Origin of the sequence: Pseudarthrobacter sp. S9 (genome assembly GCF_050156545.1) — a bacterium.
Taxonomy (GTDB): Bacteria; Actinomycetota; Actinomycetes; order Actinomycetales; family Micrococcaceae; genus Arthrobacter.
On the sequence record NZ_CP189576.1, the window covers coordinates 4423395 to 4477473 of the forward strand.

The window sequence follows — 54079 nt, forward strand, 5'->3', positions numbered from 1 at the left end:
CTCCGGAGGTTGCGTCGAGGGCGCGGTCTATGAGCTCGCCACCCAGGTCAAGGAAGACGGCACTCCGGTCCTGGTGCGCTACGGGATCAGCGACGACGACGCCTACGCGGTGGGCCTGACCTGCGGCGGAATCATCGACATCTTCGTTGAACCGGTCTCCCGGCAGCACTTTGCCGAGCTCCACGACGTCGGGCAGGACATCGCTGCCGGGCGGCGGGTGGGGGTCGCCACGGTGATCGAGCACCCGGACAGGAGCCGGCTGGGCCGGCACCTCGTGGTCAGGCCGGACGGGTTCGAGGGCGACCTCGGCTCCGAGCGGACCAATCACGCCGTCGGCGATGACACCCAGGGCCTGCTCGCCGCCGGCCGGTCCGGCATCCTGAGCTACGGCCTCGACGGCGAACGGCTCGACACCGGCATGCGGGTGTTCTTCGCAAGCTACGCGCCGCCGCCGCGGATGCTTGTGTTCGGCGCCATCGACTTCGCCGCCGCGCTGGCCCGGCTGGGAACCTTCCTGGGCTACCGCGTGACGGTCTGCGACGCTCGGGCGATTTTCGCCACGCCCGCCAGGTTCCCCGACGCGGCGGAAGTAGTCAACGCGTGGCCGCACCGGTATCTGGCCGGGCAGCTCTCCAAGGGCCTGGTGGACGAGCGGACCGTCATCTGTGTCCTCACGCATGACCCGAAGTTCGATATCCCGCTCTTGGAAGTCGCCCTCCGAGGCAGCCCCGTAGCCTTCATCGGCGCGATGGGTTCCCGCCGGACCCATGAGGACAGGATCGCCCGCCTGCGCCAGGCCGGACTGGGCGAGGCCGAGCTGTCCAGACTCCACAGCCCCGTTGGCCTGGACCTGGGCGCGCGCACGCCGGAGGAGACGGCGGTGTCCATCGCCGCCGAGTTCATCGCCAAGCAGTGGAGCGGCAGCGGGGAGCCGTTGCGGCAACTCGGCGAGCGGATCCACCACGACGAACAACATTGATTGGGCAGCACCCTGTCAGCAGCTTTGACTGCGCACTGTTGCTGGCAACGACGCTGTACCCGGTCTTCTGGAACTCGTCGGCGCGGCGTCGATGGCCGTACTGGCAGCCAGGGTGCGCAGACCGCCGTCGGGCGTAAGCTCTTGGCATGGCGAGATACTTCGATGTGCACCCCGAAAACCCCCAGCAGCGCTCCATTAACCAGGTGGTGGACATCGTGCGGTCAGGCGGCCTGATCGCCTATCCCACCGACTCCTGTTACGCCCTCGGTGCGCAGCTGGGGAACAGGGACGCCCTGGACAGGATCCGCGCGATCCGGCATCTTGATGACAAGCACCACTTCACCCTGGTCTGCAAGGACTTCGCGCAATTAGGGCAGTTTGTCCAGATCGACAACGATGTCTTCCGCAGCATCAAGTCCGTAACCCCGGGCAGCTACACCTTCATCCTGCCCGCCACCAAGGAGGTCCCCAAGCGGCTGCTGCACCCGAAGAAGAAGACCGTCGGCGTGCGCATCCCGGACAACCACGTGGTGCAAGCGCTGCTGGCCGAGCTGGGCGAACCGCTGCTGTCCAGCACACTTTTGCTCCCGGACGAAGAGGAACCGCTCACGCAGGGCTGGGAAATCAAGGAACGCCTCGACCACGTGGTTGATGCCGTGATCGATTCCGGCGACTGCGGTGCGGAGCCGACCACGGTCATCGACTTTTCCAGCGGCGTCGCGGAGATCGTCCGGCGCGGAATGGGCGACCCTTCGCGCTTCGAATAGGGGCACGCGGAACCGCTGCCTCCCGGGTAGTCGCAACCTAGTGCGAAGCGGCGGGCGGCTGACGGTTCCGCAGCCACCGGCGGATGAGGTCGACGGCGGCCAGGAGTCCCGCGAGGGGCGAGAGAACCGCGGCGGCGTAGACGAACAGCAGCCAGCTCAGAGTGGTGACCAGCGTCTGCCTGGTGCTCAGCAGGGACAGTCCGCCGAGCAGGCCAAGGGCCCAGAAAAGGACCACCCCAGACAGCACGGCGGCCGCGGGAAAGTACTCGTTCGTGACGACGTTTTTCAAGGTTTCCATGGACCCTCCTCATGCCTGGCGGAGGGGAAAGTCCGCCGGGGTCACTCCAAGTATGCGGCTGCCAGCGGCCGGATTTCCGGAGAATCCCGGCCGCGTGATGAAGCTAACTCCGCCTTCCCCGCGGGACTCAATGTCCCGGGAGCTAGTCGTTGCGGTCACGCACCCGTGCACAGGCGAACTCAAGCGCGCAGCCGGCGTTACTGGCTGAGCGCGAAGCGCAGGGAAAGCCAGTTTTCCCGGCAGGCGATAGCAGTGGCCTCAACATCACCGCGCCGGGTGTGCTCAATGATCTTGGCATGTTGGGATACTGAATCCCGGGCGGTAAAGGATCCGAAGCGCATCCGCTCAATCCGGCGAATTATCGGCGTTGTCTGCTCCAGGACTTCCTGGAGCACATCGTTGCCGCTGAGCGCGACGAATACGGCATGAAACTCATCATCAGAACTCAGCGCTGCTTCAACATCAAGGCGTTCGAGCGCCTTTTCAAACCGCCGATTGGCTGTGACCATGGCGGCTATCGAATCTTCTGTGATCAACGGGACAGCCAGCCGGGCGGCGAGTTCATGCATCGCAGCCACGACCCGCTGAGCATTGACGGTGGAAGTCAGGTCGTATGGGGCAACAATGGTGGCTTTCCCAGGTACGGCGACCACCAGGCCGGCGCGTTCCAATCGCAGCAACGCCTCGCGGATCGGCGTCCGGCTGACCCCTAACCAGGTCTCGAGCTCAGTGTCCTTCAGACGTTCACCGGGCGCAAACGTGCCATCCACGATTGCGTCGCGGATCGAGCCAAAAACATTGTCCCGGAGGAGTGATCGCTTGTGGACGCCATGCTGGGAGGGGATAGGCATGCAAAATATGATATATCACACTCGGTGGAGTTGGTCCACCTGTGCCTTGGCGAAAAAAGACGGCCCTTCGACGCGGCGCCGTAAAAGCGCACTGCAAAGATCCGGGGCCTTCTGCGCGATGGCGAGCAGAAGACGCGCAGAAGAAGCCGGGCCGACGGCAGGAAGTCGCCTGGACCTGCGAAGGCGTCCGGGGGTCTTGACAAGTCGGGAGCAACAGACTGCAATATATTACATGTTGGATGTTTATAGATGAAGCCCCCCGCTGACCAAGCGCCCAGTGGTGGCTGCCGAAGCCGACATCCGTCACGACGATGTCGCCGGAGCTCATCACGGTGATCGCGGTCCGGCGCTCGAACTTCCACAATCTGCAACCCTAAGGACTTTCAATGGCCATCACCGATTTTGAGCGCTACCCCCTGACGTTCGGACCCAGCCCCATCCACCCGCTGCCCCGGCTCAACGCCCACCTCGGCGGGGCCCAGATCTGGGCCAAGCGCGAGGACGTCAATAGCGGGTTGGCGTTCGGCGGCAACAAGACCCGCAAACTGGAATATTTTGTCCCTGATGCCCTGGCGCAAGGCGCGGACACGCTCGTGTCCATTGGCGGCTACCAGTCCAACCACACACGCCAGGTTGCGGCAGTGGCCGCGAAACTCGGTTTGAAAGCCCGTCTGGTCCAGGAAAACTGGGTTGACTGGCCGGATCCGCTTTCGGACCGCGTCGGCAACATCCTGCTCTCGCGCCTCATGGGAGCCGACGTCCGGCTGGACAGCGCGGGTTTCGACATCGGCATCCGCAGCAGCTGGGAAAACGCCATCGAGAAGGTCAAGGCCGCCGGCGGACGCCGTACGCGATTCCGGCCGGCGGTTCAGACCACAAGCTGGGCGGGCTGGGCTTCGCGAACTGGGCCTACGAGGTGGAACAACAGGAGCGGGAGCTCGGCGTCTTCTTCGACACCATCGTCGTCTGCACGGTCACGGGTTCCACCCACGCCGGCATGATCGCCGGATTCGCCGGTCAGGACAAACCCCGCCGCGTCATCGGCATTGACGCCTCAGCGACCCTGCAGAAGACCCGCGACCAGGTCGAACGCATTGCCCGGAACACCGCCGAACTGATCGGAGTGGGCCGGGATCTCCGCGACGACGAAATCAACGTCATGGAAGGCTGGGCCGGGGATCTCTACGGAATTCCTGTGGATTCCACCCTCGAAGCCATCCGCCTCGGCGCCTCACTCGAGGCGATGATCACCGACCCCGTCTACGAGGGCAAGTCCCTTGCCGGGCTCATCGAACTGGTGAAAAGCCGGGAGATTCCGGCCGGCAGCAACGTGCTCTACGCCCACCTCGGCGGCCAGCTTGCACTCAACGCCTACAGCGGGCTCTTCCGCTCCTGAAGGGTGAGAGGACAGGCCCATCATGGATCCGCTGCAAAAGGAACCCGCATGACCACCACAAAAAGTACCGGGTCTCCCTCGGCTGCCGAGCCGTCGGTCAATGAGAGGCCGCTTTCTGCCGGAGCCACCCTGTCCTTCACTCGATCAGCTATCTGCTCGGAGAACTGGAAGAGGGCTATCTGGGCACACTTCGTTCCAAGGGCGGCCTGCAGAGCTAACCCAGCCGGCTCAAGGACCCCGACACGGTTGACTTCTCCACGAGCAGCGTCGGTATCGGGGCCCCGGCTCCGCTGTGGGCGGCGATGTCCCACCGGTACGTCAGCGACCAGTTCCCTGACACGCCCAGGGCCGGGCGTTTTATCAGTCCCCTCGGGGACGCGGAACTGGACGAAGGTGCCGTGTGGGAGGCCGTCACGGACCCGGGAGCCCGGCAGCTCGGGGAGCTGTTTTGGATTGAGGACCTGAACCGCCAGTCCCTTGACCGCGTCATCCCCGACGTACGGGTCGAACGGCTGCAGGGCATGTTCGCCGCGGCGGGGTGGCAGGTTTTGACCTGCAAATGGGGCCGCCGGATCCAGTCGTCATTCCTGCAGCCAGGCGGGCCGGAACTGCGGGAGCGGCTGTCCTTGGGATAGCTTTTACGGCCGAGCATGGCACCCGCTCGTCGGTGGTTGACGCGGCTGGCTGACGCGACCGCCGTGCCCGTCTACCTGCGTTCCAGGGTGGACCGCGCCGCAGCCGGACACCACATCATACGAGATGAGGGCGTGGTCCCGTCAGACGGCGGCCCGGACGCGCTGGAGGAATGAATCAAGGACCCGCCCGGCGTTCTCATGCATGCGCCTTGACTCTGCAGCCGGCAGTTGCCGGTTCTTGGGCCCGTTCAAGCGCTCCCCCAGATAGAGCAGCGCCGCGAGGACCTCGGACAGTTCGGTGTTGCCTTCGGCGCGCTGCCGCAGGAGCCTCAGATGCGCCTCCTGCAGGGCCGGGCCGGGCGCGCAGCCCAGATCCCGGTCGAAGAGCCGGCGGCAGCGGTCATACGCTGACAGGCCCTCCACCGGCAGGCCGGCCTGTTCGTAGGCCGTCACCAGCACGGTCCACGCCCTTTCATTGAGGGGCTCGGACCGGATGGCTGCCTGGGCCAGATTGACGGCGTCGTCAGGCTTGCCCAATAGTGCTGCGGTTTCCGCGGCGAAGATCTGTGCCGCCACTTTATCGGCCGCATGGCGTGTGCGCGCCTCTTCGGCCCAGTCGGAGGCGAGCTCGAACCCCAGCAGCGGCTCGGCAGAGATTTCCAGCGCCTGGAGCAGCAGCAGGTACGCGTCAGCGGGAGCCGACTCAACGGCGGTGCGGACCAGCTGACGGAAGCGAAACAGATCCAGATCCACGAGCTGTGGATCCAGGACGTAGCCGCTGTTCGCCGTGCGGAGCGGGCCGGTCTTGGTCTGGCCCGGCTGGATTGCGCGGCGGATGCCGCTGACGTAGCTCTCGAGTGTCGCGACGGAGCCGTCACTGGCACCGGCGCCCCAGAGAATTTCGATCAGGCGGGTCTTCGAAACAGGCGTTCCGAGATTCAGCAGTAGTATTTCCAGAATGTGCCGGGGCTTGCATCCGCCCATGTCCGCGGCTGTGAGGGCTACGCCCTCCCGGCGCACCTCAAACGTTCCGAAAAGGCGAACCGAAATTGAGGGTGTACTTCCGGTCAGGTTTTCCACGATGTTCTCCGATTTCCCCAGGTAAAACGAACTTAATCGCTTGGTGGAAGGCCGGAACTCCAACGGAACCAGGCGGTACTGAGACCCTTGTTCCCTCCGACATTCCAATGACACCGTTACACGCCAGACATGGCGCAACAAGCGCTGTAGCTACCCGATCTTTCGCCCGGAAAAAGACGCGTACCAGTACCAGTACCGTCGAGTAAGCCCGCGGACCGCTTAGCAGGTACTTGGTCCCCGGAACAAGTATTTTTGCGGGCCAAAATCGTGTGGCTTCAAGTACTTTCCCGAGCCGCTCCACGGAGCGAAAACCAAGGGTTCAGCCGGGAGATTTCATCGATCGGCCCGTCCACGCTTTGGGGGATTCGCCCTACTTCTCGGTCATCTCCTCGGGCACCGCCACCAGATGCAGCTCCACTCCCTCGCGGAGCACGGCCAGGTCGAGGGGCGCCCCGATGGCTTCGGCGAAGAGCAGCTTCTGCAGGCTCTCGGCGTTGGAAACTGACCTCTGCCCGACGCTCAGGACAACGTCACCGGCGCGCAGCCCCGCACGTTCGGCGGGCGAGCCCGTGAGGACTTCGACGACGAGCAGCCCCTCCCGGTGGCCCGTCCGGACCACCGCGCTGGGCTGCAGCTGGATGGGCGTGTTCACCAGGCCAAGATAGGCGCGCCGGACGCGCCCGTCCTTTAGCAGCGAGGCGATGATCCGCCGGGAGGTGGCGTTCACAGGAACAGCCAGGCCCAGCCCCATTCCAGCCACGGCAGTGTTGATGCCAACGATCCGGCCCCGGGCATCGGCCAGCGCGCCTCCCGAGCTGCCTGGATTGAGGGCCGCATCGGTCTGGATGACGTCCTCGATCATGCGCCGGTTCCGTCCCGACCAGACCGGGATCGAACGGCCCAGGCCGCTGACCACGCCGGCTGTGACGGAGCCCGAGAGCCCCAGGGGGTTGCCCACGGCGATGACCAGCTGCCCGACCTTCAGCGACTCGGCGTCGCCCAGTTCCGCCGGCGTCGCGGTGGGAGCCTTGCCATGGACCACGGCGAGATCCGAGAGCGGGTCCGCGCCTACCACCTCCACAGCCGTCCTGGTGCCGTCGGCGAAGACCGCGTGACCGCCCTGGGTACCGCCCACGACGTGGGCGTTGGTGACGAGGTAACCGTCGGACGTAAACAGGACGGCGGAGCCGGCCCCTACCCGGAACCTGCCGTTGCGTCCGTTGCCCGTCATCTCGATCGCGGCGACGTGTGGCGTGACAGCCTCGGCCACGCGGATAACCGTTGCGGAATAAGAATCCAGCGGGTCCTCGGACGCGTCGGATCCGGACACCCTGCTGATGGCTGTGGCCACCGTGCACCTCCTACAAACCGGTACTTATCTAAGTCAACCACCGGCGCCGCGGCGGTAGTCCTGCGCCGCCTACGCCTTCAGAGAAATGCGCCGGATGAAGCGGCTCCGGGGCAACAGTTCATCCCGCCGCCGATCCGCGGCTAGGCTCGGAAGTAGACCAGCCCGACAGCCACAGGAGAACCTACGTGAACCCAGCGTCCGTTTCACCCGATCCGCTGCCCCCGCTGGGTCTCACCTGGGGGATCAAGCGCAGCTTCATCGCCTACATCAGGGGGCTGCCGGACGGTGCCGTCTCCACGGCCGACGGCGCCACGGCGACCGAGTCCAGTGGGTTCTGCTTCGCCCCCGAGAGCTCCGACTACGACGTCGCCCGAGGCTCGGGCACGCTGCGCTTCCGGGGAGACGTCCGCGTCGCCGGGCACCACGGAATGATGTTCGTCCGACTGCTGGACCCGTGGATCGAATTCCACGGCGGCCGCGGGATCCTGTCCATCAGCACCGGCGACGGCGGCGGGCACGACCGCACCGCGGTGGGGTTCCTGCGCGCCTCGACGCCCCGCGAAGTGGACGGGTTCCTGGTCTGGGAGCACGTCGACGTCGTGATCTCCCCCGAAGGGTCGGAACTGTTCGACGGCCAGTACGCGGCCGGACAGCCGATGGACCCGCTTTTCATCCGGGTGCCGGCGTAAGACGTCGGCGCTCGCCGGAGCGGGGCTGTCCTTACCGGGGCCGCGCGGGGCGCACCCGCACCGGCGCGAGGATCCGGATGAGTGCGACGGCGGTAATCGAGCCCGCCGCCATGATCGAGGCGAGCACAACGATCTGGAAACGCCCCGCCTCCAAGGGCGACACTCCCCCGAAGATCGCACCGACGAACGCCCCCGGCAGGGTGACCAGGCCCGTCGTCTTGGTCTGATCGGTCGACGGAATGAGGGCGGAATACACGGCGCGCCGCGCCAGCTCGAGCGTCGACTGCCGTCGCGTCGCGCCCAGCGCCAGCCACGCTTCAACCTCGTCCCACCGCTCGTTCACGGTCTCGGCAAGATGCCGGCCGGCGAGCGTGGCGATAGTCATCGCGTTGCCGATCACGATCCCTCCAATGGCAAGTGCGTACCGGGGCGTGAACGCGATCGCCCCCGTGCCGAAAACGATCACTAGGGTAACCGTGATGCCCGCGGCCATCGATCCGCCGACCACCGCCAGACGGGTCCAGCCCCAACCGAGGCGTCGTGCGGCCGTCGCGGCGGCCACGGTGAACATAACGAGAAGTGCGACTGCGACCCAGGCCGGGCTGCTTATCACACCGCCGAGAATCAGGCTGATAACGGCCAGCTGCGCCGCGCCGCGAAGTATGGCGAGGGCCGGCGCGGCGCTGTGCGGCGCCCGGAAAACCGTGAGGAGCGCCACTGTCAGCAGCATCAGGAGCCCGACGCCCAGCAGCGTCGGAACGAAGTCAGCAAGCCCGGTCATCAGCCCAGCCTATAGACCGCCTGCCGGGAGCAGCTCCGGCGGAACGGTTCTCCGCGGCCGAAACACGTCCCCCCGCGCTGGGCAGCCGCCGGCCCATCTGTAAGGATGTGAACTTACCTGGCGCGGTCGGGGCCGAACTTCGTCGAACGAGACCCTCCGTGGTTGAATCCGCCGGTGTGGGCCACGAATCCCGGCAGCATCTGCACAGCGCCTTGGCCTCGGGTGCGGGGATCGTGCGCGAAGGCCCGGACTGGGCCGATTTCGAGCAACGGTTCGACAGCCATTTTCCGAACTCTGCCGGACATCGGCTGGACGTTCGCCGAACAGGACGCCGCCGAGCTGGGCATCAACGGCTTCGACCACCGGCGGTTCCTGAACTCCTTCTCCGTCAACGGCTTCCCGGGCAGCTTCGCCCGCGGAGTCCCCTTCCAGGACAACCCGCGCACCGGGGATTGCCGGATTTCCGGGACGACGGCGTCGCTCTGCGGGCTGGAGTACGGGTCCGCCCGCAGGCGGTCGGCCGGATTCTGCTCGCCTACGGTGGATTCTGAACTGCACTTTAACAACGCCCCTCTTCGGTGTTGAAAGAAAGACACTTCTCACTCCGGAGGGCGGTTCTAGTACACCAAGATGTCATTTAGACGATGTGTCAAGCCCTGTGACTTCCCGTCGCCGACCCGGGCCTCGACTGTGTGCATTAGCTGATATGGGTCACACTGGGCGGATGCGTACCTTTGGTGTCGAAGAAGAATTCCTGATTGTCAGTCCCGACAGCGGCAAGCCGCTGCCTTTGGCCGGGGAGGTGCTGCGCCTCCACGAACTTGACGGGCAGATGACGGGGCTATCCCGCCAACTGATCCTCACCCCCGAGCTCCAGCAGGAACAGATTGAGGCCGTCACGCACCCGCACAGCAGCCTGAGCGAACTCGGCGCCGAGATACGGGCCGGCCGGACATACGCCGACTCTCTGGCCCAGATGGCGGGGGCGCGGATTGCGGCGCTCGGAACCTCCCCGCACCCTGTCACGCCCCATGCCACGTCCAACAGCCGCTATGACGCGATGATGGACATGTTTGCCCTGACGGCCCGCGAGCAATTGACCTGTGGTTGCCACATCCACGTCTCCGTCAGCTCGGACGAAGAAGGCATCGGAGTCCTGGACCGCATCCGGGGCTGGCTGGCGCCGTTGATTGCGCTGAGCACGAATTCCCCGTTCTGGAACGGCGCCGACAGCGGGTATGCGAGCTTCCGCACCCAGGCATGGAACCGGTGGCCCACAGCAGGCCCCACGGACACCTTCGGCTCGGCGCAGGCCTACCACGAGCTGATGGGCGACCTCCTGAGCACGGGCGTCGTCACGGTTCCGGACTTCGACGCCCGCCTGTCCCGCAACTACCCCACCGTCGAAATCCGGGTCGCCGACGTTTGCCTCAACCCGGACGACACAGTCCTGCTGGCGGCCCTGGTGCGGGCCCTGGTGGAGACCGCCGCCCGTGAATGGAAGGCCGGAAAGCCGGCGGACAGGATTCCGACCGCGCTCCTGCGCCAGGGAGCGTTCAGGGCCAGCCGGTGGGGCGTCCGCGGCGACCTGCTCAACCCGCAGACCCACCGGCCGGATAGTGCGGCTTACGTCATTGGCGTGCTCCATGACCACGTCCGGGACGCCCTGGACGAAGCAGGGGACGACGCCTTCGTGGCGGATTCGCTCGAACGGATCCTCCGTGATGGAACCGGAACCGAGCAGCAACGCAAAGCCTTTGGACGAAGGGGGCAACTTTCCGACGTCGTCGCCCACGCGACCAGCCTCACGCACCAATTGCCTGCCACCTCCTACAGCCCTGCCTCTGGCAAAACCGCACAAAAACAGATTGACCTGCCCCAGAGAATGGTTACCGGATAGCCCGCTCAGCGTCCGACGAGCGGAGCATTCTTGCCGTTGAATTCAGGCGTGCCGTTATGTCCCGCTGATCTGTTCAGAGCCCAGCAACGCCCGCGACCCCATTGACGGCGTGGAGGTGGGATTCTAGATGAGTGACTAGGGTGTTCGGGGGCGGGGCCGGATTCGGTTGCTAGGCGGCTTCCGGGTGTCGGTGGGCGCGCGGGACATCGCGGATGGGGAGTGGCGTCTGCGTAAGGCGAAGGCCGTCGTCAAGCTTCTGGTGTTGGCCCCGGGTCTGTGGCCACGGCCGGACCCGACTGCGGCGGGCGTTCAGCTGCGCAAGGTGGTGCATTAGGCCCGCCGGATCCTGGATCCTGGACTCCCGGTACTCGACCGGTACCTCGTATCGGGTGAGCAGTTACGGTTGGACCGCGACTCGACGTGGGTGGATGTGGAGGCGTTCGAGACTGCGGCGTTGCGGGCGCGCCGGGCTGGTGAACCGGCCGAGTATGCGGCTGCGATCGGACTGTATGGCGGGGATCTGCTGCCCGAGGACCGCTATGAGGACTGGGCGATAACCAAGGAAGAGTCGCTACGGTCGGATTTCCTCGCGCTGCTCGTCGAACAGGCACGATTGTTGGAGGCCCGGGCGGACTTCGACGGGGCCGCATCGGCACTCCGGCGGGTCATTGCCGCCGATCCGGTCCACGAGGAGGTCGGTGCCGCGTTGATGCGGGTGTACGCGCTGTCGGGCCGGCGACACGAAGCCCTGCAAGAGTACGAGCGTCTGCGCGCGGCGCTGAACCGGGAACTCGGCGTCGAACCCGACCCGGCCACGGAACGGTTGTTCGAGCAGATCGGTCTGGCCGGCAAGCGGAGCCTGAGCTGGCCGGCGAGTTGTGGGAGCAGGTCGGTGGCCTGCGGTTGGTGGCGGGCGACTTCCCGGGGGCGGCCGCGGCGTTCGTGGCGGGCGCAAGCCGCCGCGGAGGCCAGCCTGGCAGCGGCCGAGGTCTACGGAACCGGCGAGGACGTCGCCGCGGTGCAGGAAACCCTCGCCATCATCTGCCACATGCGCGGGGCATGGCTGACGGGTCTTCAAGCCGAGATCGAGCGACTGGGTGATGCGGGCGAGGAGGATCCTCGGCTGGCGCGGATCTTCGAATTCCATTGCTGCATCGGGGAATACCACCTTTACGTCGACGGGCTGTGCGAGACGGTCGAAGACTATGCTCGCCGCACGCTGGCGCTGGCGATCGACAGGGGGCGCGCCACGCGCAGGCGTTCGCCTGGTGCCTGCTCGGGGAAACGCTGCTGCTGCAGGGGCACTGGGATGAGGCAGCCGGGTGCCTGGAGCGCAGCACACAAGTGTACGCAGAGCTCGATGCCCGCTCCGGAGTGCTGCCTTGGCAGCGCCTTGCCGAGCTCGCGGTTAAGCGGGGCGGTAGCGACGCGGCGGCGGCGTGCCTTCGCCACGCAATGGCGATCGCGGTGGTGTCGCCCTTCGCCCGGCACGTCTGGGGTCGGCTGTATGCGACGGCGGTGTTGGATGCGCTGGAGCGCGGCGATCCGGCCGAGGCAGTCCGCGTGGTCCGGTCCGCGGCGGCAACAGCGGCACGCTACGGCGAATGTCCCACCTGCACCGCCCTGCTGTATCCGATGGCGGCCGAAGCGTTCGCTGTGCTCGGCGACCGGGCGGGCGCGGCCGTGTTCACGCAGGCGGCAGAGCGGGTTGGGCAATCCTTCCAAAGTTCGGCGTGGGCTGCCATGGCCGAGTCCGCCCGCGGTTCGCTGGCGCTGGCCGACGCGGACGCGGGCAGGGCACGCGAACGATTCCTGTCCGCGGCGGGCCTCTACGGACGGGCCCATCAGCCGTTCTCGTCCGCCCGATGCAGGCTGCAGGCCGCACTGACCGGTGCGGGCGGTCCGGCTGATCGGCAGCTGCTCGACGACGCCGCAGCGGTGTTCGAGCAACTCGGCGCGATACGGGCCCTCGGAGCCGCGCGCCGGGCGACCTGACAGCCGACCCAACCCGGCAGCAACGGGGTTGCTCGCGTGGGGTGCGTCGGCGAGGACTCAGAACCGCGGGTGACCGCGTAGTAGTGCCGATGCGCTACACGCTCGCTACACGGTCGAAGTCAGCCCCGCTCATGTGCTCGCACAGCGCAGCGCAGGCACTGAAACGGACCGTGAATTCCGGGTTCTGCTTTCACGTGTCTCGGGACGCCTCATCTGTCCACTCCGCGAACGAAACGTAATGTCCTGGGACACGTCGGTCACGAATGAAGTTCGCTCCCAAGATCGACGGGTAGTTCGCCCGGGACCACTGAAGGAACTCCGTCCACCGGTCTATGAATTCCTGGTCGCAACCCTGCTTGACTTGCCAGGTTCCGGAGGCACAGTGGTCTGCCATCGGTCTCACCTCCTTCCAGGATGCTCGGTTTGCACTAATGTTAGGTCGGGCCCGTTCCCCACGCGTACCTCGGTCTTCCCGTGTTCGACGCCGTCGCGCTGAACTGATTCCGCTGACCGCGGGTTGCGTGGCCAGACTCGGCGGGTGCATGCTCGTGGAAAAGTTCGTCGGCGCGGTCGCGTCCGTGAAGGTGGGAGACCCCACCGAGGCGGACACGTTCATGGGCCCACTGTCCTCCACCGCCGCCCGCGACGGCCTCGCCGCACAGGTGGACGACGCCGTCGCCAAGGGCACCAGGGTGCTCACCGGCGGTTCCCCGCTGGATCAGCCCGGCGCCTGGTTCCAGCCGACCGTCCTCACCGGTGTCACGCCCGAAATGCGGGCGTTTTCCGAGGAGCTGTTCGGCCCGGTCGCCGTCCTCTACCCCGTATCCTCCGAAGACGAGGCCGTGGAGCTCGCCAACAACTCGGTGTACGGCCTCGGCGCCGTGATCCAGTCCACCGACCCCGCCAAGGCCCAGGAGATCGCCGACCGCCTGGACACCGGCATGGTCGACATCAACGAGGCCCCCGGCACCGCTGCGGAGCTGCCGTTCGGCGGGATCAAGCGCTCCGGCGGCGGCCGCGAGCTGGGCAAGTACGGCATGGACGAGTTCGTCAACCGGAAGCTGATCCGCACCGGCAATCAACGCACCGCCGCAACAACAGGAGCGGGGTCACGGACAGCGGTGCTGTCCGGGGCTCCACTTCTGTTGCCCCGAAAAGTCAGGCCGCCACGTTTGACCCAGCGCTCCTACGACACGGAGTCCAAGCTGTCATTGGGGCCGGCACCGGAGCGCCCGGGCAGTGAACGCTTTGCGCGCGCTTCCTGCAAATGATGCTCCAGCTTCTCTTCAGCATCCCGGCGCCGCTGACCGACAACGCGCAGCCGCTGAGTGATCGGTTTCCCATAAGCGTCCACGTGCCCTGCCGGCACCTTCTTCACCGACCCGGGGACGGCAGACGAATCAACGCGGAGTTCAGTATTATCGCCCATACATGCATGATCCCATCCCGGCGCACGGCTGAAAAGAATCATCCCGCACGCAACGCGGAGGCATTCGCGGAGTGGGCACGCAACGGGCGGGAATGCCCCGGCGTGGGAATGTAATGTCCGGCCGCACGCTGGTTGAGGAGAGCGTGCGGCCGGAATCTTTGGACATGGGGTCCGCTGGTTTGCTCCGCGCGGCCCGCCATCCGGGTCCTGTACCAACTCTCGCGCATCCCCCTGAGAGGAGACTGAGAGGCCCCGGACTCCCCGCTGCGGCGCGCAACGGCCGCGGGCCCGGCCGCGTGGAAAGTACCCCGGGGTCAGGGGAAGATGGCGGCGGCAGTTGTCCGGGCCTCCGAGTTGCCGCATTCTTGGAACATGAAACAGGGCATGTCAGCCCCGGCCGGCCGATCCCGCAGCGGCGAGCCCCGTTGGGGTGTGCGCAAACGCTCGACGGCGGTCGCCGTCGCCGTCGTGGCAATGGCGCTGCTGGTCGGCGGGGTGATACTGCTGGTGCTGCTGCAGACATCGCTGATCAACTCGACGGACTCGGCCGCCCGGCAGAAGGCCCAAGACGTCATCGTGGAACTGGAGGACCTGGACCTCGCCGACACCGGTACGTACATCGTTGACACCGCGCACGCGGGCCAATTCGTCCAGCTGCTGGACCCAGCCGGGTACGTCATCGCCGCCTCGGATCCCGACACCGCAAATTCGCCGCTGTCAGCCCAGCGGCCCGGACCGGGACGAACCCTGACCCAGGACGTCTCCAGTCTTCCGACCGTAGGTGACAACGACGATTTCCACATTGTCACCACCGGCGTGCGGGTGGGCGACCGCGAATATACGGTGATCGTCGCCCAGACGGCGCAGATCCAGGCGGACACCCTATCCACCGTCGCCTGGTTCATGCTCGGGGCTACGCCGCTGCTGCTGGCCATAGTCGCCGCCTCAGTCTCGTTGTTGGTGGGACGTTCCCTCCGCCAGATTGAGCGGATCCGGGGCCAAGTGGCACGGATCAACGCCGAGCGCTTGGACGGACGCGTCGACGTCCCGCCCACCAACGACGAAATCCATGCCCTGGCGCTGACCATGAACATGATGCTGGACCGCCTGCAGGCATCGGACCGTGAACAGCGCCGGTTCGTCTCGGACGCCAGCCACGAACTCCGCAGCCCGCTGGCCACCCTGAGCGCAGGGGTGGAGATCGCCTCGGCGGACCCGACCGGCGCAATGTGGCTCCAGATGAAGGATGTCCTGGCGGAGGAAACCGCCCGGATGGGCTACCTCGTGGAAGATCTGCTGACACTGGCCAAGGCGAACGACGGGGGCCTCAAGCTTGAGGAGACAGACGTCGATCTTGACCACGTCCTGGACCAGGAGATCCGCCGGCTGCGTTCGACGAGCCGGAACCAGATCAGCGCCGAGCTCACCCCGGCGCGGATCCGCGGAGACGCCCGCCGGCTGGCACAGGTGGTGCGGAACGTCCTGGACAACGCCGAGCGCCATGCCCTTTCCCGGATCACCGTGGTCCTGAGCAGCTCCGCGGACACAGCCATCGTCACGGTGGACAACGACGGCGACCCCATCCCGGAGACGGACCGGGAGCGGATCTTCGAACGCTTCGTCCGGCTTGACGGGAGCCGGTCCCGCGAAGGCGGCGGCAGCGGACTGGGCCTGGCCATCGCGGCAGGAATCATGGCCGCCCATCGTGGCTCGATCCAGGCAACGGACGGGCCGGCGGGCGACTGCCGCTTTGAAATGTTCTTCCCCGGGCCGGATCCGGACGGCCCGGCCGCCCTCACGCCCCGGGGTGCCCGCCGGCCGCGGCAGGGAGACGGTCGGCGCTGAGCAGATAGCCCATACCGCGCACCGTTGTCAGGCTATGCAGGCCGAACGGGAGATCGATCTTGCGCCGTAGGTAGCCGATGTAGACCTCCACGACGTTGTCCCCGCCCTCAAAAGCGGGGTCCCATACGTTGTGCAGTATCTCCGCTTTGGACACGATCTGGCCGTGCCGGCGCATCAGGAAGTGCAGGAGTCCGTATTCCCGCGCTGTGAGGCTGATGGCAGTTTCTCCCCGGCGCACGCTGCGGTTGACGGGGTCCATCGTCAGGGTCCCCAGGGTCAGCACGACCGGCCGCGCGGGCCCTCCGCGCCGGATCAGCGCCCTGATCCGGGCCACCAGCACCAGGAAACTGAACGGTTTGGTGAGGTAGTCATCCGCGCCCAGGTCAAAGGCGTCTGTCTGGTCGTATTCGCCGTCCTTGGCCGTGAGCATCAGCACCGGAGTCCAGATCTTGCGTTGCCGCAGTTCCTTCAGGACGTCGTAACCGTTCTTGAACGGCAGCATCAGATCGAGCAGGATCACGTCGTACGCATTCTCCGTCGCCGCCGACAGGCCGCTGACGCCGTCGCGGCTGACGTCCACGACGAACCCCTCATTCTTCAGTCCTCGGCGGACCGTCTCTGCCAGGGCACGCTCATCCTCCACCATCAGAATCCGCAATCCGGGACTCCTCTCTCTTTGAGACAGTATGGCGCCTCCTGGCCCAGCTTAGGTTTTATCGGGGATTTTCACAGCCGGGAGAGTCCTTGGCCGGCGTGCGCCGCCGGCACCCTTGACCGGCGCCCCGAGGAAAGCGGGTGGACAAGAAGCAGCCGACGCCGGCCGGTGCCGTCCCGCCGGCGTCGGCGTTGCGCTCGGGCCGCCCGTAGGACGCTTACACGTTTTTCTGGGCCTGGGGAACGTGCCGGTCTGACCCGAAGAGCCAGCCGGACACGTCACTACGCAGGACAAGATGGGGCCCGCCGGTGGCGCTGACGCTACCGTTGGGAACGTAATAGCCGCGCCCCGCTCCCGGGCCGCCGGCTGCCCGGTCCAGGGCGTCGGTGAGCCGCCTGTCCAAGTGTCCTTGAGGTCCCAGGGCCCGCAGCTCATCCAGTTCCTCTGGCGTGAGCCTTCCCAGCACTGCAGCGATATCGGCCATCGTGGATCCCTTCCGGCGGATGGTGCCTAAGGCGGATAGTGCTAAGGAATCAGGCTAGGGCACCGAAATTAACGGCATATGACGTCCAGATGACCGGCGTCGAACGAATCTTGAAAGGCGAGGTGACGGGCTTCCGGCGTCGTGTGTCGTGAGAGTCACTGCCCAGACTCCCCGGTCCCCAGCATTTTCAAGGTGGAATGCTGTACCGTTCAATCCCGGAAGCCGGACAAACGCCCGACAAACAGCACTGAACAACACAGCAACGGAAAAGAGTACCAACCAGGTGGCAACCGATTATGACGAAGTTCGATCCGACGTCGCGGAATCACGCAACGCTTCTTTGGAGGCCCTCCGCTCCGCGAACGCGCCGGACGCCCGCAGTGTCGTCCGTGAACTTGACGAGGCCGACACCTCTGAAGGCGTGGAGCTTCCGGGCGCAGACCTGTCCGGCGAGGAACTGACGGTCACTGTCATCCCGCAGAAGGAGGACGAGTTCACCTGCTACTCGTGCTTCCTGGTCCGGCACCGTTCCCAGCTCGCCCGTGAAAAGGCCGGCCGCGCATATTGCGCTGACTGCCTCAGCTAAGTCCCCTCCTCCGGATACACGAAGGTCCGGGACACATTCCCAATGTCTGCCATTGGACGTCCCGGACGACGGCGCCGGCCCCTCGTCTGCTTCACAAACGTGCCAGGAAGATGCGAGACACGCCTTGCGCGCTACGTTCCTATACGCTCCTGATTGACGATGCGGCGAAATGCCGGCGCGGCCGGAGGCAGGATTCATGGGGAACTGGAACACCACGGTGGCGGGCCCCTCTGCTGCATTGCGGCTGCGCCGGGCATGACACAGGGCGGCCACGCGCAGGTCACCGAAGTCCCCGCTTCCCGGTCCGTCCCGGACGAGGGGTCCGCCCCGGACGACCAGATCCCCGGACCGGCCGCCGTCCGGGCCGGGACCGGGCGGCCCGCCCGCACGTGGAGCCTGCAACGTGAATGGTCCAAAGCGTTCATGCTGATGCTGGTGGCGCTCCTCGTCGGGGCAGCAGCGACGGTCATTGGCGTCCGCGGCGTGATGGACCAGGTCCAGCACACCGCCGGCCAGCTCCATCTGGAGTCGGACACAGTCGCGGATCTGCGCTCCGCCCTTGAAGCCCACGAACAGGCTGCCATCCAGCTATTGTCAGAAGCGCCGACGGACACCTCGGCCTTCCTCCAGCAACAGCAGGACATCTCCCGCCGGTTCGACGAGGCCGCCGCGGTCCTGCCAGCTGAGAGGGACATGCGGGCCACCGTGATCAAAGCCCGGGGCACCTGGCAGGACAACCTCGCCGCCCATGGCCTGTGGGGCAGCCAGGTGAAGTCCCTCCGGGGGACCCACGTGGCCGAAGTTGCGGCCTTCGCAGCATCCGGCGCTGGCGTCCGCGCAGTGCTGGCCGGTATCCAGCGTTCCTCCCTCGACGCACTGGACACGGGCCTCGCGTATAGCGCCGAGCTCCAACAGATGGTGATTGCGGCCCGCAGTGCCCTGTTCGCGCTGGCGGCGGCCGGCGTGGTTTACTTCCGCAGCCGGATGGTCAGGTACCTGGTCAGGCCGGTCGAGGGGCTGCACCGCGGGGTCCTGAAGCTGCAGGCCGGGGACTACAGCCACCGGATCGACGTCGTCCGGCACGATGAACTGGGAGAGTTGGCCGGGGCGTTCAACTCCATGGCCGCCGCCGTCCACGACAGCCACGTGGCGCTGACGCACCGGGCCACCCACGACCCCCTCACGGGCCTGGCCAACCGTGCTGCATTGACGGAATGCCTGTCCGCGTCCTTGGGGCCGGGCACCGACCGCAAGGCCCGGCACGAGGGCTTGCTGATCATCGACGTCGACGACTTCAAGGATGTCAACGACTCGCTGGGGCACGAAGGGGGCGACGCGCTGCTCATGCAGCTGGCCAAGCGGCTGCAGGGATGCGTGCGTGCCCAGGACCTCGTCGCCCGCCTCGGCGGGGACGAGTTCGCCGTGGTGGTGATGGACGACGGCTGCAGCTCCGTCACCGGCGAAATCGCCGGGCGGATTCATGACGCCCTGTGTGTACCGTTTTCCGTCGGTGAAGTCCGGTTGAAGGTCACCGCTAGTATGGGGGCCGCCCGGAGACGCCCTGAAACCGGAGATCCGGCCGAGCTGCTGCGGCAGGCAGATTTCGCGATGTACATGGCCAAGCACGGGGGCAAGGGACGCTATCAACTTTTTGACGCCCAGGGCTATGACGAGATGACCTACCGCGCCGCCCTCCGGGCCGACCTGGCCGCGGCCGTTCCCGCTAGGCAGCTGCGCCTCGACTACCAGCCCGTGGCGGATCTGCGCACCGGGGAGATCCTCGGCGTGGAGGCACTCGTACGCTGGGAACACCCGACCCTGGGACGCCTGGGCCCGGCGGAGTTCATTCCGCTGGCCGAGGAGACCGGCGATATCGACGCCATCGGCTGCTGGGTGCTCGAGACGGCCAGCCGACAGGCTGCCGGCTGGCGCCGATCCATGGATCACTGTGCCGACCTGTGGGTTTCCGTCAACCTCTCCACGCTTCAGTTGCCCAGCCCCCGGAACCTTGCCACGATCCAACGCATCCTTGCCGACCCCGCGGCGCAAGCGGACAAGGTAGTGCTCGAAGTCACCGAAACAGCCCTGGCCACGAGCGTCGACGGCGGGGTCGCCGCGCTCAGCGGGCTGAAGGGATTCGGCGTCCGCATCGCGATCGACGACTTCGGGACAGGGTTCTCCTCGCTCAGCACTTTGGCCGTGCTGCCCGCGGACATCCTCAAGATCGACCGCTCATTCCTCTCAGGGCAGGCCTCGGATGCTCCGTCGGCGGCGATGCTCGAGGGCATCCTGGGACTGGCAAGCAAGCTCGATCTCGACGTGGTTGCCGAAGGCATCGAAGACCCTGAACAGCTGGCCGTTCTCCGCGACCTGGGTTGTGGCATGGGGCAGGGATACCTTCTGGCCGGCCCAAGCCCCTCCCCTGTCATTGAAGCGCTCCTGGCATCAGGTACCCGCCTCCAGCCCCCGGCCGGGACGGACACCTAAGTTAGAGCCACCAGGTCCGGAGTGTCACACCTTGACTGACTGAGTTTCAGTCCTCCGGGTGAGGTCCTTCCGGGTCGAAGACCAGCGTCGGCTCGTCGGGCGTTGCGAGCGTCAGGACGGCCTCCTCAACTGTTTCGTGATCCTCAAGATCGCGTTCAACGCGGCGCAGCGCCACGGCGACCTCATGTTCACGGCGGTCCCCCCGCATGTCCACGGCCGCCACGAGGTACAGCTTGCGCGGCCCGACAAATTCAAGGTGCAGGTACGTTATGCGTTCTATCTCCGGGTGCTCCAGGACCCGGCGCGCCATTGAACTCTCGATGTCCGCGCTCACGGCCTGCCCCACGAGGAAACGCCGGTTGCGCTCAATCAGGACGACGGCGACCACCGCCAGCAGGACGCCCACCAAAATGGCCCCCACAGCGTCCGGCACGGCGGATCCCGTGACCTGGTGCAGGAAGATGCCGGCGAAGGCAATGATCAGGCCTATCAGGGCCGCCCCGTCCTCGGCGAAGACGGCACGCAGTGTGGGATCGGAGCTTTTGAGGACCTGCTCCAGGGTGTGCCGGTCAAGTCGGCGTGCCGCCTTCCGGGTTTGCCGGAACGCCCGAGTGAAGGACACGCCCTCCAGCCTTTTTCTCCGCGATTAGCAGGAAGACCTGGTTCCCTGTGTCCGCCCAGGAGTGTGCCGCCTCGGCCGTCATTGACGCGGACCCGGCGATGAGGGCGGCACCGGTCTTCGCGAGGGCAACGAGCACGTTGGCCACAAAGGCGATGATGACCGTCAGCGATGTGGATCCGGACTTGTCACGTGTCACGGAATTGTCCCCTCTCGCCGCCGTCAAACGCCTGGCCACTGCCTACGCTATCTCCTCGGCTGAGCTGTGCCGGGATCACGTGGACCGGACACTGGTGCTATTTTGGTGCGTCGGGCGCAGAATGGAGATTATTAAATTCAATCGCTCTTTCCCAGCGTCGAGGGTGGTGCCATGAATACTGGCAGGATACGGGCTTCGCTGTTACTGGTTCTGGTCTTGGTCGGGACGGGCGGGTGCGCCGGTGGCGGCGGTGGCGGCGGTGGCGGATACCCGGCGTCGACGTCGGCGGCCACCCAAAGCGCAACGCCCAGCACAGCGCTGGCCATAGCGATCAAGGACTTCGCCTACGGGACTCCGCTCACCGTGGCCCCCGGCGCGACGGTGACCGTGACCAACATGGACACCGCCGGGCACACCGTGACGGCCGACGAAGGCTCCGCGTTTGACGCGGACGTCAAGGGCAGCGGCGGCACAGCCACTTTCACGGCACCGACAAAGCCCGGAACCTACGCATACCATTGCACCTACCATCCGAGCATGCACGGGACGCTGACAGTCAAATGAGCGTACAAAGCCACTCTGGACGGTCCGTGGGCGTGCGGGGAGCCGGCATCGCCCTGCGCGTTCTGACCGCCGTCGCCCTCTTCATCGACGCCGGCGTCCACGTCCATCTCGCGCCCGGCTACCAGGCCGGGAATGCTGTCGGGATCGGCCAAGGCAACCTCTTCCTGCTCGAGTCCGCCGCGGCCGTCCTGACCGCGCTCTACGTCCTCCTGCGCGGGAGCAGGGCCGCCTATGCGGCCGCCCTGATGGTGGCACTGAGCGCCTTCGTGGCAGTAGTCCTCTACCGCTATGTGAACATACCTGCGTTCGGCCCGTTTCCCGCCATGTACGACCCCGTCTGGTTCTTCGAAAAGTCCCTCAGCGCGGTCGCGGAAGCAGCCGGGGCCATCCTGGCGGCCATTGGCTTCGTCCGGGCCGGACGGGATGGCACCCGCCGGCGCAGCCGGCCCACGCCCTGACGGCTCACGTCCTGACAGCACCTGCGCCTGTCCCCCGGCGGTTCCGAAGGATTGCCTGCGGAAGTTGCTAGCATGTGGGCGAGGTGGTTCATGCAAAGCACAATGGCTCGTCGGGCAGTCATCGACGTCGCGGCTGCACTGGCAGCGTTTCTTGGGGTTGGAATCTGGCTCGGCGCCACGATCATCCCCGATGCCGGTCTCCGCTATGTTGCCATTGCAGCGGGTGCTGCCGTGATCGGGCGCGCAGCCGTCTCCATCCTTCGGCGCGAGCCCCGGTTCTCAACCCCCGCGGACCGCGTCACCCTGCTGCGGGCCGTCCTTGTGGCCTGCTGCGCCACAGTGACGGTGGGCGGGCTGCTCGAAGGGCCCATCCCTACCGGACTCGTCGTTCTCCTCGGCACCGGCGCGTTTCTTCTCGACGCCGTGGACGGGCGCGTGGCCCGGTTGACCGGCACCGCGTCGGCTGAGGGTTCGCTGCTGGACACGGATACCGACGGCGCCCTCGTGTTGGCCCTCTCCTGCGCGACGGCGGGAACTGTCGGCCCCTGGACCTTGGGCATCGGGCTCATGTACTACCTGTTTCTCGCCGTCGGCCGGTTCCGGCCATCCCTGAAGGCACGTCTGCCATCGAGCACCGCCCGCAAGGTCATCGGCGCCATCCAGCCATCCGCCCTGCTGTTCGCCCTGGCCCCCGGCGTCCCTCCCGTACTGGGAACCGTGGCTCTCGGCCTGGCCCTTCCGTTGCTCGTCTTTTCCTTCGGCCGAGACACCGTGGAGCTGGAACGCCGGCACCGCAGTCTTAGCCGGGATCAGCCGGCACGGACGGGGCAGGCCGCGGCGCGAGGTTCCTGGTAGCGGGACCCTGGATGACGGCGCCGTCGGTAGAAAACCGGGAGCCATGGCAGGGGCAGTCCCAGGTCACGTCGTCCGCGTTGAACTCGATCGTGCAGCCCAGATGCGTGCAGATGGCCGAGACGGCATGGAGTTGTCCGGCGGGGTCGGCATAGACGGCGGTCTTCTCGCCGTCGATCTCCACGACGGTTCCATCGCCCGGCCGGAGCCCCGCGATGCTCTGCTGGCCCGCTACCTCGCCGATCGGCGCGGCCGCTATCGCCGCCTCCTGCGCTCCGGGCTGCTCGGCGGACTGCGGCGCACGGCCGGCCGGGGCGATCCGGTTGCTGTTGAACACCGCCGCCCACGGGTTGTACCGGCCGCACAGGGTGTCGGTGAGGATCAGGGCCGCGGCGGTGCCGTTGGTCAGGCCCCATTTGCGCAGGCCGGTGATCACATGGATGTGCGCGGCCATCGGGGACATGCGTCCCACATAGGGCAGCCCGTCGATGGGGATGCCGTCCTGCGTGGACCAGCGGAAGCGGACTTCCCCCGTGCCGAGGCGGTCACGCGAAAAAGCCGCGAGGCGCCGGTACCGTTCGGCGGTGTCGCCGGCCTCCGTCGCCCGGTGGCCCTCACCGCCGGCGAGGACGTAACTCGCGCCGTCGAGGTCGATCGCGAGGATGGAGCGCATGGGCTCGTCGACGCTGATAAAGGTCCCGTCCAGCTTCTCGGAGGCCGCGGGGCTGGCGATGAGGTAGGAACGGTGCAGATAGCACCGTTCCTCGAAGAGTCCGGCGTCGCCGAGGGGCACATTGGTGGCCACGACGACATCGCGTGCCCGGACGGTTCCCCTCCCGGTGTCGACGACGGCCGGCGCGCCGTCGTGCAGGGCCACGGCGCGCGACTCCTCGAACACATGGCTGCCGTCCCCGTCCACGGCACGGGCGAGGCCCTGCAGGTATTTCACCGCATGGAGCTGCGCCTGATCGTCGAAGCGGACTGCCCCCTTGACCGCAAAGGGCAGCGGCACCTCGGCGGTGAAGACGGAGGGAAGACCGAGCTTCGCACCTAGGGCCGCCTCTTCACGGACGCGTGCGAGGGTGTCGGCGGTTTCGGCGTAGGTGTAGTTGGACACGCGCCGGAAGTCGCAGTCAATCCCTTCCTCCGCCACGACGCGCGCGATGTGTTCGACCGCGGCCTGGTTGGCCTGCCCGTAGCTGCGCGCTGTATCAGGACTGTGGCTGCCCGCGAGTTCGGTGTAGACGAGGCGGTGCAGGGACGTGACTTTGCCGGTGGTGTGCCCGGTGACTCCGGTGCCGACACGGGCAGCCTCCACCACTGCGACGGTGTGGCCGGCACGTTTGAGGGCCAGCGCCGCGGTCAGGCCGGCGATGCCGCCGCCGACCACCGCCACGTCGACCTCAATGTCGGCGTCCAGCGAGGGATAGCCGGTGACCCCTGCGGTGGCGACCCAGAGGGACATCTGTCTGCCTTCGAGCCGCTCACCCACCGCAATGCCTTCCAACGAGCACGCAATTCTTGCCCCGAATATGAACGATTTCCACGTGAAAGATGGACGGAATGTAGCACCGTTCAGAGTGGCTGCATAGAGTCCCTCAGGCGGCAGCGCGTCCCTGGCGACACCGGTAGCCGCAGTCCCTCCCCCGGGGTAGACTCTTCGCAGAATTCGAAGATGAAAGCCCCACCTCATGAACAAGAATCGGCTGGAGACCTTCAGCGACGGCGTGCTGGCCATCATTATCACCATCATGGTGTTGGAGCTCCACGTCCCCGCGGAGCCGACCTGGCAGTCGCTGCTCGACGAACTCCCCACGGTATTCAGCTACGTGCTGAGCTTTGTCTATGTCGGGATCTACTGGAACAACCACCACCATATGCTGCACCTGGCCGGCAGGATTAGCGGCGGAGTCCTCTGGGCAAACCTGCATCTGCTGTTCTGGCTGTCGCTGTTCCCCTTCACCACGCGCTGGATGAACAACGCGGGCCTGGTGAAGCTGCCCGTCCTGGTCTACGGGCTGAATCTTCTCCTCGCCGCGGTCGCCTACTACATTCTGAAATCAACCCTGATTCGGCAGCAGGGACGGCATGGCCCCCTGGAACTGGCCATGGGCCAGGACTGGAAAGGGAAAGGCTCACCAGCCCTCTACATCCTGGGAATGGGCCTCACCTTCGTGCACCCGCTCCTGGGCCTCGCTGTCTACACCGGGGTCGCAGCCATCTGGCTCATCCCGGACCGGCGCGTGGAGCGGTTCATTGCGCGCAGCTGACCGTCGTTGCCCGCATCGGTCCACGCGAGCGCGCGGCTCAGGCACCTCCGGGGGCGCTGAAGCTGATGATATCCGCCGTCGTCAGCGAGAAGTTCTGCCCCGGACGGCCGCCCACGCGGCGGCCCATTGGGGAAGTGCGTCCTGCCATTTCGCCATGATTCTCTTGCCCTCAGATCCAGGCGGTCCGGCGCAGCGGAGGTTCGGTGCCGCCCGGGCGCTGCACGAGGACCTGGTTGACGCCCGTCATGCCGGCCTCGAAGCCCAGGGCGCTCGCGGCCATGTAGAGCCGCCACACCCGGGCCCGCCCTGCGCCGGCGGTCCGCACGGCCTCGTCCCAATGCTTCTCCAGGTTCTGCACCCAGGCCCGGAGAGTCAGCGCGTAGTGCCGGCGCAACGCCTCGACGTCGAGCACTTCCAGTCCGCCGGCTTCGAGCGCGCCGACCATTTCGGCGAGGCTGATCATCTCCCCGTCGGGGAAGACATAGCGGGGAATGAACGAGTCGGGGTCCGGCGCGGCCGGCCCGGCGTTCCAGGAGATGGCGTGGTTGAGCAGCCGGCCGCCGGGACGCAGCAGCCCGTGCAGGTGGGAGACGTAACCGGGGGTCTGCGCGCGCCCGACGTGTTCGGACATGCCGATGGAGCTGATCGCGTCGAACGGCCCGTCGCCGACGTCGCGGTAGTCCTGGACCCGGATGTCCACGCGGTCCGTGAGCCCGACGTCGGCAACGCGCTTACGGGCCAGCGCCGCCTGTTCGGCGGAGAGGGTGACGCCGACGACGTCGACCCCGTAGCGTTGCGCGGCGTGCAGGGCGAAGCTGCCCCAGCCGCAGCCGACGTCCAGCGCGCGCATGCCCGGCTGCAACCCCAGCTTCCGGCAGACAAGATCGAGCTTGGCCTCCTGGGCGGCATCCAGGCCGGTGTGTTCGTTTTCCCAGACCGCGCAGGAGTAGACCATCGACGGACCGAGGACGAGGGCGTAGAAGTCGTTGCCGAGGTCGTAGTGGTGTGAGATGGCCGCGGCGTCGCGGCTCCGGGTGTGCTCCCGGCCGTGGCGGGTGACCTTCGCTTCCTCCGGCGGCGGCGCCGGATTCGGGCCCAGCGCGCCGAGCCGGACAGCGGTCTTGAGGAGCGTGAAAATTTCGCGTGCTGTCGGCGGCCGGAACGGCCCGGCCTCGGCGAACTTGCCGGCGGAACTCAGCGCGGCGAAACTCGCGAAAATGTCCCCCGGGGCATCGATGTCGCCGGCAACGTAGGCGCGGCTGAGCCCGAGCTGGCCGGGTGACCAGAGCATCCGCCGCAATGCCCGGCGGGACCGGAACACGAGGACCGGAGCATCGGCCGGCCCAGCTTCCGAGCCGTCCCAGGCGCGCAGCCTGAGCGGGATCGCGTTGGTACCAAGAACGATGGCCAGCGCATCCGCCAGCCGTGATGCCACCTCCGTGGACTTCGTCATGTTCATTGCCTCGCTTCCAGTGCCACGGCAAGCAGCGCACCCGCGCACTCACCTCGCTAGTTCCAAACTATTGGCAAGCCTATTGCCAACCCCCGGCCTTCAGACAGGGCCTAAGTCCTTCCGGTTCCTCACCGGGACAGATACAGGGCATGCGCCTCTGGCGCTCCCCCGGCCTGATGCCCACGGTGTTTGCTATGTCTGAGGCTTTTTCGTCTCTCGTGGAGACCTTCAAAAACGTGGGTGTGTCAAGGGCGTACGGCGCTGCCGTGCAGATCGCAGGGGAAGAGGTTATCCCTGTGGCGTTGGTGTCCTTTGGAATCGGTGGAGGCAGCAGCCCTGAAACCGGCGACGCCGGCGGGGGCGGCGGAGGCTTCGTGCTTCCCTTGGGCGTCTATGGCAGGGGCCCGGGCGGACGTGACGTTCCGGCCCAACACCATCGTGGTGCTGGCCGGTCTGGCCCCGCTGGTGTGCGCCGTCGGGTTTTCCGTCCGCGGAATCCTTCGTACGGTGCGGTCCCGTTAGGGGAACGGTCGTAGGGGGCGCGTCGTGGCGACCAAAGTCGCCGGAGGCCGTACCTCCGGCGCTCTTTTCCTGTGCGTCTAGTCTCGGGCGATGAGTGGCCGCGTTCCAAGAATTCCCCAAGCCGGGGAGCGCATCATTTCGTTTGGGGTGGCCTGGGTCTCGGGCAGCTCTCTGAACGACGTCGGACGGAAATGATCGACGATGAATATTTTGAAGACTGCATGTGTAGCGTCCTTGGGCGGGCTGCTCCTGCTGACGGGATGCGCTTCAACCACTGCCACTCCGGGTCCCACCACCACGGTCACGGCGACCTCCCCGCCGTCGGTGGTGATCTTTAACCCGGAGACCAGCGGCAAGGTCTTGGCAGACAAGATCCAGGCCCGTGCCAAACCCAAGACTCCCGGAGTCACGATCTCCACGGTGGAGTGCAAGAACTTCCCGGACATCAAGGTGAACACTCATACGGACTGCCAGATGGTGGTCAACGGGGTCAAGCGCGGGTATCTGGCCACCTTCACCCAGCGCGACGGTCACTACGAGATCAAGGCTCAGGATCTCACCTGGTAAACGGCGTCGCCACCGCAATCGCCATTCAGACCGTCGTATGCGACATGGTTGGTTCCTGGTCGTCTTCGGCCTCGACCCATGCTGCGAAGTCCTTCAGCGACATGAAACAGTAGTAGTCGCAGTACCGCAGGTTCTTCTTCTCCGCCTTACTCATGACTGTAATTCGATACGACGCCGGGCGCGGATGGGATCCCGCCGCCTCCCTGGACGCCACGGCTGATACAGCCGTTTCCGGGCCGGCTATTGCACCGGTTGTCAGTCTTTGTTGCGCGCCCGGCTGGGCTGCACCCGGGACGGTTCGCCCGGCATCTTCGGAAAGTCCGGCGGGAAGGGAAGCTCCCCCAGTCCTGCCGCCAGATCCCGCTCCCACCATTCCAGGAGCACATCAACGGTGCCCGTGCTGGAATGCATTGCTGCCCAGGGATCACCGGTTTTTCTGAGCCGCTCCGGTACGGTGATGATCGTGAAATCATTCGGGTCGGCGTTTTCCAGTTCTTCCCAACCGATCGGGCAGGAGACGGTGGCGTTGGCGAGGGCGCGCGGACTGTAGGCCCCCGCCATCGTGCGATCGCGGTTCGCTTGGTTGAAGTCTACGAATATGCGCCGACCGCGTTCCTCCTTCCACCAGGCGGTGGTGACTTTCTCGGGCATGCGCCGCTCGAGTTCGCGTGCCGCTGCGATGACCGCGTGCCGTACCTCCAGAAACTCACGGCTCGCCTCGATGGCAGCAAAGACATGCAGCCCGCGGTTTCCGGACGTCTTGATGAAGGATTCCAGCCCGGCCTCGGCAAGCACGGACCGGAGCTCCCGGGCGGCAGGAATGGCGTCGGCGTACCCGGTGCCGGGCTGCGGGTCAAGGTCAATGCGGAGCTCGTCCGGGTTGTCCGGGTTGCCCGCACGCGAAGCCCACGGGTGGAACACCAGCGCGTTCATCTGCACCGCCCAGACCGCGGCCGCGACTTCGTCAATGACCAGCTGGGGATGCGAACGGCCGCTCGGGTAGACGACGTTCACCGACCGGATGAAGTCCGGGGCACCTTTTGGAGGATTCTTCGAGAAGAACTGTTCGCCTTCGATGGTGTCGTTGAACCGCTGGAGAGTCACGGGCCGATCCCCGTTCGCCGCCACGAAGGCGTCCCCCACATCGACGATATAGCGGGCGAGGTCCAGCTTTGTGAGGCCCAGCTTGGGCCACAGGACTCTGCCCGGGCTCGACAGCCTCAGCTCCCGGGTGCCGTCCGGACCATTGACAGTAAGGTGGGCTTCTTCCCTGACCATGGGGACAAGCTACTCCGAGAAGAGTTGCAAATGAATAGCGCAGCGCCGTGGAGGGCGTGCATATTGCGCTTCCCCTCTGCGGAGGGTCCTTGCGGAGGGGCGGAACGGGTGGTTACCCGGCATCATTGGTGCATGACCGTCCCCGAGTCCCCTATCACCATCGCCGTCGGCGAGAGCTCCGTCTCGGGCGTCTTCGCACAACCCGACGACGCGTTCGCCACCCTCGTTGTCGCCCACGGCGCAGGGGCTGGGATGGATCATCCGTTCCTGCTCGGCTTCACCCGCGCCCTGAACGAGGAGGCCGTCGCTACGCTTCGTTTCAACTTCCCCTACCGCGAAGCCGGCAGGAAGTTCCCCGACAGGCCGCCGGTGGCAATCGCCGCCTGGCGGGCGGCAATGTACGCGGCCGAGTCCCGCACCGACGGCAAGCCGCTGTGGGCCGCTGGCAAGTCCTTCGGCGGACGCATGGCCGCAATGGCGGTCGCTGAGGGGATGCCCGCCGCCGGGCTGGTCTACCTTGGCTACCCGCTCCATCCGCCGGGCCAGCCGGAGAAGCTCCGCGATGCGCATCTCTACGGCCTGACGCTGCCGATGCTCTTCCTGCAGGGCACGCGCGACCCGTTCGCCACCCCTGAGCTGCTCGAGGCCGTGGTTGCCCGCATCGGTCCGTCCGCAACACTTGAGTGGCGTGAGGGTGGCGACCACTCCTTTGGAGTCGCGGGCACGAAGCGCGCCGCGGTAGAGGTGGGGTCATTGCTGGCACGGTCGGTCGCGGCGTTCCTGAAACAGCATCGTGAGAGCCCCGTATCCCTGTCCCCTACCCGGTAGGCCCCGGTTTGCCCGTCAACAGGTTTTGTACGTGGGTTTCGATGGCGGTGACGGCGGCGCCAGCCCCGCCCGCGCCGCGGACCGTCCCGCTCATGGCCGCCACGTTCTGCCGGATCTGCTCGTCCGCGCTGACCTCCGACACAGCGCCCAGAAGCTCCGACGGCGTCAGGTCCTCCGCCGCCAGGCACCGTCCGAGGCCAAGTTCTTCCAGCCGACGGGCTGTGGCCTCCTGCTCCGGCTGCTGCGGGACGGCCACCATTGGGACGTCGAAATAGAGCGCTTCCATGGTCGAGTTCATCCCGGCATGCGTGAGGAAGACATCTGCCTGGCGCAGAACCAGAAGCTGCGGAAAGAACGCCTGGATCCGGACGTTGGCGGGAATCGTCCCCAGCTCGGTGGGGTTTGTCTGTTCTCCAATGGCCATGGCGACGTCCCATTTGCTCTGGCCGAAGGCGTCGAGACACATCCGGAAGAAGTCCGGCCGCCGGTTCAAGGGAGTGGTCCCCAGCGAAATGAACAGCAACGGATTCGACCCCTTGTGGGTCCACTCGCCGTCAGACTCCCGTCCCCCCGCGCTGGGCCCCACAAACCTAAACCGCTCATCGAACGTCTCGCCCAGGGGCTGGAACTCGCGGGGAATGAAGACAATATTGAACGGCGCCGGCGGACCGTCGAACAGCCGGGGTGTTCTCACTCCTTGTCCGGCCGCGAACTCGGCAACTAAACGGCCCATTGCCATCGCAGCCTTTGCCATTTCATCCGCCATTTCCGGGGGCGGCGCGGCGGGCAGCAGGGACCTGAGTGAGAAATGCTCATTGGTGGCGTAGGTGGGCATCATGGCAATCGCCGGGACGCCCACCTTCTCCGCCGCCATGCTGCCGCTGAGTGTCATCGCATCGAAACAGACGGCATCGGGAGGGTCTCCCCTCAAGTGTTCCACCAGGGCGGGAAAGCTTGCCCGGAGGTCGTCGAACACGCGCTTCATCATCGGGAGCATCAGCTGCGCCCGCGCCGGCTGGCCGGGGATCGGAACCGGCAGCGAGGCCAGCCAGTTCTCTCCGGAAGCGCGGAAAGTCGCCCCGACGGTCCGGATCCGTTGTTCGAAGTCGACCGAGGTGAAGTAGGTGACACGGTGTCCCCGGCGTATGAGCTCGGCGACGACGGGCAGTGTCGGGTTGACGTGTCCTGCGGCGGGAATGGAGATAAACGAGAAATGCATGACGATCACTACTCATCGCTACTGAGATCCGGTTTGGCTGAGCTCCTGTTTGGCTGACGTCCTGAATGACTGACGTTCCGAAATGACTGACGTTCCGTCAGCCGCGTCATATTTCATCATCCGCCTGTAGCCGGGACACCGCGACCCACCGGACGGCCTCACGCCGGGCCGGAAGGTGCATAATTCGAGTATGCGCAGGGCAACGGCTTGGGTTACCGCTGGACTCATCATCACCATCCTCTGCGGCATGTTCTACGCTGTGCAGCAGCAGACTGTGCGGCGATCCGCCAACACGGAGCCGGCCGCCGCGGTGGAACGGGAACTGCAACTGATCGACTTCGGATCACACGCGTCGGCTGAACCTGCGCTGGAGTTGAACCAGAACAGCGGCCCATTCGTGATCGTCTATTCGGCGGACAACACGGCCGAAACCGGCACAGCCGTCTTGGATGGAACGCTGCCAGCAATGCCGGATGGAGTCCTGGACTTCGCCCGGACACACGGCCTGGACCGCATCACCTGGCAGCCCCGTCCGGACTTGCGCATGGCGCTGGTCATCAAGCCCGCCGCCGGCGGCAAGGCCGTCGTCGGCGGACAATCGCTGACGCCCTTTGAAGACCGGGATCGGCAGAGCCTGCTGTTCACGGTCCTCGGCTGGCTCGCGAGCCTCCTCACGCTGGGCGCTGGCTTTGCGGCGACGCAACTTCGGCGGACGCCCGCACCGCAGACAGCAACACAACCGGAGGCCTGAGACCTGCAGTCGGGCTCCGATCCTGGCCGCGGTCCGCGGACGCCGTGCTGGCCGGCGCGCGTGCTTCAGCTGGGGATATTGAGGATCTCGGCGTACCTGGTGATCATCATGTCTTGGCCCTTGATTCGGGAGATCTGTTCCGGGCCGGCGATTTCGCCGCCAGGTAGCTGTCCGGAGCCTCCCGTCGGTCCGAGCGGGAGGATGATCACGGGCGGTGCCGGGCTGTATATCGTCCGTTCGGCGGACCCTGCCAGTTGCGCCCGGATATTGGCGGCGACGATCTTGGCCTGACGGCCTGCGATGCCTGCCTTATTCGCATCGATGACTGCGATATCGCCGAGGGCATAGACGTTCTCGAATCCGACCACGTTCAGTTCAGGTGTGACCTCCAGATACCCCTCGGCCGTACGCGCGGCCAGGAGATCCCCGGCAAGGTAGCCGGTCTGCGGTGCTATTCCGTAGCAGCGGAACCAGATATCAGCGTCAATGGTGGTGCCTGCCGCCGTAATGACGGAAAACCGGTTCGTTTGCCCGGCAGGGACGTCAGGAAGCCGGGTGAGGGGGCTTCCCATGACCTGCTCTACGCCGAGATCCCGCAGTTGCCGGTTGACCTCATCCCGCAATCGTTGATCGTAGGGACCGGGCAGTATGTGTTCGGCCTGGTCCACAAGAACAATTTTTTTGTCCGGCCAGGCCGCGGCGATTTCCCCGGCGAATTCGAGCCCCACCGCGCCGGCGCCCAGGAGCAGGACAGTGTTGGCCCGCGCGAGGTTGTCGTGGGCGGCCCGGTACTCGTCCACGGCGTCCGCGGTGTTGTCCGTGTCGCTTTTTGCCGGAAAGGGGTAGGTGGATCCGGTGGCCAAGACCAAGATGCGCGGCCGCAGTTGCATCCCCGATGCGAGCTCGACGCTGTATCCGTCAACTCTGACGGCCCGGTCCCGCATGACTCGGCCGTGAGCGAGCAGATGGCCGTAGGGCAAGAACATGCGCGGCAGAAATTCCGGCCGGACCACGGCCCGCAATGCGGCAATGTTGTGCACGAACGCCTCCCTGGGTTCAACCAGAGTGACTGCAACATGCTCATCCAATGCCTTGGCCAGGTTGATGCCGCCATACCCTCCGCCGATGATCGCGACGATGGGTTGCTGCCCAGCTGAGTCGTTCATGGAGGTCCTTTTTCAACGGGGTCGTCGCCGTCTTGGACTGGTGCTGAAGTAGTGTCCCTGCAGGGTAAACGCTCTGATGCCTGCAGATCGAGTATCCGGCCGCGGACGGGTACCGGGCAAGGGCGGATCACCGATCCGGCGCCGGTCCTAGCGGCCGGTGTTTTGGTGCAGCTCGGGGTCCAGCTTGTTGGCCGCCGCAAGCCGGGCAAGCAAATCGTTGATCGAATCGATTTGGAAAGCGGGTTCGTGTTGAATGATCTGTCCGTGACACCTCCGGTAAGGCCCGAGGCGGCTGTCCGGTCCCACCGGGCGTCCGGACCGCACCCGGGCATCCTCGTGGCTGTGAGTCTGATCCTGCTGGTGGCTGGCCTGGTCTTCACGGCCGTGCTGGCTGCTGCGCCTTGCGCCGGCTTGGTTCGCCTGGACCGGCATGGTGATTGCCGCCCTGGCCGAGCTGAGCTTCCTGTCAATGACCATCGAACCGCTACAGTCCCTCCTGCCTGTGTCCCGCTTCGGCGGGCTGGCGTGGCTCGTGACCCCAGGATTCCTTCTACCCGGAACCGTGACGGCGGCACGGCCTCCCCGTGACAGGAAATCGTGACAGCCAATCGTGACAGGAATTCCGGGAGGACTCGAAGTGGCGAACTTTTCGAGCCGGAAGCCGGCCAGCCGTCACCCGCGTTCGAGCGTAAGCCCATAAGGGATCTCGGCACTGACCGCCACTGTGAAAAGCTTGGGGCTGAGCCGCGTGACCAGGATGCCGTGGCGGCGCTCTTCCATGGCCTTGGCCCGGGCGAGCCTGACGGCGGCATCCAGCTCCTCTTCCAAGTGGGCGGCGTTCTCGGCGTGGACTTCAAGAACAAGGTCCGTTCTGGTTTTGATCATGGCGTGGTCCTTTCCGGTGGGTCTGAGGATCGTGGGATGCCCTGCGCCGGGTCCGCCGCCCGTGGGCGGTGTTGGCCCCGCGGCGACACCGCGGCGCGGTTACTGGAGCAGTTCCTACGGGGAATAGGATGCCGTGGTGCGCAGCGGAGGCGAGGATGGCGGCCCGTTCAGCGGGCGGCTGCCGGCCGGATCCAATCCAGCGGGCGGATGAACAGGGAGTCTGTACGTCCCGTTCTGTTTCCAGTGTGAGGGATGCGGTGTTTCGCGCGGGTGAATCGCGGGTGAATACTGGGTGCCTTCCTTGTGACGGTTACCGTAACAGGAGGGACCGCCCGGAGCCGGAGGATTGCCGGATCGGCAACGGAGACAGCCCAGTGGCCCGCCGGGTGATCTCCTGGTCCGGCCCAGTGGCTCAGCCACGCCCGGTCGCCGTCAAGGAATAGCTCACCGAGGTTCGGATCATGGAGCAGCCTGCCGCGCCCGTCGCGGCAGTCTGCTCCCCTCCGGCGCTTGCTTCCCTTCGCTGAAGGGGCCCTGCGGTCCGATGCCGTGAAGCGGGTGGCGCCTATCCGTTGGTGGCGGACTTCAGCGCCTGAAGCAGCGGGGTGGTCGGCCGCCCGATCAGGTTGGAGAGCGCGCCCGTGACCGTCGCCAGGAGACCGGCTTGGGTGTTGCTCTCCTTTGATTTCGGTGTTGAAGTCCATGGCCGCGCAAGCGGTCCCAGCTTCACAACGGGGCTGCGGCTCGGTCCATTCCCTCCCGGTCGGCGCCGTGGGCGTGCAGCATGTTACAAAAGGTAGTGACCGGCGATTGCTGGGGCAGCCGGGGCCCTAACGGCAGCGGACCGGAATCAGCTCCTTCGCTTGGTCCTTGCCGTCGCTGGCGCCGTCCAAGGGTCCTCCGGCCAGGGATGCTTCGGATAGCGGCCCCGCATTTCCGCGCGGACCTGCGCATAGGGTCCGGACCAGAAGGAAGCCAGGTCGTCCGTCACGGCCAATGGCCGCCTGGCCGGCGAGAGCAGGTGGAACAGCACCGGTACTCTCCCGCCCACCAGCCGCGGCGTCCGGGCCCAGCCGAAGCACTCCTGCAGCTTGACCGCCACCACAGGCCGCCCGTCGTCGTCCCCCACATCCGGGTAGTCGAGCCTGACGCGCGAACCGCTCGGCACCTCGAGCGACTCCGGCACCAGTTCGCCCAGCCGGGCAGCGTCGGGCCACGGCAGCAGCCGCCGCAGCGGATCGGCCAGGTCGATCCCGTTCGTGGACGCCCCACCGGCCAGGGCCTCGAGCTCCGGGGCCAGCCACTTGTCCAGCCGGGCCAGCAAAGCCGGCTCGGAAACGTCCGGCCAGGGATCACCGAGCTCCCTGTGCAGCAGGGCGAGGCGGCGTCGCAATCCGTCCGCCGCCGTCGACCATCCGATCGTCCCCAGCCCTTCCGTCGCCAGCGCGCGGGCGACGGCTCCGCGTCCCTCCTCCGCGGACGGGCGTACCGGCGTGGAAGACAGCACGATCGCTCCCAGCCGGCGTTCCCGCCGGGCCGTGACCCGGCCCTGGCTGAACCGCGCCTCCTCCGTTTCGCTCAGGAGATGCCGGGCGGCGGCCTCCGCGGTGTCCGCCATCAGCGGCGCCGCGGAACGGATGACGGCGCCGGTTCCTGCCGCGTCGCGCCCTTGCGCGCGTGAGACCTCGGCCACGGCCAGCCACTCGTGCCCGGACAGGGGGCTGCCGGCCGGCAGCCCCGCCGCCGTGCCCGACGACAGCAGGTAGCGCTCCGGCCCCTCGCCCGGGACCCGGCGCGCCACACGGTCGGGGAACGCGAGGGCGACGACGAAACCGACGGCCTCCGCGGCGCCCACCGGCGCAGCCAGTGAAGCAGGCACGACGCCGGACCCCTCCTGGCGCGCGAGCGCCTCCATCCGCCTGGCATCCTCCGCCCAACGCCGGGCCGGCGGTTCCTTGCCCGTTCGCAGCGCGGTCAAAAGACGCGTGAGATCAGCGCCGGGAACACGCTGGTCCCCGGAAACAAGCGCGACGACCTCCGCCGCAGTGCGGTGGCCCACCACGGCGGCGCCAGCCAGGAGGGCGCGGGCCAGCCGCGGATCGGCAGGAACCCTGGCCAGGGTTTTGCCCAGATCCGTGGCATGGCCGTCCGCCGCCACCGCGCCGAGTTCCCGCAGCACCTCTTGGGCCTCATCCATCGCGGCCCGCGGCGGGGCGTCCGGAAGGGCCAGCCCCCGGCCACCGGGCGATCCCCAACAGGCCAGGACCAGGGCGGCACCCGTCAGGTCTGCCACCATGATCTCCGGGATCCGGTGGGCGGGTGCGGCGCCAAAGGACTTCTGGTCGTAGCAGCGAACGACCCTTCCGGGACCCTGGCGGGCCGCCCGTCCGGCGCGCTGTTCGGCGGACGCCCGGGAGCAGGACACGGTCACCAGGCCGGACATTCCGCGGTTGGAGTCGCGCCGCGGCTCGCGGGAGAGCCCCGAATCGATGACCAGACGGACGCCCGGCACCGTCAGCGACGACTCGGCCAGCGCCGTGGAAACAATGATCCTTGGGGGTCCCCCGGGCTCCCGCCCGGAAACGGCGCGGTCCTGCTCCTCCGGCCCGACCTGGCCGTGCAGCTCCAGGACCTCCGCACCACCCCGGCGGCGCAGCCTGGCAGCGATGTACGACACCTCCCAGGCTCCGGGGACGAACACCAGGGCGTCGATGTCCAGGCCGGCGGCCAGCGCTTCGGCGTGCGACGCCGCAGCCGTGTCTGCGACATGGTCCAGGAAGGCGCGTGTCACTCCCCGTCCATCCAGCCGCGGCAGTGCCGCGGCTGCCCAGTCCGTATCCAAAGGGTACAGCGCGGCGGGACAGTCGATGACGGGAGCCGGCCCGCCGCCGTCGTGGTTCCCGATCGCTGTCTCCCCGATCAGGGCGGCGAACCGCGGCGCGTCCAGGGTGGCGGACATGGCGACGAACCTGAGGTCACCGCGCAGCTCGCGGACTTCGGTGAGCATGCCGAGCAGCAGGTCGGTCTCCAGCCCGCGTTCGTGGACTTCGTCGAGGATCACGGCGGTGGTGCTCTCCAGCCCCGGGTCCTGGAGCAGGCGCCGCAGCAGGATCCCCGGGGTGACGAACTCAATCAGGGTGTCGGGGCTTGTCTGGCGTTCCCCGCGGACCGTGTAGCCGACGCGGTCCCCGAGCCGGCTGCCGTCCAGGGCGGCAAGGCGCCGGGCTGCCGAGCGCGCGGCGACGCGGCGTGGCTGGGTCACGACGACGCGCGGCCGAGGGCCGTTCTCCGGTGCCGCCTGCGTCGATCTTGAGGTGGTGCCGGACGCGATGTTGGCGAGCAGCGGCGGAACGAGCGTGGTTTTGCCTGTGCCCGGGGGCGCCTGCACCACGGCGGTCCCTGCCGCACCTCCGCGACGCAGCGCATCGGCGATCTCCGGCAGGGAGTGCGCAAAGGCCAGACCGGCCCCGATGGTGTCCAAATCGAAGAGCCCACGGGCGCGGGCGGGGTCCAGAGGGACCAGCGGAGAAGTCACGCCTCCATTGTGCCTACAAACTTCGTGCCCGGCGTTCCACTTCGCTGAGCTGGGCGCCCGCGGCCCCGGACTCCGCCGCTCCGCAAACTGAGCGTCACAGGGCGTCCCGCGCTCTCCGCTCGCGCAGCCAGGGGATGAGACCACCCGCAAGGAGCATGTCAACCTGACGCGTCGAGAGACCATGCCGGACGGCGTAGGCCTCATCGCGTGTCTCGTTACGCACGAGGATCTCGGTGCCGGTCACGAGCGCCGTGCGCGTGCCTGTCAGTAGGAGCACATCGCCCTGCTGGATACGATCGTGATCGGCGGCATTCTTGAACTCGAGGGCGAGTACGCCGAAATTGGCCAGGTTCTGCCAGTGGATTCGCGCGAACGAGACGGCCAGCACCGCGCGCAGTCCAAGGAATCGCGGGGTGATCGCGGCATGCTCTCGCGAGGATCCCTGGCCATAGTTAGCACCGGCGACCAGAATGTGGCCGGACGTGTCGCGGGTTTCCGCGGCGCGGGCAGGATAGGTTTCGTCGATCTGGCCGAACGTGAATTCGGCGAGCTTCGGGATGTTGCTGCGATAGGGCAAAACGCGCGCACCGGCAGGCAGGATCTCATCCGTCGATATGTCATCACCCACAACCAGGGCGACCGGTGCCTCGATGCGATCGGCGAGCGGCCCGAAGACCGGAAGCGAGGAGATGTTTGCGCCCTTGATCAATTTCACTTCGGAGGCCTCCTCCGGCGGCAACGGCTTCTCGAGCATCGTCAGGTTCACGCTCGACACCGCGGGCAGCTCAAGCTCGGGGTACTCCAGGTCGAAGAGCTCTGTCAGGTCTCGCGGGTCGGTGATCGTTCCTGTGAGTGCCGCAGCCGCCGCCGTCTCCGGCGAGCACAGGTAGACCGAGTCCTCCTTGGTACCCGAACGACCCGGAAAATTGCGCGGCATCGTGCGCAGGCTGTTGCTTCCGTTCGCCGGAGCCTGCCCCATGCCGATGCAGCCCATGCATCCGGACTGATGCAGCCGGGCTCCCGCGCTGATCAGGTCGAACGTGGCGCCCATTTTCGTCAGGTCCTGCAGAATCTGACGGGAGCTCGGATTGACGTCGAAGGATAGGCTGGCCTGCGACTGCCGTCCCTTGGTGATTGCGGCGACAATCGCGAAGTCGCGCAGCCCAGGATTCGCGGATGACCCGATCACAACCTGCCCCACCGGCCTCCCGGCCACCTCTCGGACAGGAACGACGTTGCCGGGCGAGCTGGGGAGCGCGATCAGCGGCTCGATCGTGGAGAGGTCGATCTCCTCGGTCACGTCGTACGCTGCATCCGCGTCGGCGAGAAGTTCGGCGAAGTCGCCCTCGCGCTGCTCGGAGCGCAGGAAGGCTCGAACCTGATCGTCGGCCGGGAAAACCGTGGTCGTCGCACCCAGTTCAGCGCCCATATTGGCGATCACATGCCGATCCATCGCGGTCAGTGCTGTGAGGCCGGGGCCGTAGTACTCGACGATCCGGTTCAGGCCGCCATGGACGCCATGCCGGCGCAGCATTTCGAGAATGACATCCTTGGCGCTCGTCCACGGCGGCAACATACCAGTGAGCCGCACACCCCAAATCTCCGGCATCTTGAGGTACAGCGGTTCGCCGGCAATTGCCAGGGCTACCTCGGTGCCTCCGACGCCGATGGCCAGCATCCCGAGCGAACCTGCCGCCGGGGTATGGCTGTCCGAACCAACCATCGTCTTACCCGGGATGCCGAACCGCTGCATATGCGTCGGGTGCGAAACCCCGTTTCCAGCCTTCGAGAACCACAGTCCGAACCGTTGACACGCCGAGCGGAGAAAGTCGTGGTCCTCCGCGTTCTTGCTGTCGGTCTGCAACAGGTTGTGGTCGACATACTGCACGGATACTTCCGTGCGTGCGTGATCGAGCCCCAGCGCCTCCAGCTCAAGCATGACCAGGGTTCCGGTTGCGTCCTGGGTGAGGGTCTGATCGATATGCAAAGCAATCTCAGACCCAGGAATCATCTCCCCCACAACCAAATGGGACGCAATGAGCTTCTGGGCGACGCTGTATGCCACGGTGGGCTTCCTTACTCGATAGCGCGGCCCGCAGACCTTTGTCGGCAACGAACCGGCCTCCGGGGCATTCCGCTCGTCCCAACGTAACCCACTCATGGCGCCGGGACTAGTAGTCGGCATCTCAATGGGTGACATGTGGATTCGTCCCGCAAGCGAGGCTTGTCTCATGACGTCCTGGGGCTGGATGCGAGCGTCCTGCTATCTTGCCTCTGGTCAACACTCCCGATCAGGCTTGGGTCCGCGTAGCATCAGAGTAGGTCTTAGCCAGGAGCGTGCGGGAATGTTTGAGAGGTTCACTGACAGTGCCCGGCGTGTTGTGGTCCTGGCCCAGGAAGAGGCCCGCACTCTCAACCACAATTACATTGGCACCGAGCATGTTCTGCTCGGCCTGATCCACGAGGGTGAGGGCGTTGCCGCCAAGGCGCTTGAGTCCCTGGGCATCTCGCTCGACGGTGTCCGCGAGCAGGTGCAGGAGATCCTCGGCCCGGGCCAGCAGGCCCCGTCCGGCCACATCCCCTTCACCCCGCGGGCCAAGAAGGTGCTGGAGCTGGCCCTGCGTGAGGCCCTGCAGCTGGGACATGACTACATCGGTACGGAGCACATCTTATTGGGCCTGGTCAGTGAAGGTGAGGGCGTAGCTGCGCAGGTGCTGGTCAAGCTCGGGGCAGACCGGGACAGGGTCCGCAAGCGGGTCATCCAGCTGCTCTCCGATCACCAGGGCCAGGAGCCTGTCACCGGCGTCACCCAGCAAGAGCGAATCCCCGCCGGCTCCGTGGTGCTGGATCAGTTCGGCCGGAACCTGACCCAGGCTGCGCGGGAGAACAAGCTTGACCCGGTGATCGGGCGCGGGCAGGAAATGGAACGCGTCATGCAGGTCCTTTCCCGCCGCACCAAGAACAACCCGGTGCTGATCGGCGAGCCCGGCGTCGGCAAGACCGCCGTCGTCGAGGGCCTCGCCCAGGCGATTGTCCGCGGCGACGTACCGACGAACCTCAAAGACAAGCAGCTGTACACCCTGGACCTTGGCTCCGTGGTTGCCGGCTCCCGCTACCGCGGCGACTTTGAAGAGCGCCTGAAGAAGGTCCTCAAGGAGATCCGCACCCGTGGTGACATCATCCTGTTCATCGACGAGATCCACACGCTCGTGGGTGCCGGCGCCGCCGAGGGTGCCATCGATGCGGCCTCGATCCTGAAGCCCATGCTGGCCCGCGGCGAGCTGCAGACCATCGGTGCCACCACCCTGGATGACTACCGCAAGCACATCGAGAAGGACGCTGCGCTGGAACGCCGGTTCCAGCCGATCCAGGTCCAGGAACCCTCCGTCGCCCAGACCATAGAAATCCTCAAGGGTCTGCGCGGCCGCTACGAGGCACACCATCACGTCACCATCACCGACGGCGCGCTGGTCGCTGCGGCGAATCTCTCGGAGCGTTACATCTCGGACCGCTTCCTGCCGGACAAGGCGATCGACCTGATCGACGAGGCCGGCGCCCGGTTGCACATCCGCCGGATGACGGCCCCGCCCGAGCTGAAAGCCCTTGATGAGCGCATTGCCGAGGCAAAAACGGCGAAGGAGTCCGCGATCGACGCCCAGGACTATGAGGGGGCCGCTTCACTGCGCGACAAGGAGCAGAAGCTTGTCTCCGAGCGCCGGGAGAAGGAACGCCGTTGGAAGTCAGGTGGCCTTGACGACATCTCCGAGGTGGATGAGGAGCTTATTGCCGAGGTGCTGGCGAACGCCACCGGCATTCCGGTCTTCAAGCTCACCGAGGAGGAATCCGGCCGCCTGCTGAAGATGGAGGACGAGCTGCACAAGCGCGTCGTTGGCCAGAACGAGGCGATCAAGTCGGTTTCGCAGGCTGTCCGCCGCACGCGTGCGGGCCTCAAGGACCCGAAGCGTCCGGGCGGCTCGTTCATCTTCGCCGGCCCCACGGGCGTCGGCAAGACCGAGCTCGCCAAGGCCCTCGCCGAGTTCCTGTTCGGCGAAGAAGACGCGCTGATCACCCTGGACATGTCCGAGTACTCGGAGAAGCACACGGTGTCGCGACTGTTCGGTGCCCCTCCCGGGTACGTCGGCTACGACGAGGGCGGACAGCTGACCGAGAAGGTCCGCCGTCGTCCGTTCTCCGTGATTCTCTTCGATGAAGTGGAGAAGGCCCACGCGGACCTCTTCAACTCGCTGCTGCAGATTCTGGAGGACGGCCGTCTCACGGACAGCCACGGCCGGGTGGTGGACTTCAAGAACACCGTGATCATCATGACCACCAACCTCGGCACGCGGGACATTTCCAAGAGCGTTGCCACCGGTTTCCAGTCCGGCACGGACACCCGGACCGGCTACAACCGGATGCGCGCCCGGGTGACGGAGGAGCTCAAGCAGCACTTCCGCCCCGAGTTCCTGAACCGGGTTGACGATGTCATTGTCTTTCCGCAGTTGACCCAGGACGAAATCATCGAGATCGTGGATCTGATGATCGCCCGTCTGGAGAAGCGCCTCAAGGACAAGGACATGGGCATCGAGCTCACGACGGCGGCCAAGGTGCTCCTGGCAACCCGCGGCTACGATCCCGCGATGGGTGCCCGGCCGCTGCGCCGCACCATCCAGCGCGAGATCGAGGACCAGCTCTCCGAGAAGATCCTCTTCGGCGAGCTGCACGCCGGCGACATCGTGGTGGTGGATGTGGACGGCGAAGGCGACGACGCCAAGTTCACCTTCGCCGGCAACGCCAAGCCGCGCATCCCGGACGCGCTGCCGGCCGGAAGCCAGTAGCCGGCAGCAGCCAAGCGCCGGCCGGGCAGCCTTCCAGGGAGTGCGTTGTCCCTGCTCTTGAAATGCCTCAGAAAATGTCAAGGACGCGCGCGCACAGTAGGAGCATGAAATCACTACTTAGCGGCGAAGTGGTCGCCGTACGTGGCGTTCTCACTGACACACATCCGGTCGATTTCCATGCTCTGGGTGTAGCCGGAGCCATTGACCGGCTAGCTATTCCGCTGCGGGACCGCGGGACCGTAGTGCGCCTAGAGACTCCGCACCACGGAATGGAAGTGGACCGACAGTCGGCAATACTGCTGTACCGGGCGGCGCAGGAACTCCTCAGCAACATCTACAATTTCGCTCAGGCATCAACGGTGACGGTCCGGCTGGGCTGCGTCAGCCACTCCGTTCAGCTCAAAGTGACCGACGACGGCGGCGGTTTCGATGCGCCAGCAGCCACCCGTGGCAGGCACTCCGGCATGGGGCTGCGCCTCATGCGCCTCGCCGTGGGCCTGGCGGGCGGTCAGATGATCATCGATTCCTCTGCCGCCATCGGAACGTGTGTGACGATAACGCTGCCGCTGGACTGATTTTCCCTCCCGCACTACCCGCCACACCCGAACAGCATGGGGGTGTACACATTGTGTACACCCCCGTGCTCCGGTTCCAGCCCCATCCGCTTTTAGCTCGTGCGGGATCCTGGCAGGCGCTCCGCTGCCTTGGCGTGCCGGGTCAGGACTCGAGAACCAGCAACTGGGCCTTCTCAGCATCCCAGCTGACCCACAACTCCTCAGCCGGCAGCCGGGTGCCTCCATCGGAGCTCAACTCGCGCAACTGGAGTTCATGGCCTCCCGCCGTGACCCGGTGGCGCACGGTGGCGCCCAGGTTCGTAGAGGAGACAAGCGTTGCGGCGCAACCATTGCTTGCCACCGCTGCTGAGCTGAACTTGAGATGCTCAGGGCGGACGGAGACGGCATAGTTCCCGCCGGTGGCTCCGCGGTCGCGGACGCGCGCGAGGCCCAGCCCGCCGAGATCCACAACAGCTTCCTCGCCATTTCGCTCAACAACTGTGCACGGGATGAGGTTTGTGTCGCCGAGGAAGCTGGCCACCCAGTCGGTGAGGGGGTGGTTGTAAACTTCCTCCGGCGGGCCGGACTGGACAATCTTCCCGTCCCTCATGACCACAATCCGATCCGACATTGCCATGGCCTCGTCCTGGTCATGCGTCACGAACAGCACGGAGATCCCCAGGCTCTTCTGCAGGGTCTTGATCTCCTCCTGCATCTGTTCGCGGAGACGCTTGTCCAGGGCTGCCATCGGTTCGTCCAGCAGCAGGGCCGCAGGGTTGAAGACCAGTGCGCGGGCCAGCGCCACCCGCTGCTGCTGCCCGCCGGAGAGCTGGCGGGGCTTGCGGTCTCCCATCTTGCCCAAGCCCACACGGTCCAGGGCGTCCTCGGCGCGCTGCCGCCGTTCCGCGCGCGGCACCTTCCTCATGCGGAGGGCAAATTCCACGTTTTCAAGCGCGCTCATATGAGGGAACAGCGCGTAGTTCTGGAACACCACGCCCAGGTTCCGGTCCCGCGGCGGAAGCGTGTCCACCGGCTTGCCGTCGATGAGGACTGAGCAGGCGGTGTGTTCTTCGAACCCGGCTACCATCATCATGGTGGTCGTCTTACCGGAGCCGCTGGGGCCCACAAGGGTCACAAATTCTCCGGGCTGCACCGTCAGGTCCAGCTGGTCTACGGCGACGACGTCGCCGTAGACCTTGCTGACCTGGCGGAGTTCAATGGCGCCTTGCGTGGCACTCCCGGACCGGGGAATTGACTCCGCGGAAATCACTGAAGCGGTCATCGATTTACCTTTACTTTTGTGCGGACACGGCCAGGGGCAGCATCCGGGTTGAGGAGCGGCGCCTGAGGACAAACATGACCTGGAGCAGGAGCCCGATTGTGGCCACGCTGACCAGCAGGGCGGACGACACCGCGATCTTGGGGGTCAAATTGAACTGGATGTCGGTAAACATCTTGACCGGCAATGTTGTGGCTCCGGGGAACTGCATGAACAGGGACATCACGGTCTCGTCAATGGAGACAGAGAACGCGAAGAGCGCCCCCGAGATCAGGCCGGGCAGGATGATGGGCAGATAGACATGGCGCAGGACAGACAGCGCACCGGCACCGAGACTCTGCGCTGACCTGACCTGACCAGGGCAGGGTTGAGCCCCGCGAGGCTAGCGCGCGTGGTCAGGTACACGTAGGGTGTCGCGATCACCGCGTGCGCAAGGCCGATGGGAACGATGCTGCCCACCATCCCGATGGAGATGAAGAACTGGTAGAACGCCAATGCCAGCACCACGGTGGGCACGATCATCGGCGCCAGTATCAGGTCGACCACCGCCGGCTGCCCCGGGAACTTGCGCCCGTGCAGGCCGATCGCCGCGGTGGCGCCCAGGAGCACGCCGATCACGACGGCGATCGCCGCCGACTGGAGGCTCGCCGTCAGGGCGGACGTCCAGGCCCGGTCGGCGAAGAATCCCGCCACGGCGCCAAAGGATATTCCCTCCGGCGGGAACGTGATGTAGCGGCTGTCATTCAGGGCCACCGGCACCACGATCGCCGTCGGGATCACGAGGAACAGGAAGGCCGGGATGGAAAGAAGCGCCAGAAGGCGGTGCTGCGGATTAGTTGTCTTCATGTTGGCCTCCTGCCTTGAGGACCCGCTGGTAGACGGCCACGAGGATGCTGACCATGACCGTCAGGATGACGGCCAGCGCAGGGGCCCCCGGAGAAGTCCGTGAGCTGGCGGGCGTAGTAGTCGATCTGGTTGGCGATCATCATGTCGCCGGGGCCGCCCATGACCACGGGGGTGATGAAGAAGCCCGTGCTGATGATGAAGACGAGCAGGCCGGCGGCGGAGATGCCGGGCATGCTCAGCGGCAGGGTGATCCGCCGGAAAACGGATCCTTCCCGGGCGCCAAGGGAGCGGGCCGCCAGCCCGAGCCGGTCATCGATGGACGCCAGCGACGAGAAGATCGGGAACACCCCGTATGGCAGGAGGCAGTGCACCATGCCCACGATCACGGCGAACCGGTTATGCAGCAGCTCGATCGGCGCATCCGTCAGCCCGATGCCCTGCAGGAATGCATTCACCATGCCGTTGTCCTGCAGCAGCACAGCCCATGCGAAGTTCTTCACGAGAATGCCGGTCCAGAACGGCATGAGTACGACGGCGAACAGGATCACCCGGGTGACGTTCCAGGCACGCCAGAGGACCATGGCGATGATGTAGCCCAGCACCACCCTGACGATGGTGCTAGCCAGGCTGATGGTCAGGGTGTTCAACAGCGCGCGCAGCACCAGCGGGTCCTCCAGCACCCGCTGGTAGGCGTTATCGGCGAAGCTTGAGGCCACCAGCTTGCCGAGCGGCGTCAGGAACAGCAGCAGGTCGAAGGCAAGGATCGGAGCCAAAAGCAGCCACCAGCCGCTGCGTCTGCGCTGCGGCTTCGCCCCCGCCGGCACCGGGGTTCCACGGCCTCTCGGCCGGGCCCCTAGAAGAGTCGGTGCGCTCATGTCAGCTGGCCTGCCACAGCTTGAACTGCTGCTCGGTCTTCTTCAGGTTCTGCGACCACCACTTGTCATCGCGGACGAGGATCTTGTCGGCGAGCCGGGGGCTCGTGGGAAGCGTGTCCGCGACCTCTTTCGGCAGCTTGGACAACGCCGGAACGTTGGCCAGCGTCAGGTTGGTGACCTTCGTGGAACTGCTTCCAGAGGGGGGATTTGCAGTTCGGGGGTACTCGCCGCGCCAGCCCGATGGGTACGGAACGAAGGAAGATACGGGACACTGGAAGATCTCGATCACAAAGGTGGCAATCACATGATTAATCTCCAGCAGGATGCCGACGGCTTCATCCGCATGAACCGGCACTTTCCCGACAGCGCGCATATTTCCATCACGTTCAGCGATGGATCGCAGGAGGTGTTCTCCGGGCATCAGTTAAATGAGACTTATGACGAAGCCCTGGCCGTGTACCGGGCGCAGAATCACCTCGACGCGAAGGGATATTCGCGGGCCCCGAAAAAAAGTGTCCACCCCGCGAACAAAATCGAATTCGTGCAGGTTCATCCCGGAATGGCCCAGTAGCACGTGCCCCGAATTGTTCTCCCGATCGCTGTAATGGGGGCCGTGGTACGTTCAGCCTGATCAGGACGAGCTCATGCGGTTCCTCTCCACCCCGGCTCCCGACCCACCTTCAGAAAGCAGAGGCAACGATGACAACCATGATGATCTTCCACGACGTCGATGATGTTGAGCACTGGCTTGGCTCACCGAAAAGGGAGGAATTGTTCGGGCCCCTGGGCATTACGGCTCGAACGTTCATCGACCCGGGGAACACCAACCGCGTCGGCTTGATTATCGAATCCTAGACCCCACCCGGGTCTGTTGATTTTGGGCCCAGCGTCACCCGCAGGCAGAACTGTTAGGCATCAGGCCGCCCCGATCCATCGCTGACCCTCGCCTGCCCGGCGCGGTGCGCTGGCCCGGACGCGGAGATCATTCGCCCGTATTCGCCGGCCGTCGCCGGCCTTTGTGGATGCCTCGTGAGCCCCCACAGCCGGCGCATTCGACCGGGCGGCGGCCGGGCACAAGTCGCTGATCAGTCCCATTCCGGCATACTCTCGCACAGCATTGATCCCGGCGACAGCGGCGGGCTTGTCTTCAAACGCCTTGGAAACAGCCATCACGGTTCCATCCGGGGCTTTGAGCCGGAACCTGAAAAAGGCGTCCGCGTCAACGAAGAGTTCGAATGTGCCTGCCATGACAATCCTCCCGGTTTGCGGGTTCCTCTCCGCCGGCGTCTTCACCACGGAGCGGAAGTAACGCATCGCTGCTGCCCGCTGGTTTGGTTATACGATTTTGGTCGTGCGATCACAGTTGATCAATTCATCCAGTGTTAAGAGTCTCGCGCATTTCCGTAAACTCCCTCAAGATCACCTAGGTAAAACCTAGGTAAAAAGCATTCAACGCCCTGTTAGCCGGGAGACGGCCTGGTCAGTTTCGCGGTGCCGAGATGCGGCCGGCGGCGCCCGGAAGCCAGACAACCACTGATTCTGCGGACAAGGTACTCCCCCGTTCTATGGCTGACGGTACACCGGCTCGAATCCGTACCGCCATGTACCTCAAGTCACATTAGCCGCACGAATAACACCGAAACAGGGACTTAGGGCCGTAGCCGCAGGTACCGCCAGCGCCTATGCCACGTTCACGGGGGCCGCGGTTCCCGGTCAACGGATCCCGGAGGTCACGTCCAGTCGTCCCGCCGCAACCGGCCAGTGGACGTCCCTGGGTGAACCCAGCATGCGGCTGCCCAATGCGTGCATCAGATGATGGGTGAGGTCCACGGAGAAGCCGCTGGCCCGGAACATGCCGATCATCGAGTCCATATAGGCCAGCACCACCGGTGTCGGGCTCGTCCGTGACTCGATCACCTGGGACGCCCAGGGATGACGCTGGAGCGCCCGACGCGCCGCGGATCCGCCGCCGTACCGCGCTCTTCCAGTCAGTGCCGCGGAGCGGCGGTTCGATCTCGCCGACGACGACATCGATCATGCCGCCCAGAAGCTCCTCTTTGTTGGCCACGTGCTTGTAGAGCGCCATCGGCACTACTCCCAGCTCTTGAGCGAGCTTGCGCTTGCTGAGTGATTCGATGCCGCCGTCGTCGGCAAGCCCGACGGCGGTGTGCAGCACGCGGTCTCTGCTCAGGGGCACCCGCACAGTTTTCGGAGCGGGGCCACCCGATTTGTCAGCCCGATTTGTCAGCGAATTTCAGCGCTGGTGCGGCCCTGCGGGCGGCGGAGGCGGATTCCGTGGCCGCGGGACCGGGACGTGTTTGCGCAGGTGCGGGCGCGGTGGCGGATTGCCTTCCCCGTGGTGCGGCGGTGGCGGATGCCGGTCACCATGCGGCGGCCAGAGGCCCCACCGGAGCAGGCATGAATTGCTCCTCCTGCATCCCTGCGGCTGCGGGCGCCCGGGTTGGGGTGCGGGCGGCATCGGAGGTGCCGGCTGCGTTCGAGTCTTCTCTGATGGCTTCGGCCAGGCTGGAAGCGGAGGCTTCCTCCTGAGGGGCAGTCTCCTCCGTCTTGAGTCCGTAGTAGCCGTAGAGGACCCGCTCTTCGCCGGTGGTGATGGATCCTCGGTCACTTGCGATCCGCGGCCCGTTCTTCACCAGATCCTTGGTGTACAAGACGTTGATGCGGGTCCCGTCGATGCTCGCCCCGGCAAGCGGCACGAAGGTCTCGGACATGCTGAACAGTCCGGTGCGCACCGTGACGAAGGCCGGATCCCCGGAGCTGTCGCTGACAAAGACCTGTTCCACGGACCCGATCTTCTCCCCGTCAGCGGCCAGCACGATGCCGCCGTTGAGGACGATGTCGTCAATATCCGCCAGGCTGACCATGGGCTGACTCCTGCTCGTTTGACTGCGGGCCGGCACGACGGGAGGGCCAGTTGCATTCTCCCGCCAAGTCACCGCACAGGCAAGAACAGCGTCTTCCGGGCCCCGCGCCACGCCTCCATACCGTGGCGTCCTCGCCGGGGTCAGGGCACGAAGACGGCCAAGGCGGCTACGGCGGCCAGGACCGTCACCGGTGCGACCCGAGCAGCACTTTGTCCACACCGGCGGCCCGGGGGGCCAGTCCCCGCCGTCTGCCTGCCTGATCCGGGTTACGGGCACCCGCGAGTACCGTTTGGAGAGGTCCCGGCGAAAAACGATGCCGATGAAGACGAGAGGGATGAGGATGGCAACCAGGCTTGGGGCCAACATCAGGGCCGCGAAATCCAGGGGCCTGATGCCGCCGAGGGTGTGCTGGGCCAAGAGGTTCGTCAGGTTCGAAATCGGCAGCAAAAGACTTGCGGTGTTCGCCAGCCACACCGTGGTCAACGCGAACGGAAGCGCAGGCAGGCCTGCCTGCCGGGCGACGCTGGCGACGATCGGGGTCAGCAGCACCGCGGTCGTGTCCAGGGAAAGAAAAACGGTCGTCGCGGCAGCGAAGACGCGACCAGCAGCCACAGGACCACGCTGCGGCCGCGCCCCCACGGCCGGAACCGGCGGGCGACCCACAGGAACAGCCCCGCCTCGCTCACCAGTTCCGTGACGACCGTCATTGCGGCTACGAACAGCAGGATCGGGCCCACCCGGTCCGCCAGGGCCACCAGATCATCAGCGGGCAGGACGCCGGTCAGGACTGCCGCCACGCCAGCGATAAGCAGGACCCCACCGATGATCGCCAGACGCATGACCGGAGCATACCCGCAACTGCCCAGGGCCGCACGCACACGGGCGCCGTCTCACGGAGGTGGCAAACTGGGCCTGAGCTGTCGGCCTGAACTATTGTGAAGGGAGACCCTTTGGAGCCACATACGGATGGTGCTGTGACCGGTTCGTGGGAGAGCCTCGGTCTCCCGGGGCTGGTCGACTACGGCCAAAACACCATGGCGTGCCTCTTGCCAGCTTTGTCGGCACCACCATCAAATGGTACGACTACTACATCTTCGGCCTTCTCGCCGCTACCGGTGTCTTCAGCCGCCCGTTGCCCCGAACAGGACCCGGCCACCGGGCTGCCGCTCGCCTTCGTCACTTACGCCGCATCGCGCCGCTGGTCGCCGTCGCCCGTTCAACGCCGGCAACGGCGGACCCGGCTGGGTGATCCTCTCCTTCAGCATCATCGGTGTCATCACGGTCGTCTCCGCGATCCTTGCCCCCGAAACCCCTAACGTCGATCGGCGCGTCACGGCAGCCCAGCTCCTGGACGAGGAAGAAATCGAAACGACCCGCCAGCGCGTCCGCGCCGAATAGCAGTCCCCGCGAAAGAAGAAAAGCGCCGCCCGGATCAGTTGCATCCGGGCGGCGCTTGCCTTTTGAACAGGAAGCTATTGACACCAGACCCTGTGCGGTACTAAACAGTCACTACTACTGTGAGCGGTTACCCGGACAGCCGAATGCTGGCCGGTCTGCTGAAACGGATCAGGGTCTCGGAAGGGACAGGAAACTCGCCGGCAAGGTCATTTCATCGAAGCTCCCGCTCCCCCGCAGCTCCGCCGTCCGGAGAATCCCGCATTCACCCGCCTTCTTCCCAAGGGAGGAGAGACCCATGAAAACACCAACTCGGTGCTCTAGCGCCCCCAAAATCGTCCGCAAGGCCCTCACCATGGGCGCCGTCTTCGCCCTGACGACGGCCGGGCTGCTTGCCGGATCAGCGCCGGCATCGGCCGCCAGCTACCTCGGAGGCGTTGACATGCAGCGCGCCTGCAATACGCAGTATTACGACGCCTTCCACTACCGGGCCGAAATCCTGAACCAGTACGACGCCTACAGCTGGCGGTGCGTCAATGACGGGGACACCACCAACAAGATTGACGTCGATCTGGCGTGCATGATCCAGTACGGCGCCGGCGCCCGCGCGGGACTCGTGTACTGGTGGGACCCCCACTCCTGGTACTGCCAGCGCTAGCCCGGTTCCAGCGCGGCCGGAAGTAACAATCGTTTGGGCTCCGTCACTGAACGGTCATCAAAGGGTTGCCGTTGCCGCAGTGATGACCAGGGACACGCTGTGGCCACCGAAGCCGAAGGCGTTCGTGATGGCGGCGGTCGCTGCGTCACACCGGCTTGACTCGTTTTTGATATTGAGTCCGATCGCCGGATCCGGATTGTCGATGTTCCTGGTACCCGGGAGCATCCCCGTGCGGAGGGCCTGGAGAGTCACGATGGCCCCGACGGCCCCGGCTCCTCCGAGCATGTGGCCGGTCATCGACTTCGTCGACGTGACAGGTACCTGATTCCCGACCACAGCGGCAATTGCGCCGGCCTCCAGACGGTCACCCAGCGGAGTCGACGTCGCATGGGCGTGGACGAACCCGATGTCCGGTCCCGTGAGCGAAGCCGCCGCCAAGGCCTTCTGCATCACGCGGCGCTGCATCGCAGGGTCGGCCGCGACGATGTCGCCTGCATCGGAAGTAACAGCGGCCCCGGCTATCCGCCCGTAGACCTCCGCACTGCGGGCCCGCGCGAAGTCCTCACGCTCCAACACGAGAATCCCGGAACCTTCTGCGATCACGAAGCCGCTCCGGTCCCGGTCGAACGGCCTGGAGACTTCTTCCGGGCCGCGGTCGCTCGTGGAGAGCGCGCGGATCTGGGCGAATCCGGCAATGGTCAGTTCGTTGACACAGGCGTCAACACCGCCGGCGACAACGACGTCCACGGCGCCGGATCTGATCATTTCCGCACCCTCGGCGATCGCTTCGGCCCCGGACGCGCAGGCGCTGACCGGGGTGCGCGCCCCGCCCCTTGCGCCCACGTCAATCGACACCCACGCCGCGGGGCCATTGGCCATGATCTGTGTAAGGGTGTGCGGAGACACACGCCGGGGACCGCCACTGTCCAGGAGCCGGGTCTGGGCCACGACCGTTCCCAGGCCGCCGTACCCGGAACCGATGACGACGGCGAGCCGTTCAGGATCGACTTCCGGTCGCCCCGCTTGCGCCCAGGCCTCCCGCGCCGCAATCAGCGCCAAGTGACCACAACGGTCCATCCGCCGGTACTCCCGGGTCGAGAGAAGGACGGCAGGATCCGCAGTAACCCGACCGGCAACACGGACCGGCAGACCTTGCGCCCACGGGTCATCCAGCATGCTGATCCCGGACCGTCCCTCAAGAAGCCCGTCCCACGTCAAGGCCGCAGTCGCGCCTACCGGGGTCACGGCCCCCATCCCGGTCACGACCACTCCTACCGAATTTTCGGACACAGAAAACAACCTTCCCTCCAAACAAGACAACTCCGGGCGGCCGGACCTGCGATCACGAAACGCGGCCGCACCGTACCTTACAGGGGTTCGAAGCCGTCCGGCGGCCGGACGGCTTCGTGGGCCGTGCCCTGGCCCATACAATCATCCCGCCCGGGTTTGGCGTCCGAATGGTGACGGTCCCGGTGTAACCCATCCGCGGCGTGGTTGCCGTCGAAGTGCTGCTGACAGACAAACTCCGGCCCCGCCGGGGACTCATGGTCCGGGACCATGGCCGGCGGGGAACGGGACAAGCACGAATCACTTGCTTCAATCCAATCAATCGCTTCAAGGAGCACACCAAATGCGTACCTCGATCAAGACCTTTCTGGGCGCGGCAGCGGCCGGTTCCCTCATGTTCTCCCTGGCCGCCTGCAGCCCGGCCAACAACGCCCCCGCCACCCCGTCGTCCTCCGCGTCCGCAGAAACGGCCAAGCCGCTGGCCTCGATCCCGGCCCTGACCGGGACCAGCACCGCGGTCAAGCTCGACGCCTCCTTCGCCAAGGCCCTGGAGACCCTCAAGCTCACCCCGGGCGTCATCGGCACCGCCGCACTCACCGACGGCTCCCTCGTCTTCCCGATCACCGGCGGCAAGGTCGACTACTACGACCCGTCCAAGGACTACCGCCCCTACGTCCAGGGCCTGATCAGCCACGCCGGCTCCGGCTTCTCCCTCACCTCCGGGGACGCCAAGGTCGACCTCACCAACTTCACCATCGACCCGGGCACCTCCAAGCTCTACGGTGACGTCGCCGTCAACGGCACGACCGCCGCGAAGCAGGCCTACATCTTCAACCTCGACGGCTCCACCCTCAAGCCCCTGCAGAAGTCCGGCGACACCGCCGTGCTCGAAGGCACCCGCGTGCTGATCTCCGACACCGCCGCCGGCCTGCTGAACAAGACCTTCAAGACCGACGCCGTCAAGGCCGGCATGCTCGTCGGCATCGCCAAGATCACCGTCAACACCAAATAACCCGCCACCGGCAGACCTGCCGGACGGGGAGTCCACACACCGTGCGCATTCCGTAAGGAATCCCGGGCGAAGCGACGCCGCGGGAATCGTAGCCTTGAGAGGTGATTGAAATGACCGGAGCCGTCGTTGATGTCGTTCTTCCGTGTTTGAACGAGCGGGGTGCCCTGCCATGGGTGCTGTCCCGCATGCCGGAGGGGTACCGGGCCATCGTCGTCGACAACGGTTCCATGGACGGTTCCGCTGAGCTAGCGGCCAGTCTGGGCGCCGTTGTGGTCGCGGAGGAACGCCGGGGTTTCGGGGCTGCCGCCCATGCCGGACTGCTCGCGGCGGCGGCGGAGTTCGTTGCGTTCTGCGACTGTGATGGTTCGCTGGACCCTGCGCAGCTGCCGATGCTTCTCGCTCCGGTCATGGACGGAAGCGCGGACCTGGTGCTGGGCAGCCGTAGGCCGCAACGCGGCTCCTGGCCCCTTCACGCCCGCATGGCCAACGGAGTCTTGGCATGGCGGCTCCGGCGTCTGACGGGGGAACGGGTGACTGATCTCGGACCGATGCGGGCAGCACGCCGCCTGGACCTGCTGTCCCTGGGGTTGGCGGACCGCCGCAGCGGTTACCCGCTGGAAATGTTCCTCAAGGCGAGCCTCCGCGGCTGGCGGATCACGGAAATCTCCGTTCCGTATGCCCCACGCACCGGCCAATCCAAGGTGACCGGCACAATCCGCGGAACGCTGACCGCGGTGCTGGACATGTCAGCCCAGCTCAGGGCTGCCACGGCGGCGTTACGTTCCGGACCGGTCCGGAACGCCGCCGGCACCGAAGAATCTGCATGAGGCAAAGCATGGATCTGACAGTGGCGGTCATCGCCAAGCAGTGTTTACCGGGGCGGGTCAAGACCCGGCTCAGCCCGCGGCTGACCCCTGAGGATGCCGCCAACCTGGCGCAGCTCAGTCTCAGCCGCACCCTGGACACGGTACGACTCCTCCCGTTGCGGCACCGGGTGCTGGTCATGGACGGAACGCCGACTCGCCGCGACGCCGAGCACTTCACCGTGGTGCCGCAGGCATCCGGAGGCCTGGACGAAC

55 protein-coding genes and 6 pseudogenes (2 of these 61 only partly in view) are annotated in these 54079 nt (G+C 66.1%); 29 read left to right on the plus strand and 32 right to left on the minus strand.

The genetic code is table 11. The features are described from left to right. A protein-coding gene (locus ACQCSY_RS21255; RefSeq protein ID WP_427131942.1) for an XdhC family protein crosses the window boundary here: on the plus strand, window positions 1-979 show its 3' portion. It extends 149 nt beyond the left edge of the window; only the last 979 of its 1128 coding nucleotides appear in the window; its start codon lies off the left edge, out of view; its stop codon occupies window positions 977-979. Between the two features lie 146 nt (window positions 980-1125). Further along, on the plus strand, window positions 1126-1746 hold the full coding sequence (locus ACQCSY_RS21260) for an L-threonylcarbamoyladenylate synthase (protein WP_427131944.1): 621 nt from the start codon (window positions 1126-1128) through the stop codon (window positions 1744-1746). A 37-nt stretch (window positions 1747-1783) separates the two neighbouring features. On the opposite strand, the gene ACQCSY_RS21265 is transcribed toward ACQCSY_RS21260, so the two are convergent. Both ACQCSY_RS21265 and ACQCSY_RS21270 read right to left on the minus strand, forming a co-directional pair. Then, a complete protein-coding gene (locus tag ACQCSY_RS21265; protein WP_427131946.1) occupies window positions 1784-2044 on the minus strand; it encodes a hypothetical protein in 261 nt (86 codons plus the stop codon). Window positions 2045-2241: 197 nt separating this feature from the next. After that, window positions 2242-2895, minus strand: coding sequence for a GntR family transcriptional regulator (locus tag ACQCSY_RS21270; RefSeq protein ID WP_427131948.1), 654 nt, complete (start codon window positions 2893-2895; stop codon window positions 2242-2244). A 386-nt stretch (window positions 2896-3281) separates the two neighbouring features. Between ACQCSY_RS21270 and ACQCSY_RS21275 the strand changes: the two are divergent. Then, window positions 3282-4291 (plus strand): annotated as a pseudogene (locus ACQCSY_RS21275) (1-aminocyclopropane-1-carboxylate deaminase). 254 nt (window positions 4292-4545) lie between these two features. After that, window positions 4546-4926 (plus strand): annotated as a pseudogene (locus ACQCSY_RS21280) (pyruvate dehydrogenase); the annotation flags it as partial. Between the two features lie 141 nt (window positions 4927-5067). Here ACQCSY_RS21280 and ACQCSY_RS21285 read toward each other — a convergent pair. Both ACQCSY_RS21285 and ACQCSY_RS21290 read right to left on the minus strand, forming a co-directional pair. Continuing rightward, a complete protein-coding gene (locus tag ACQCSY_RS21285) occupies window positions 5068-5910 on the minus strand; it encodes an AfsR/SARP family transcriptional regulator (RefSeq protein WP_427131950.1) in 843 nt (280 codons plus the stop codon). A gap of 466 nt (window positions 5911-6376) precedes the next feature. Further along, window positions 6377-7357: a S1C family serine protease gene (locus ACQCSY_RS21290; protein ID WP_427131952.1), complete on the minus strand. Its 981-nt coding sequence runs from the start codon at window positions 7355-7357 to the stop codon at window positions 6377-6379. Between the two features lie 185 nt (window positions 7358-7542). Here ACQCSY_RS21290 and ACQCSY_RS21295 point away from each other — a divergent pair, with 185 nt between their 5' ends. After that, window positions 7543-8046, plus strand: a complete 504-nt coding sequence (locus ACQCSY_RS21295; RefSeq protein WP_427131954.1) for an HtaA domain-containing protein — start codon at window positions 7543-7545, stop codon at window positions 8044-8046. 31 nt (window positions 8047-8077) lie between these two features. Here the strand turns inward: ACQCSY_RS21295 and ACQCSY_RS21300 are convergent, their stop codons facing one another. Beyond that, window positions 8078-8827, minus strand: a complete 750-nt coding sequence (locus ACQCSY_RS21300; RefSeq protein WP_427131956.1) for an ABC transporter permease — start codon at window positions 8825-8827, stop codon at window positions 8078-8080. A 288-nt stretch (window positions 8828-9115) separates the two neighbouring features. Here ACQCSY_RS21300 and ACQCSY_RS21305 point away from each other — a divergent pair. The 4 genes and pseudogenes from ACQCSY_RS21305 to ACQCSY_RS21320 form a co-directional block, all read left to right on the plus strand. Further along, window positions 9116-9366: pseudogene (locus ACQCSY_RS21305) on the plus strand (amylosucrase); the annotation flags it as partial. Between the two features lie 185 nt (window positions 9367-9551). After that, window positions 9552-10727, plus strand: a complete 1176-nt coding sequence (locus ACQCSY_RS21310; protein ID WP_427131958.1) for a carboxylate-amine ligase — start codon at window positions 9552-9554, stop codon at window positions 10725-10727. 430 nt (window positions 10728-11157) lie between these two features. Further along, window positions 11158-11505 (plus strand): annotated as a pseudogene (locus ACQCSY_RS21315) (AfsR/SARP family transcriptional regulator); the annotation flags it as partial. A gap of 566 nt (window positions 11506-12071) precedes the next feature. After that, window positions 12072-12722 (plus strand): hypothetical protein, encoded by a 651-nt coding sequence (locus ACQCSY_RS21320; RefSeq protein ID WP_427136036.1) that lies wholly within the window; start codon window positions 12072-12074, stop codon window positions 12720-12722. Window positions 12723-12912: 190 nt separating this feature from the next. On the opposite strand, the gene ACQCSY_RS21325 is transcribed toward ACQCSY_RS21320, so the two are convergent. Continuing rightward, the gene (locus tag ACQCSY_RS21325) at window positions 12913-13338 is read right to left on the minus strand and encodes an antibiotic biosynthesis monooxygenase (RefSeq protein WP_427131960.1); all 426 of its coding nucleotides are present in this window, start codon (window positions 13336-13338) and stop codon (window positions 12913-12915) included. Between ACQCSY_RS21325 and ACQCSY_RS21330 the strand changes: the two genes are divergently transcribed. Both ACQCSY_RS21330 and ACQCSY_RS21335 read left to right on the plus strand, forming a co-directional pair. After that, window positions 13265-13993 carry an aldehyde dehydrogenase family protein gene (locus ACQCSY_RS21330; RefSeq protein ID WP_427131962.1) on the plus strand — a complete coding sequence of 243 codons (729 nt, stop codon included), beginning with the start codon at window positions 13265-13267 and terminating at the stop codon, window positions 13991-13993. The genes ACQCSY_RS21325 and ACQCSY_RS21330 overlap by 74 nt on opposite strands. 530 nt (window positions 13994-14523) lie before the next feature. Continuing rightward, window positions 14524-15996, plus strand: coding sequence for a sensor histidine kinase (locus ACQCSY_RS21335; protein ID WP_427131964.1), 1473 nt, complete (start codon window positions 14524-14526; stop codon window positions 15994-15996). On the opposite strand, the gene ACQCSY_RS21340 is transcribed toward ACQCSY_RS21335, so the two are convergent. Both ACQCSY_RS21340 and ACQCSY_RS21345 read right to left on the minus strand, forming a co-directional pair. Continuing rightward, window positions 15947-16654, minus strand: coding sequence for a response regulator transcription factor (locus ACQCSY_RS21340; protein WP_427131966.1), 708 nt, complete (start codon window positions 16652-16654; stop codon window positions 15947-15949). The genes ACQCSY_RS21335 and ACQCSY_RS21340 overlap by 50 nt on opposite strands. A 214-nt stretch (window positions 16655-16868) precedes the next feature. After that, the gene (locus tag ACQCSY_RS21345) at window positions 16869-17135 is read right to left on the minus strand and encodes a hypothetical protein (protein ID WP_427131968.1); all 267 of its coding nucleotides are present in this window, start codon (window positions 17133-17135) and stop codon (window positions 16869-16871) included. A gap of 283 nt (window positions 17136-17418) precedes the next feature. On the opposite strand from ACQCSY_RS21345, the gene ACQCSY_RS21350 reads away from it, so the two are divergent. Then, the gene (locus tag ACQCSY_RS21350; protein WP_427131970.1) at window positions 17419-17721 is read left to right on the plus strand and encodes a DUF4193 domain-containing protein; all 303 of its coding nucleotides are present in this window, start codon (window positions 17419-17421) and stop codon (window positions 17719-17721) included. A 255-nt stretch (window positions 17722-17976) separates the two neighbouring features. Then, window positions 17977-20208 (plus strand): putative bifunctional diguanylate cyclase/phosphodiesterase, encoded by a 2232-nt coding sequence (locus ACQCSY_RS21355; protein WP_427131972.1) that lies wholly within the window; start codon window positions 17977-17979, stop codon window positions 20206-20208. A gap of 46 nt (window positions 20209-20254) precedes the next feature. Here ACQCSY_RS21355 and ACQCSY_RS21360 read toward each other — a convergent pair whose 3' ends face one another. Next, on the minus strand, window positions 20255-20830 hold the full coding sequence (locus tag ACQCSY_RS21360) for a cation transporter (protein WP_427131974.1): 576 nt from the start codon (window positions 20828-20830) through the stop codon (window positions 20255-20257). Then, window positions 20778-21026: a cation transporter gene (locus tag ACQCSY_RS21365; protein WP_427131976.1), complete on the minus strand. Its 249-nt coding sequence runs from the start codon at window positions 21024-21026 to the stop codon at window positions 20778-20780. The genes ACQCSY_RS21360 and ACQCSY_RS21365 overlap by 53 nt, the downstream gene beginning before the upstream one ends. Before the next feature lie 171 nt (window positions 21027-21197). On the opposite strand from ACQCSY_RS21365, the gene ACQCSY_RS21370 reads away from it, so the two are divergent. The 3 genes from ACQCSY_RS21370 (at window position 21198) to ACQCSY_RS21380 (ending at window position 22903) form a co-directional block, all read left to right on the plus strand. Then, window positions 21198-21590, plus strand: coding sequence for a cupredoxin domain-containing protein (locus tag ACQCSY_RS21370; protein WP_427131978.1), 393 nt, complete (start codon window positions 21198-21200; stop codon window positions 21588-21590). Continuing rightward, the gene (locus tag ACQCSY_RS21375; protein WP_427131980.1) at window positions 21587-22048 is read left to right on the plus strand and encodes a hypothetical protein; all 462 of its coding nucleotides are present in this window, start codon (window positions 21587-21589) and stop codon (window positions 22046-22048) included. Before ACQCSY_RS21370 ends, ACQCSY_RS21375 begins: the two co-directional genes overlap by 4 nt. 90 nt (window positions 22049-22138) lie before the next feature. Continuing rightward, on the plus strand, window positions 22139-22903 hold the full coding sequence (locus tag ACQCSY_RS21380; protein ID WP_427131982.1) for a CDP-alcohol phosphatidyltransferase family protein: 765 nt from the start codon (window positions 22139-22141) through the stop codon (window positions 22901-22903). Here ACQCSY_RS21380 and ACQCSY_RS21385 read toward each other — a convergent pair. After that, complete coding sequence (locus tag ACQCSY_RS21385; RefSeq protein WP_427131984.1) at window positions 22848-24365, minus strand: FAD-dependent oxidoreductase; 1518 nt, start codon at window positions 24363-24365, stop codon at window positions 22848-22850. The genes ACQCSY_RS21380 and ACQCSY_RS21385 overlap by 56 nt on opposite strands. 226 nt (window positions 24366-24591) lie before the next feature. On the opposite strand from ACQCSY_RS21385, the gene ACQCSY_RS21390 reads away from it, so the two are divergent. Next, window positions 24592-25170 (plus strand): TMEM175 family protein, encoded by a 579-nt coding sequence (locus tag ACQCSY_RS21390; protein WP_427131986.1) that lies wholly within the window; start codon window positions 24592-24594, stop codon window positions 25168-25170. A gap of 169 nt (window positions 25171-25339) precedes the next feature. On the opposite strand, the gene ACQCSY_RS21395 is transcribed toward ACQCSY_RS21390, so the two are convergent. Next, window positions 25340-26623, minus strand: coding sequence for a class I SAM-dependent methyltransferase (locus ACQCSY_RS21395; RefSeq protein WP_427131988.1), 1284 nt, complete (start codon window positions 26621-26623; stop codon window positions 25340-25342). Between the two features lie 723 nt (window positions 26624-27346). On the opposite strand from ACQCSY_RS21395, the gene ACQCSY_RS21400 reads away from it, so the two are divergent. Continuing rightward, window positions 27347-27712: a hypothetical protein gene (locus ACQCSY_RS21400; RefSeq protein WP_427131990.1), complete on the plus strand. Its 366-nt coding sequence runs from the start codon at window positions 27347-27349 to the stop codon at window positions 27710-27712. A gap of 25 nt (window positions 27713-27737) precedes the next feature. Here the strand turns inward: ACQCSY_RS21400 and ACQCSY_RS21405 are convergent, their stop codons facing one another. Next, window positions 27738-27866 carry a hypothetical protein gene (locus ACQCSY_RS21405; protein WP_427131992.1) on the minus strand — a complete coding sequence of 43 codons (129 nt, stop codon included), beginning with the start codon at window positions 27864-27866 and terminating at the stop codon, window positions 27738-27740. Between the two features lie 101 nt (window positions 27867-27967). Next, window positions 27968-28990: a non-homologous end-joining DNA ligase gene (ligD, locus tag ACQCSY_RS21410; RefSeq protein WP_427131994.1), complete on the minus strand. Its 1023-nt coding sequence runs from the start codon at window positions 28988-28990 to the stop codon at window positions 27968-27970. A gap of 132 nt (window positions 28991-29122) precedes the next feature. Between ligD and ACQCSY_RS21415 the strand changes: the two genes are divergently transcribed. Further along, window positions 29123-29818 carry an alpha/beta family hydrolase gene (locus ACQCSY_RS21415; RefSeq protein ID WP_427131996.1) on the plus strand — a complete coding sequence of 232 codons (696 nt, stop codon included), beginning with the start codon at window positions 29123-29125 and terminating at the stop codon, window positions 29816-29818. Here ACQCSY_RS21415 and ACQCSY_RS21420 read toward each other — a convergent pair. Then, window positions 29808-31037 (minus strand): macrolide family glycosyltransferase, encoded by a 1230-nt coding sequence (locus ACQCSY_RS21420; RefSeq protein WP_427135985.1) that lies wholly within the window; start codon window positions 31035-31037, stop codon window positions 29808-29810. The two genes, ACQCSY_RS21415 and ACQCSY_RS21420, sit on opposite strands and share 11 nt — an antisense overlap. A 190-nt stretch (window positions 31038-31227) precedes the next feature. Here ACQCSY_RS21420 and ACQCSY_RS21425 point away from each other — a divergent pair, with 190 nt between their 5' ends. Continuing rightward, window positions 31228-31788 carry a hypothetical protein gene (locus ACQCSY_RS21425; RefSeq protein WP_427131998.1) on the plus strand — a complete coding sequence of 187 codons (561 nt, stop codon included), beginning with the start codon at window positions 31228-31230 and terminating at the stop codon, window positions 31786-31788. A gap of 65 nt (window positions 31789-31853) precedes the next feature. Here the strand turns inward: ACQCSY_RS21425 and ACQCSY_RS21430 are convergent, their stop codons facing one another. The 5 genes from ACQCSY_RS21430 to ACQCSY_RS21450 form a co-directional block, all read right to left on the minus strand. After that, a complete protein-coding gene (locus ACQCSY_RS21430) occupies window positions 31854-32954 on the minus strand; it encodes an FAD-dependent oxidoreductase (protein ID WP_427132000.1) in 1101 nt (366 codons plus the stop codon). A gap of 147 nt (window positions 32955-33101) precedes the next feature. Next, window positions 33102-33386 carry a hypothetical protein gene (locus ACQCSY_RS21435; protein ID WP_427132002.1) on the minus strand — a complete coding sequence of 95 codons (285 nt, stop codon included), beginning with the start codon at window positions 33384-33386 and terminating at the stop codon, window positions 33102-33104. Between the two features lie 240 nt (window positions 33387-33626). Then, window positions 33627-33839, minus strand: coding sequence for a hypothetical protein (locus tag ACQCSY_RS21440; protein ID WP_427132004.1), 213 nt, complete (start codon window positions 33837-33839; stop codon window positions 33627-33629). Between the two features lie 850 nt (window positions 33840-34689). Then, complete coding sequence (gene hrpB, locus ACQCSY_RS21445; protein WP_427132006.1) at window positions 34690-37374, minus strand: ATP-dependent helicase HrpB; 2685 nt, start codon at window positions 37372-37374, stop codon at window positions 34690-34692. 94 nt (window positions 37375-37468) lie between these two features. Next, window positions 37469-39439, minus strand: coding sequence for an aconitate hydratase (locus tag ACQCSY_RS21450; protein WP_427132008.1), 1971 nt, complete (start codon window positions 39437-39439; stop codon window positions 37469-37471). 280 nt (window positions 39440-39719) lie between these two features. Between ACQCSY_RS21450 and ACQCSY_RS21455 the strand changes: the two genes are divergently transcribed. Both ACQCSY_RS21455 and ACQCSY_RS21460 read left to right on the plus strand, forming a co-directional pair. After that, window positions 39720-42209 (plus strand): ATP-dependent Clp protease ATP-binding subunit, encoded by a 2490-nt coding sequence (locus tag ACQCSY_RS21455; RefSeq protein ID WP_427132010.1) that lies wholly within the window; start codon window positions 39720-39722, stop codon window positions 42207-42209. A 104-nt stretch (window positions 42210-42313) separates the two neighbouring features. After that, window positions 42314-42784, plus strand: a complete 471-nt coding sequence (locus ACQCSY_RS21460) for a sensor histidine kinase (protein WP_427132011.1) — start codon at window positions 42314-42316, stop codon at window positions 42782-42784. Window positions 42785-42926: 142 nt separating this feature from the next. On the opposite strand, the gene ACQCSY_RS21465 is transcribed toward ACQCSY_RS21460, so the two are convergent. The 5 genes from ACQCSY_RS21465 to ACQCSY_RS21485 are packed head-to-tail and all read right to left on the minus strand — an operon-like array spanning window position 42927 to window position 46067. Continuing rightward, the gene (locus ACQCSY_RS21465) at window positions 42927-44045 is read right to left on the minus strand and encodes an ABC transporter ATP-binding protein (protein ID WP_427132013.1); all 1119 of its coding nucleotides are present in this window, start codon (window positions 44043-44045) and stop codon (window positions 42927-42929) included. 10 nt (window positions 44046-44055) lie between these two features. Continuing rightward, entirely contained in the window at window positions 44056-44361 is a 306-nt protein-coding gene (locus ACQCSY_RS21470; RefSeq protein ID WP_427135987.1) for an ABC transporter permease, read from the minus strand. After that, window positions 44313-44888 (minus strand): ABC transporter permease, encoded by a 576-nt coding sequence (locus ACQCSY_RS21475; protein WP_427132015.1) that lies wholly within the window; start codon window positions 44886-44888, stop codon window positions 44313-44315. The genes ACQCSY_RS21470 and ACQCSY_RS21475 overlap by 49 nt, the downstream gene beginning before the upstream one ends. Then, window positions 44885-45763, minus strand: a complete 879-nt coding sequence (locus tag ACQCSY_RS21480) for an ABC transporter permease (RefSeq protein WP_427132017.1) — start codon at window positions 45761-45763, stop codon at window positions 44885-44887. Before ACQCSY_RS21480 ends, ACQCSY_RS21475 begins: the two co-directional genes overlap by 4 nt. Window position 45764: 1 nt before the next feature. Then, on the minus strand, window positions 45765-46067 hold the full coding sequence (locus ACQCSY_RS21485; protein ID WP_427132019.1) for a hypothetical protein: 303 nt from the start codon (window positions 46065-46067) through the stop codon (window positions 45765-45767). Here ACQCSY_RS21485 and ACQCSY_RS21490 point away from each other — a divergent pair, their 5' ends adjacent. Both ACQCSY_RS21490 and ACQCSY_RS21495 read left to right on the plus strand, forming a co-directional pair. Next, window positions 46068-46334, plus strand: a complete 267-nt coding sequence (locus ACQCSY_RS21490) for a hypothetical protein (protein WP_427132021.1) — start codon at window positions 46068-46070, stop codon at window positions 46332-46334. A gap of 128 nt (window positions 46335-46462) precedes the next feature. Beyond that, window positions 46463-46618 carry a hypothetical protein gene (locus ACQCSY_RS21495; RefSeq protein WP_427132022.1) on the plus strand — a complete coding sequence of 52 codons (156 nt, stop codon included), beginning with the start codon at window positions 46463-46465 and terminating at the stop codon, window positions 46616-46618. A 60-nt stretch (window positions 46619-46678) separates the two neighbouring features. Here ACQCSY_RS21495 and ACQCSY_RS21500 read toward each other — a convergent pair whose 3' ends face one another. The 6 genes and pseudogenes from ACQCSY_RS21500 to ACQCSY_RS21525 all read right to left on the minus strand — a co-directional run bounded on the left by ACQCSY_RS21500 (window position 46679) and on the right by ACQCSY_RS21525 (window position 49487). Then, window positions 46679-47011 (minus strand): YegP family protein, encoded by a 333-nt coding sequence (locus ACQCSY_RS21500; RefSeq protein WP_427132024.1) that lies wholly within the window; start codon window positions 47009-47011, stop codon window positions 46679-46681. A gap of 465 nt (window positions 47012-47476) precedes the next feature. Next, window positions 47477-47680, minus strand: a complete 204-nt coding sequence (locus ACQCSY_RS21505) for a hypothetical protein (protein ID WP_427132025.1) — start codon at window positions 47678-47680, stop codon at window positions 47477-47479. A 187-nt stretch (window positions 47681-47867) separates the two neighbouring features. Beyond that, window positions 47868-47966 (minus strand): annotated as a pseudogene (locus tag ACQCSY_RS21510) (TetR/AcrR family transcriptional regulator); the annotation flags it as partial. 178 nt (window positions 47967-48144) lie between these two features. Continuing rightward, complete coding sequence (locus ACQCSY_RS21515; protein ID WP_427135989.1) at window positions 48145-48648, minus strand: PRC-barrel domain-containing protein; 504 nt, start codon at window positions 48646-48648, stop codon at window positions 48145-48147. A gap of 180 nt (window positions 48649-48828) precedes the next feature. Next, window positions 48829-49287, minus strand: a pseudogene (locus tag ACQCSY_RS21520) (SLC13 family permease); the annotation flags it as partial. Further along, window positions 49188-49487 (minus strand): hypothetical protein, encoded by a 300-nt coding sequence (locus ACQCSY_RS21525; protein WP_427132027.1) that lies wholly within the window; start codon window positions 49485-49487, stop codon window positions 49188-49190. The gene ACQCSY_RS21525 and the pseudogene ACQCSY_RS21520, both read right to left, overlap by 100 nt. A 406-nt stretch (window positions 49488-49893) precedes the next feature. On the opposite strand from ACQCSY_RS21525, the gene ACQCSY_RS21530 reads away from it, so the two are divergent. Then, window positions 49894-50046 (plus strand): hypothetical protein, encoded by a 153-nt coding sequence (locus tag ACQCSY_RS21530; protein ID WP_427132029.1) that lies wholly within the window; start codon window positions 49894-49896, stop codon window positions 50044-50046. 295 nt (window positions 50047-50341) lie between these two features. Continuing rightward, complete coding sequence (locus tag ACQCSY_RS21535; RefSeq protein WP_427132031.1) at window positions 50342-50701, plus strand: hypothetical protein; 360 nt, start codon at window positions 50342-50344, stop codon at window positions 50699-50701. Between the two features lie 57 nt (window positions 50702-50758). Here the strand turns inward: ACQCSY_RS21535 and ACQCSY_RS21540 are convergent, their stop codons facing one another. Then, on the minus strand, window positions 50759-51964 hold the full coding sequence (locus ACQCSY_RS21540; protein ID WP_427132033.1) for a beta-ketoacyl-[acyl-carrier-protein] synthase family protein: 1206 nt from the start codon (window positions 51962-51964) through the stop codon (window positions 50759-50761). Between the two features lie 367 nt (window positions 51965-52331). Here ACQCSY_RS21540 and ACQCSY_RS21545 point away from each other — a divergent pair, with 367 nt between their 5' ends. The 3 genes from ACQCSY_RS21545 to ACQCSY_RS21555 form a co-directional block, all read left to right on the plus strand. Further along, a complete protein-coding gene (locus ACQCSY_RS21545; protein ID WP_427132035.1) occupies window positions 52332-53000 on the plus strand; it encodes a hypothetical protein in 669 nt (222 codons plus the stop codon). Window positions 53001-53110: 110 nt separating this feature from the next. After that, window positions 53111-53827: a glycosyltransferase family 2 protein gene (locus ACQCSY_RS21550; protein WP_427135991.1), complete on the plus strand. Its 717-nt coding sequence runs from the start codon at window positions 53111-53113 to the stop codon at window positions 53825-53827. Between the two features lie 8 nt (window positions 53828-53835). Next, window positions 53836-54079, plus strand: the 5' end (the start) of a protein-coding gene (locus ACQCSY_RS21555) for a TIGR04282 family arsenosugar biosynthesis glycosyltransferase (RefSeq protein ID WP_427132037.1). Its footprint extends 425 nt past the window's final position; only the first 244 of its 669 coding nucleotides appear in the window; the start codon lies at window positions 53836-53838; the stop codon falls past the right edge of the window.

What these genes read in the sequence shown, in the direction of transcription:
- ACQCSY_RS21260 (WP_427131944.1), top strand. Translation starts at nt 1,126, where the DNA reads ATGGCGAGATACTTCGATGTGCACCCCGAAAACCCCCAGCAGCGCTCC.
- ACQCSY_RS21265 (WP_427131946.1), bottom strand. Translation starts at nt 2,044, where the DNA reads ATGGAAACCTTGAAAAACGTCGTCACGAACGAGTACTTTCCCGCGGCC.
- ACQCSY_RS21270 (WP_427131948.1), bottom strand. Translation starts at nt 2,895, where the DNA reads ATGCCTATCCCCTCCCAGCATGGCGTCCACAAGCGATCACTCCTCCGG.
- ACQCSY_RS21285 (WP_427131950.1), bottom strand. Translation starts at nt 5,910, where the DNA reads ATGGGCGGATGCAAGCCCCGGCACATTCTGGAAATACTACTGCTGAAT.
- ACQCSY_RS21300 (WP_427131956.1), bottom strand. Translation starts at nt 8,827, where the DNA reads ATGACCGGGCTTGCTGACTTCGTTCCGACGCTGCTGGGCGTCGGGCTC.
- ACQCSY_RS21310 (WP_427131958.1), top strand. Translation starts at nt 9,552, where the DNA reads ATGCGTACCTTTGGTGTCGAAGAAGAATTCCTGATTGTCAGTCCCGAC.
- ACQCSY_RS21330 (WP_427131962.1), top strand. Translation starts at nt 13,265, where the DNA reads ATGCTCGTGGAAAAGTTCGTCGGCGCGGTCGCGTCCGTGAAGGTGGGA.
- ACQCSY_RS21325 (WP_427131960.1), bottom strand. Translation starts at nt 13,338, where the DNA reads ATGAACGTGTCCGCCTCGGTGGGGTCTCCCACCTTCACGGACGCGACC.
- ACQCSY_RS21335 (WP_427131964.1), top strand. Translation starts at nt 14,524, where the DNA reads ATGAAACAGGGCATGTCAGCCCCGGCCGGCCGATCCCGCAGCGGCGAG.
- ACQCSY_RS21345 (WP_427131968.1), bottom strand. Translation starts at nt 17,135, where the DNA reads ATGGCCGATATCGCTGCAGTGCTGGGAAGGCTCACGCCAGAGGAACTG.
- ACQCSY_RS21355 (WP_427131972.1), top strand. Translation starts at nt 17,977, where the DNA reads ATGACACAGGGCGGCCACGCGCAGGTCACCGAAGTCCCCGCTTCCCGG.
- ACQCSY_RS21370 (WP_427131978.1), top strand. Translation starts at nt 21,198, where the DNA reads ATGAATACTGGCAGGATACGGGCTTCGCTGTTACTGGTTCTGGTCTTG.
- ACQCSY_RS21375 (WP_427131980.1), top strand. Translation starts at nt 21,587, where the DNA reads ATGAGCGTACAAAGCCACTCTGGACGGTCCGTGGGCGTGCGGGGAGCC.
- ACQCSY_RS21380 (WP_427131982.1), top strand. Translation starts at nt 22,139, where the DNA reads ATGCAAAGCACAATGGCTCGTCGGGCAGTCATCGACGTCGCGGCTGCA.
- ACQCSY_RS21385 (WP_427131984.1), bottom strand. Translation starts at nt 24,365, where the DNA reads ATGTCCCTCTGGGTCGCCACCGCAGGGGTCACCGGCTATCCCTCGCTG.
- ACQCSY_RS21390 (WP_427131986.1), top strand. Translation starts at nt 24,592, where the DNA reads ATGAACAAGAATCGGCTGGAGACCTTCAGCGACGGCGTGCTGGCCATC.
- ACQCSY_RS21395 (WP_427131988.1), bottom strand. Translation starts at nt 26,623, where the DNA reads ATGACGAAGTCCACGGAGGTGGCATCACGGCTGGCGGATGCGCTGGCC.
- ACQCSY_RS21400 (WP_427131990.1), top strand. Translation starts at nt 27,347, where the DNA reads ATGAATATTTTGAAGACTGCATGTGTAGCGTCCTTGGGCGGGCTGCTC.
- ACQCSY_RS21405 (WP_427131992.1), bottom strand. Translation starts at nt 27,866, where the DNA reads ATGAGTAAGGCGGAGAAGAAGAACCTGCGGTACTGCGACTACTACTGT.
- ligD (WP_427131994.1), bottom strand. Translation starts at nt 28,990, where the DNA reads ATGGTCAGGGAAGAAGCCCACCTTACTGTCAATGGTCCGGACGGCACC.
- ACQCSY_RS21415 (WP_427131996.1), top strand. Translation starts at nt 29,123, where the DNA reads ATGACCGTCCCCGAGTCCCCTATCACCATCGCCGTCGGCGAGAGCTCC.
- ACQCSY_RS21420 (WP_427135985.1), bottom strand. Translation starts at nt 31,037, where the DNA reads ATGCATTTCTCGTTTATCTCCATTCCCGCCGCAGGACACGTCAACCCG.
- ACQCSY_RS21425 (WP_427131998.1), top strand. Translation starts at nt 31,228, where the DNA reads ATGCGCAGGGCAACGGCTTGGGTTACCGCTGGACTCATCATCACCATC.
- ACQCSY_RS21430 (WP_427132000.1), bottom strand. Translation starts at nt 32,954, where the DNA reads ATGAACGACTCAGCTGGGCAGCAACCCATCGTCGCGATCATCGGCGGA.
- ACQCSY_RS21435 (WP_427132002.1), bottom strand. Translation starts at nt 33,386, where the DNA reads ATGCCGGTCCAGGCGAACCAAGCCGGCGCAAGGCGCAGCAGCCAGCAC.
- ACQCSY_RS21440 (WP_427132004.1), bottom strand. Translation starts at nt 33,839, where the DNA reads ATGATCAAAACCAGAACGGACCTTGTTCTTGAAGTCCACGCCGAGAAC.
- ACQCSY_RS21455 (WP_427132010.1), top strand. Translation starts at nt 39,720, where the DNA reads ATGTTTGAGAGGTTCACTGACAGTGCCCGGCGTGTTGTGGTCCTGGCC.
- ACQCSY_RS21460 (WP_427132011.1), top strand. Translation starts at nt 42,314, where the DNA reads ATGAAATCACTACTTAGCGGCGAAGTGGTCGCCGTACGTGGCGTTCTC.
- ACQCSY_RS21465 (WP_427132013.1), bottom strand. Translation starts at nt 44,045, where the DNA reads ATGACCGCTTCAGTGATTTCCGCGGAGTCAATTCCCCGGTCCGGGAGT.
- ACQCSY_RS21475 (WP_427132015.1), bottom strand. Translation starts at nt 44,888, where the DNA reads ATGAAGACAACTAATCCGCAGCACCGCCTTCTGGCGCTTCTTTCCATC.
- ACQCSY_RS21480 (WP_427132017.1), bottom strand. Translation starts at nt 45,763, where the DNA reads ATGAGCGCACCGACTCTTCTAGGGGCCCGGCCGAGAGGCCGTGGAACC.
- ACQCSY_RS21490 (WP_427132021.1), top strand. Translation starts at nt 46,068, where the DNA reads ATGATTAATCTCCAGCAGGATGCCGACGGCTTCATCCGCATGAACCGG.
- ACQCSY_RS21495 (WP_427132022.1), top strand. Translation starts at nt 46,463, where the DNA reads ATGACAACCATGATGATCTTCCACGACGTCGATGATGTTGAGCACTGG.
- ACQCSY_RS21500 (WP_427132024.1), bottom strand. Translation starts at nt 47,011, where the DNA reads ATGGCAGGCACATTCGAACTCTTCGTTGACGCGGACGCCTTTTTCAGG.
- ACQCSY_RS21515 (WP_427135989.1), bottom strand. Translation starts at nt 48,648, where the DNA reads ATGGTCAGCCTGGCGGATATTGACGACATCGTCCTCAACGGCGGCATC.
- ACQCSY_RS21525 (WP_427132027.1), bottom strand. Translation starts at nt 49,487, where the DNA reads ATGCGTCTGGCGATCATCGGTGGGGTCCTGCTTATCGCTGGCGTGGCG.
- ACQCSY_RS21535 (WP_427132031.1), top strand. Translation starts at nt 50,342, where the DNA reads ATGAAAACACCAACTCGGTGCTCTAGCGCCCCCAAAATCGTCCGCAAG.
- ACQCSY_RS21545 (WP_427132035.1), top strand. Translation starts at nt 52,332, where the DNA reads ATGCGTACCTCGATCAAGACCTTTCTGGGCGCGGCAGCGGCCGGTTCC.
- ACQCSY_RS21550 (WP_427135991.1), top strand. Translation starts at nt 53,111, where the DNA reads ATGACCGGAGCCGTCGTTGATGTCGTTCTTCCGTGTTTGAACGAGCGG.